Annotated in this window: 50 protein-coding genes and 1 pseudogene (1 of these 51 only partly in view); 27 read left to right on the top strand and 24 right to left on the bottom strand. The window is 68.7% G+C overall.

What is annotated here, in order from left to right:
• Positions 1–2,492, top strand: the 3' portion of a protein-coding gene (acnD, locus tag A9976_RS24165) for a Fe/S-dependent 2-methylisocitrate dehydratase AcnD (protein ID WP_183021098.1). 136 nt of this gene lie to the left of the window's left edge; only the last 2,492 of its 2,628 coding nucleotides appear in the window; the start codon falls outside the window, past its left edge; the stop codon is at positions 2,490–2,492.
• On the opposite strand, the gene A9976_RS24160 is transcribed toward acnD, so the two are convergent.
• The 4 genes from A9976_RS24160 to A9976_RS24145 all read right to left on the bottom strand — a co-directional run bounded on the left by A9976_RS24160 (position 2,480) and on the right by A9976_RS24145 (position 4,689).
• Positions 2,480–3,394, bottom strand: coding sequence for a LysR family transcriptional regulator (locus A9976_RS24160; RefSeq protein ID WP_183021097.1), 915 nt, complete (start codon positions 3,392–3,394; stop codon positions 2,480–2,482). The two genes, acnD and A9976_RS24160, sit on opposite strands and share 13 nt — an antisense overlap.
• A gap of 12 nt (positions 3,395–3,406) precedes the next feature.
• The gene (locus tag A9976_RS24155) at positions 3,407–3,628 is read right to left on the bottom strand and encodes a ribbon-helix-helix protein, CopG family (RefSeq protein WP_043821639.1); all 222 of its coding nucleotides are present in this window, start codon (positions 3,626–3,628) and stop codon (positions 3,407–3,409) included.
• A complete protein-coding gene (locus A9976_RS24150; protein ID WP_043821641.1) occupies positions 3,625–4,050 on the bottom strand; it encodes a putative toxin-antitoxin system toxin component, PIN family in 426 nt (141 codons plus the stop codon). Before A9976_RS24150 ends, A9976_RS24155 begins: the two co-directional genes overlap by 4 nt.
• 72 nt (positions 4,051–4,122) lie before the next feature.
• Positions 4,123–4,689, bottom strand: a complete 567-nt coding sequence (locus A9976_RS24145) for a TetR/AcrR family transcriptional regulator (RefSeq protein ID WP_034397250.1) — start codon at positions 4,687–4,689, stop codon at positions 4,123–4,125.
• 136 nt (positions 4,690–4,825) lie between these two features.
• On the opposite strand from A9976_RS24145, the gene A9976_RS24140 reads away from it, so the two are divergent.
• The 3 genes from A9976_RS24140 to A9976_RS24130 are packed head-to-tail and all read left to right on the top strand — an operon-like array spanning position 4,826 to position 10,700.
• Positions 4,826–6,046 (top strand): efflux RND transporter periplasmic adaptor subunit, encoded by a 1,221-nt coding sequence (locus tag A9976_RS24140; protein ID WP_183021096.1) that lies wholly within the window; start codon positions 4,826–4,828, stop codon positions 6,044–6,046.
• Positions 6,047–6,072: 26 nt separating this feature from the next.
• Positions 6,073–9,222, top strand: a complete 3,150-nt coding sequence (locus A9976_RS24135; RefSeq protein WP_183021095.1) for a multidrug efflux RND transporter permease subunit — start codon at positions 6,073–6,075, stop codon at positions 9,220–9,222.
• A gap of 5 nt (positions 9,223–9,227) precedes the next feature.
• Positions 9,228–10,700 (top strand): efflux transporter outer membrane subunit, encoded by a 1,473-nt coding sequence (locus A9976_RS24130; RefSeq protein ID WP_183021094.1) that lies wholly within the window; start codon positions 9,228–9,230, stop codon positions 10,698–10,700.
• On the opposite strand, the gene dsbG is transcribed toward A9976_RS24130, so the two are convergent.
• The 6 genes from dsbG to A9976_RS24100 form a co-directional block, all read right to left on the bottom strand.
• On the bottom strand, positions 10,646–11,248 hold the full coding sequence (gene dsbG / locus A9976_RS24125) for a thiol:disulfide interchange protein DsbG (protein ID WP_183021093.1): 603 nt from the start codon (positions 11,246–11,248) through the stop codon (positions 10,646–10,648). The two genes, A9976_RS24130 and dsbG, sit on opposite strands and share 55 nt — an antisense overlap.
• 112 nt (positions 11,249–11,360) lie before the next feature.
• Positions 11,361–13,886, bottom strand: coding sequence for a TonB-dependent siderophore receptor (locus tag A9976_RS24120; protein ID WP_259649287.1), 2,526 nt, complete (start codon positions 13,884–13,886; stop codon positions 11,361–11,363).
• A 376-nt stretch (positions 13,887–14,262) separates the two neighbouring features.
• Positions 14,263–15,309 carry a FecR domain-containing protein gene (locus tag A9976_RS24115; RefSeq protein WP_183021092.1) on the bottom strand — a complete coding sequence of 349 codons (1,047 nt, stop codon included), beginning with the start codon at positions 15,307–15,309 and terminating at the stop codon, positions 14,263–14,265.
• Positions 15,306–15,941, bottom strand: a complete 636-nt coding sequence (locus A9976_RS24110; protein ID WP_310889410.1) for an RNA polymerase sigma factor — start codon at positions 15,939–15,941, stop codon at positions 15,306–15,308. The genes A9976_RS24115 and A9976_RS24110 overlap by 4 nt, the downstream gene beginning before the upstream one ends.
• A gap of 231 nt (positions 15,942–16,172) precedes the next feature.
• A complete protein-coding gene (locus A9976_RS24105) occupies positions 16,173–17,171 on the bottom strand; it encodes a FecR family protein (protein ID WP_259649286.1) in 999 nt (332 codons plus the stop codon).
• A gap of 18 nt (positions 17,172–17,189) precedes the next feature.
• A complete protein-coding gene (locus A9976_RS24100) occupies positions 17,190–18,953 on the bottom strand; it encodes a methyl-accepting chemotaxis protein (protein WP_183021091.1) in 1,764 nt (587 codons plus the stop codon).
• A gap of 245 nt (positions 18,954–19,198) precedes the next feature.
• Here A9976_RS24100 and cobG point away from each other — a divergent pair, with 245 nt between their 5' ends.
• From cobG to cobJ, 4 genes are read left to right on the top strand one after another with little or no spacing between them, the layout of a single operon-like run.
• A complete protein-coding gene (gene cobG, locus A9976_RS24095; RefSeq protein ID WP_183021090.1) occupies positions 19,199–20,449 on the top strand; it encodes a precorrin-3B synthase in 1,251 nt (416 codons plus the stop codon).
• Positions 20,449–21,078: a precorrin-8X methylmutase gene (locus A9976_RS24090; protein ID WP_034397236.1), complete on the top strand. Its 630-nt coding sequence runs from the start codon at positions 20,449–20,451 to the stop codon at positions 21,076–21,078. Before cobG ends, A9976_RS24090 begins: the two co-directional genes overlap by 1 nt.
• Positions 21,068–21,838 carry a precorrin-2 C(20)-methyltransferase gene (gene cobI / locus A9976_RS24085; RefSeq protein WP_183021089.1) on the top strand — a complete coding sequence of 257 codons (771 nt, stop codon included), beginning with the start codon at positions 21,068–21,070 and terminating at the stop codon, positions 21,836–21,838. The genes A9976_RS24090 and cobI overlap by 11 nt, the downstream gene beginning before the upstream one ends.
• A complete protein-coding gene (gene cobJ / locus A9976_RS24080; protein WP_183021088.1) occupies positions 21,832–22,656 on the top strand; it encodes a precorrin-3B C(17)-methyltransferase in 825 nt (274 codons plus the stop codon). Before cobI ends, cobJ begins: the two co-directional genes overlap by 7 nt.
• Here cobJ and A9976_RS24075 read toward each other — a convergent pair.
• The gene (locus A9976_RS24075; RefSeq protein WP_183021087.1) at positions 22,599–23,384 is read right to left on the bottom strand and encodes a cobalt-precorrin-6A reductase; all 786 of its coding nucleotides are present in this window, start codon (positions 23,382–23,384) and stop codon (positions 22,599–22,601) included. The genes cobJ and A9976_RS24075 overlap by 58 nt on opposite strands.
• On the opposite strand from A9976_RS24075, the gene cbiE reads away from it, so the two are divergent.
• Genes cbiE through cobF form a run of 4 tightly spaced genes read left to right on the top strand, consistent with a single transcriptional unit; the run spans position 23,383 to position 26,748 of the window.
• Positions 23,383–24,585 carry a precorrin-6y C5,15-methyltransferase (decarboxylating) subunit CbiE gene (gene cbiE / locus A9976_RS24070; protein ID WP_183021086.1) on the top strand — a complete coding sequence of 401 codons (1,203 nt, stop codon included), beginning with the start codon at positions 23,383–23,385 and terminating at the stop codon, positions 24,583–24,585. The two genes, A9976_RS24075 and cbiE, sit on opposite strands and share 2 nt — an antisense overlap.
• Positions 24,582–25,079 (top strand): cobalamin biosynthesis protein, encoded by a 498-nt coding sequence (locus A9976_RS24065; protein WP_097204944.1) that lies wholly within the window; start codon positions 24,582–24,584, stop codon positions 25,077–25,079. The genes cbiE and A9976_RS24065 overlap by 4 nt, the downstream gene beginning before the upstream one ends.
• Entirely contained in the window at positions 25,076–25,942 is an 867-nt protein-coding gene (cobM, locus tag A9976_RS24060; RefSeq protein WP_183021085.1) for a precorrin-4 C(11)-methyltransferase, read from the top strand. The genes A9976_RS24065 and cobM overlap by 4 nt, the downstream gene beginning before the upstream one ends.
• Entirely contained in the window at positions 25,939–26,748 is an 810-nt protein-coding gene (gene cobF / locus A9976_RS24055; protein WP_183021084.1) for a precorrin-6A synthase (deacetylating), read from the top strand. Before cobM ends, cobF begins: the two co-directional genes overlap by 4 nt.
• 24 nt (positions 26,749–26,772) lie before the next feature.
• Here cobF and A9976_RS24050 read toward each other — a convergent pair whose 3' ends face one another.
• The 4 genes from A9976_RS24050 to A9976_RS24035 are packed head-to-tail and all read right to left on the bottom strand — an operon-like array spanning position 26,773 to position 33,180.
• Positions 26,773–27,603 carry a hypothetical protein gene (locus A9976_RS24050; protein WP_183021083.1) on the bottom strand — a complete coding sequence of 277 codons (831 nt, stop codon included), beginning with the start codon at positions 27,601–27,603 and terminating at the stop codon, positions 26,773–26,775.
• Positions 27,600–28,832: a hypothetical protein gene (locus A9976_RS24045; protein WP_183021082.1), complete on the bottom strand. Its 1,233-nt coding sequence runs from the start codon at positions 28,830–28,832 to the stop codon at positions 27,600–27,602. The genes A9976_RS24050 and A9976_RS24045 overlap by 4 nt, the downstream gene beginning before the upstream one ends.
• Positions 28,829–29,536: a condensin complex protein MksE gene (locus A9976_RS24040; RefSeq protein ID WP_183021081.1), complete on the bottom strand. Its 708-nt coding sequence runs from the start codon at positions 29,534–29,536 to the stop codon at positions 28,829–28,831. Before A9976_RS24040 ends, A9976_RS24045 begins: the two co-directional genes overlap by 4 nt.
• Positions 29,533–33,180 (bottom strand): ATP-binding protein, encoded by a 3,648-nt coding sequence (locus tag A9976_RS24035; RefSeq protein WP_183021080.1) that lies wholly within the window; start codon positions 33,178–33,180, stop codon positions 29,533–29,535. Before A9976_RS24035 ends, A9976_RS24040 begins: the two co-directional genes overlap by 4 nt.
• 138 nt (positions 33,181–33,318) lie before the next feature.
• Here A9976_RS24035 and A9976_RS24030 point away from each other — a divergent pair.
• From A9976_RS24030 to A9976_RS24020, 3 genes and pseudogenes are all read left to right on the top strand, one after another.
• Positions 33,319–33,568 (top strand): annotated as a pseudogene (locus tag A9976_RS24030) (precorrin-6A synthase (deacetylating)); the annotation flags it as partial.
• A gap of 103 nt (positions 33,569–33,671) precedes the next feature.
• Positions 33,672–33,929, top strand: a complete 258-nt coding sequence (locus tag A9976_RS24025) for a FitA-like ribbon-helix-helix domain-containing protein (protein ID WP_183021079.1) — start codon at positions 33,672–33,674, stop codon at positions 33,927–33,929.
• Complete coding sequence (locus A9976_RS24020; protein ID WP_183021078.1) at positions 33,926–34,351, top strand: type II toxin-antitoxin system VapC family toxin; 426 nt, start codon at positions 33,926–33,928, stop codon at positions 34,349–34,351. Before A9976_RS24025 ends, A9976_RS24020 begins: the two co-directional genes overlap by 4 nt.
• 38 nt (positions 34,352–34,389) lie before the next feature.
• Here A9976_RS24020 and A9976_RS24015 read toward each other — a convergent pair whose 3' ends face one another.
• The gene (locus A9976_RS24015; RefSeq protein ID WP_183021077.1) at positions 34,390–35,439 is read right to left on the bottom strand and encodes an NAD(P)-dependent alcohol dehydrogenase; all 1,050 of its coding nucleotides are present in this window, start codon (positions 35,437–35,439) and stop codon (positions 34,390–34,392) included.
• A 141-nt stretch (positions 35,440–35,580) separates the two neighbouring features.
• Between A9976_RS24015 and A9976_RS24010 the strand changes: the two genes are divergently transcribed.
• The 3 genes from A9976_RS24010 to A9976_RS24000 all read left to right on the top strand — a co-directional run bounded on the left by A9976_RS24010 (position 35,581) and on the right by A9976_RS24000 (position 38,681).
• Positions 35,581–36,474 carry a LysR family transcriptional regulator gene (locus A9976_RS24010; protein WP_183021076.1) on the top strand — a complete coding sequence of 298 codons (894 nt, stop codon included), beginning with the start codon at positions 35,581–35,583 and terminating at the stop codon, positions 36,472–36,474.
• Positions 36,475–36,631: 157 nt separating this feature from the next.
• Complete coding sequence (locus tag A9976_RS24005) at positions 36,632–38,053, top strand: chloride channel protein (protein WP_183021075.1); 1,422 nt, start codon at positions 36,632–36,634, stop codon at positions 38,051–38,053.
• A 115-nt stretch (positions 38,054–38,168) separates the two neighbouring features.
• On the top strand, positions 38,169–38,681 hold the full coding sequence (locus A9976_RS24000) for an MgtC/SapB family protein (RefSeq protein WP_012207634.1): 513 nt from the start codon (positions 38,169–38,171) through the stop codon (positions 38,679–38,681).
• A gap of 14 nt (positions 38,682–38,695) precedes the next feature.
• On the opposite strand, the gene A9976_RS23995 is transcribed toward A9976_RS24000, so the two are convergent.
• The 5 genes from A9976_RS23995 to A9976_RS23975 all read right to left on the bottom strand — a co-directional run bounded on the left by A9976_RS23995 (position 38,696) and on the right by A9976_RS23975 (position 43,059).
• A complete protein-coding gene (locus A9976_RS23995) occupies positions 38,696–39,187 on the bottom strand; it encodes a type II toxin-antitoxin system YhaV family toxin (protein WP_183021074.1) in 492 nt (163 codons plus the stop codon).
• Entirely contained in the window at positions 39,184–39,513 is a 330-nt protein-coding gene (locus tag A9976_RS23990) for a type II toxin-antitoxin system PrlF family antitoxin (protein WP_016448384.1), read from the bottom strand. Before A9976_RS23990 ends, A9976_RS23995 begins: the two co-directional genes overlap by 4 nt.
• A 96-nt stretch (positions 39,514–39,609) precedes the next feature.
• A complete protein-coding gene (locus A9976_RS23985) occupies positions 39,610–41,853 on the bottom strand; it encodes a TonB-dependent siderophore receptor (RefSeq protein WP_183021073.1) in 2,244 nt (747 codons plus the stop codon).
• Between the two features lie 110 nt (positions 41,854–41,963).
• Positions 41,964–42,368: a hypothetical protein gene (locus tag A9976_RS23980; RefSeq protein WP_183021072.1), complete on the bottom strand. Its 405-nt coding sequence runs from the start codon at positions 42,366–42,368 to the stop codon at positions 41,964–41,966.
• 28 nt (positions 42,369–42,396) lie between these two features.
• Positions 42,397–43,059 carry an MSMEG_1061 family FMN-dependent PPOX-type flavoprotein gene (locus A9976_RS23975; protein WP_183021071.1) on the bottom strand — a complete coding sequence of 221 codons (663 nt, stop codon included), beginning with the start codon at positions 43,057–43,059 and terminating at the stop codon, positions 42,397–42,399.
• Positions 43,060–43,129: 70 nt separating this feature from the next.
• Between A9976_RS23975 and A9976_RS23970 the strand changes: the two genes are divergently transcribed.
• Positions 43,130–43,963 (top strand): helix-turn-helix domain-containing protein, encoded by an 834-nt coding sequence (locus A9976_RS23970; RefSeq protein WP_183021070.1) that lies wholly within the window; start codon positions 43,130–43,132, stop codon positions 43,961–43,963.
• Positions 43,964–43,997: 34 nt separating this feature from the next.
• Here the strand turns inward: A9976_RS23970 and A9976_RS23965 are convergent, their stop codons facing one another.
• Both A9976_RS23965 and A9976_RS23960 read right to left on the bottom strand, forming a co-directional pair.
• Positions 43,998–44,690: a GntR family transcriptional regulator gene (locus tag A9976_RS23965; RefSeq protein ID WP_043821684.1), complete on the bottom strand. Its 693-nt coding sequence runs from the start codon at positions 44,688–44,690 to the stop codon at positions 43,998–44,000.
• A 90-nt stretch (positions 44,691–44,780) separates the two neighbouring features.
• Positions 44,781–46,553 carry an IlvD/Edd family dehydratase gene (locus A9976_RS23960; protein WP_183021069.1) on the bottom strand — a complete coding sequence of 591 codons (1,773 nt, stop codon included), beginning with the start codon at positions 46,551–46,553 and terminating at the stop codon, positions 44,781–44,783.
• 193 nt (positions 46,554–46,746) lie between these two features.
• Here A9976_RS23960 and A9976_RS23955 point away from each other — a divergent pair, with 193 nt between their 5' ends.
• The gene (locus A9976_RS23955; RefSeq protein WP_183021068.1) at positions 46,747–47,802 is read left to right on the top strand and encodes a tripartite tricarboxylate transporter substrate binding protein; all 1,056 of its coding nucleotides are present in this window, start codon (positions 46,747–46,749) and stop codon (positions 47,800–47,802) included.
• Between the two features lie 9 nt (positions 47,803–47,811).
• On the opposite strand, the gene A9976_RS23950 is transcribed toward A9976_RS23955, so the two are convergent.
• Positions 47,812–49,065: an MFS transporter gene (locus A9976_RS23950; RefSeq protein WP_183021067.1), complete on the bottom strand. Its 1,254-nt coding sequence runs from the start codon at positions 49,063–49,065 to the stop codon at positions 47,812–47,814.
• 170 nt (positions 49,066–49,235) lie between these two features.
• On the opposite strand from A9976_RS23950, the gene A9976_RS23945 reads away from it, so the two are divergent.
• The 7 genes from A9976_RS23945 (at position 49,236) to A9976_RS23915 (ending at position 55,793) form a co-directional block, all read left to right on the top strand.
• Positions 49,236–50,009 (top strand): helix-turn-helix domain-containing protein, encoded by a 774-nt coding sequence (locus tag A9976_RS23945; RefSeq protein WP_183021066.1) that lies wholly within the window; start codon positions 49,236–49,238, stop codon positions 50,007–50,009.
• Positions 50,010–50,163: 154 nt separating this feature from the next.
• Positions 50,164–51,105: an AraC family transcriptional regulator gene (locus A9976_RS23940; RefSeq protein ID WP_088165579.1), complete on the top strand. Its 942-nt coding sequence runs from the start codon at positions 50,164–50,166 to the stop codon at positions 51,103–51,105.
• A gap of 130 nt (positions 51,106–51,235) precedes the next feature.
• A complete protein-coding gene (locus tag A9976_RS23935; RefSeq protein WP_183021065.1) occupies positions 51,236–51,820 on the top strand; it encodes a carboxymuconolactone decarboxylase family protein in 585 nt (194 codons plus the stop codon).
• Positions 51,810–52,907: an acyl-CoA dehydrogenase family protein gene (locus A9976_RS23930; protein WP_012207622.1), complete on the top strand. Its 1,098-nt coding sequence runs from the start codon at positions 51,810–51,812 to the stop codon at positions 52,905–52,907. Before A9976_RS23935 ends, A9976_RS23930 begins: the two co-directional genes overlap by 11 nt.
• Positions 52,904–53,719: an ABC transporter ATP-binding protein gene (locus A9976_RS23925; protein ID WP_013800535.1), complete on the top strand. Its 816-nt coding sequence runs from the start codon at positions 52,904–52,906 to the stop codon at positions 53,717–53,719. The genes A9976_RS23930 and A9976_RS23925 overlap by 4 nt, the downstream gene beginning before the upstream one ends.
• Before the next feature lie 77 nt (positions 53,720–53,796).
• Entirely contained in the window at positions 53,797–55,038 is a 1,242-nt protein-coding gene (locus A9976_RS23920; protein ID WP_016448371.1) for an ABC transporter substrate-binding protein, read from the top strand.
• Positions 55,035–55,793, top strand: coding sequence for an ABC transporter permease (locus A9976_RS23915; protein WP_016452684.1), 759 nt, complete (start codon positions 55,035–55,037; stop codon positions 55,791–55,793). The genes A9976_RS23920 and A9976_RS23915 overlap by 4 nt, the downstream gene beginning before the upstream one ends.
• Positions 55,794–55,938: the final 145 nt, after the last annotated feature.

The raw sequence follows: 55,938 nt of genomic DNA, 5'->3' as shown, positions 1-55,938 counted from the left end.
TGCGCCGCGCCGATCCCGAGCAGCTGGACGGCTACCTGCTGCAGCTCATCGAGCGCCGCCGCGACATCGACTTCCCCTGGTTCCCCGTGCGCGTGGTCTGCCACGACATCCTGGGCCAGACCGCCCTGGTGGACCTGGCCGGCCTGCGCGATGCCATCGCGGCCGAAGGCGGCGACCCCGCCCAGGTCAACCCCGTCGTTCCCGTGCAGCTCATCGTGGACCACTCGCTGGCCGTGGAGTGCGGCGGCTTCGATCCCGACGCCTTCGTGAAGAACCGCGCCATCGAGGACCGCCGCAACGAGGACCGCTTCCACTTCATCGAGTGGACGAAGAAGGCCTTTGCCAACGTGGATGTGATCCCTGCAGGGAACGGGATCATGCACCAGATCAATCTGGAGAAGATGTCCCCCGTGGTCACCGTGCAGGATGGCCTGGCCTTCCCGGACACCTGCGTCGGCACCGACTCGCACACGCCCCATGTCGATGCCCTGGGCGTGATCGCCGTGGGCGTGGGCGGGCTGGAGGCCGAGAACGTCATGCTGGGCCGTGCCTGCTGGATGCGCCTGCCCGACATCGTGGGCGTGCGCCTCACGGGCCGGCGCCAGGCGGGCATCACGGCCACCGACATCGTGCTGGCCCTGACCGAATTCCTGCGCCAGCAAAAAGTCGTCGGAGCCTATGTGGAATTCTTTGGCGAAGGCGCCGACAGCCTGAGCATCGGCGACCGCGCCACCATCTCCAACATGTGCCCCGAATACGGCGCCACGGCGGCCATGTTCTCCATTGACGACCAGACGCTGGCCTACCTGCGCCTGACCGGCCGCGACGAGGCCCAGGTGCGCCTGGTCGAGGCCTATGCGCGCACCGCAGGCCTGTGGAGCGACACCCTGGCCGGGGTGGAGTACGAGCGCGTGCTGCAGTTCGACCTGTCCACCGTGGTGCGCAACATGGCCGGCCCCTCGAATCCGCACCGGCGCCTGCCCACCTCGGCCCTGGCCGAGCGCGGCATTGCCGATGCCGCAAAACTGCAGGCCGCCCGCGCCCAGGAGGCGCAAGGCCTGATGCCCGATGGGGCCGTCATCATCGCGGCCATCACCAGCTGCACCAACACCAGCAACCCGCGCAATGTCATCGCCGCCGCCTTGCTGGCGCGCAATGCCAATCGTCTGGGCCTGGCGCGCAAGCCCTGGGTCAAATCCTCGCTGGCGCCGGGCTCCAAGGCCGTGGAGCTGTATCTGAAGGAGGCCGGACTGCTCAGCGAGCTGGAGCAGCTGGGCTTTGGCATCGTCGCCTTTGCCTGCACCACCTGCAACGGCATGAGCGGCGCGCTGGACCCCGCCATCCAGCAGGAGATCGTCGAGCGCGACCTCTACGCCACGGCCGTGCTCTCGGGCAACCGCAACTTCGACGGGCGCATCCATCCCCAGGCCAAACAGGCCTTCCTGGCCTCGCCGCCGCTGGTCGTGGCCTATGCGCTGGCGGGCACGGTGCGCTTCGACATCGAGCAGGACGTGCTGGGCGTGGTGGACGGCCGGGAGATCCGCCTGAAGGACCTGTGGCCCGCCGACGAGGAGATCGACGCCATCGTTGAACAAGCGGTCAAACCTGCGCAATTCCGCGCCGTCTACGACCCCATGTTCGCCATCCGCAAGGACGATGGAGACAAGGCCTCGCCCCAGTACGACTGGCGCTCCCAGTCCACCTACATACGCCGCCCGCCGTACTGGGACACCGAAGGCGTGGGCGCGCTGGCGGCCTTCCCGCGCACGCTGCGCAACATGCGGCCGCTGGCCCTGCTGCCCGACAACATCACCACCGACCACCTGTCGCCCTCCAACGCCATCCTGGCCGACAGCGCGGCGGGCGAATACCTGGCGCGCATGGGCCTGCCCGAGGAGGACTTCAACTCCTACGCCACCCACCGCGGCGACCACCTCACCGCCATGCGCGCCACCTTCGCCAACCCGCAGCTGGTCAACGAGATGGCCGTCATCGACGGCGTGCAGCACAAGGGCTCGCTGGCGCGCATCGAGCCCGAAGGCCGCGTGGTGCGCATGTGGGAGGCCATGGAAACCTACCTGAACCGCCGCCAGCCGCTGATCATCATCGCGGGCGCCGACTACGGCCAGGGCAGCTCGCGCGACTGGGCGGCCAAGGGAGTGCGGCTGGCCGGAGTCGAGGCCGTGGTGGCCGAAGGCTTCGAGCGCATCCACCGGACCAACCTCATAGGCATGGGCGTGCTGCCGCTGCAGTTCGTGCCGGGCACCGACCGCAGGACCCTGGGGCTGGACGGCACGGAGGTCTATGGGGTAGAAGGCGAGCGCACGCCGGGAACCCAACTCACTCTGGTGATTGAACGAAGAAGCGGCCAGACGCTGCGCGTGCCCGTGACCTGCCGGCTGGACACGGCCGAGGAGGTGTCGGTGTACGAGGCCGGCGGCGTGCTGCAGCGCTTTGCGCAGGACTTCCTGGCGCAGGCTCAGGCGGCCTGAGCTGGGGGCGTGCCAGCGGCCAGCGGCTGGCGCGCCAGCTCGATGAAGGCCTGCAGATAGTCGGTCTGCAGGTCCGCCACGCGTGCGCCCAGGAAGATCTGCTTGGCGATGCCCTTGGCGCCCAGGCGCACGGGAACCACGTCCAGCCTGCCCGCGTACTCCTGCACCAGCCAGCGCGGCAGGGCCGCCACGCCCCGGCCGCTGGCCACCATCTGCATCATGATGTCCGTGGTCTCTATGGCCTTCTGGCGGCGCGGCGTGATGCCGGCCGGCATGAGGAACTGGTTGTAGATGTCCAGCCGGTCCATGGGCACGGGATAGGTGATCAGCACCTCGGGCGCGAGCTGGGCGGCCTCCACGAAATCGGCCCCTGCCAGCGCATGCGCGCTGGAGACCACCAGCACCTGCTCGTAGTCGAACACGGGCACGAACTCCAGGCCCGTCTTGAACAGTGGATCGGGCGTGACCAGCAGGTCGATCTCGTAGCCGAACAGGGCGCCGATGCCGCCGAACTGGAATTTCTGCTTCACATCCACATCCACATCGGGCCAGCTCGCCAGATAGGGCGCGACGATCTTGAGCAGCCACTGGTAGCAGGGATGGCACTCCATGCCTATGCGCAGCGCGCCGCGCTCGCCCTGGGCGAACTGGCGCAGCCGCTCCTCGGCCAGGTCCAGCTGGGGCAGCACTCGCTGGGCCACGGCCAGCAGGTACTGGCCGGCCTGCGTCAGGCGCAGGCTGCGGCCTTCGCGCAGCCAGATGTCCGTGCCCAGCTGCTGCTCCAGCTTCTTCATGCTGTGGCTCAACGCCGACTGCGTCACGCACAGCACGCCAGCCGCCGCCGTCAGCGAGCCCTGTTTTTCGACTTCACGGACGATGGCGAGGTGGGTGCGTTCGAGCATGCAGCCTCGGCCTCAACGCGGATCCTGGCTGTCCAGGCGTGCCAGTATGTCCAGTGCCTGCTTAGCATCGCCACTGGCAGCCAGCGTGCGAAAGCGCGTTTCCATGTCAAACGCCGTGATGGCCTGCGTGCTCAACTCTTCGACCAGCTTGTTGATGCTCAGTCCCCGGTTGCGGGCCAGCGATTTCAGGCGCTGTGCCGTGTCGTCCGGCAAACGGATGGTCAGGGTGCTCATGGCTGTTCCTCCAGATCCAGGTATTGGGCGGGCGTCAGAATGCGCAACTGCGGCCAGGCCAGTTCCCCGCGGCTCAGGTCGCGCACATTGTGGGTCACGATGACTTCGGCATTGCCCGCCACGGCCAGCTCGATCAGGTGGTTGTCTCCCTCGTCTGGCAGATTGGGGCGCCAACCGTAGTAAACGTTGACCCAGCGTCCGGCATGCGCCAGTGCGGCCAGCACCTGCCGGCGTTCGTCGGCCGTCGTGGCGTCAGTCCAGACGTCGCGGCCAAGCAGGTCTTCGTACTCCTGCCACAGGGCATTGCCAAACAAAGGCATGGCCTGCCCTTGGAGTACGCGGCGCAGCACTTCGCGCGATGCGCCCCCGCCAGAGCGCAGGGCGGAGACAAACACATTGGTGTCCAGAACGATCAAACGCATGGCTGATGCTAGCGCATATGCAGTCATGACCATCATTCATCACCTCGGTTTCCCCCGTCGGCGCCCGGCGTGCTACGCGGCCGGTGCGCCGGGCTGCAGGGCGCCGTGCAGGAAGGACTGCTCCATCACGGCCGCCACGCTGGCCCGCGCAACACGGCCGCGCCGTTCCGCATCCAGCAGGCCCACGGCCATGGAAAGCCACAGCTCGGTCATGGCCGCTGCCGTGATGTCGATGCGGAACACGCCGGCCTGCTGGCCGCGCAGGAAAAAGGCATCCATGGCCGCCACCCATTCGCTCTCTATCTGGCCGACCACCGAGATGTCGGAGCGCCAGAAATACATCAGGAACAGCAGCAGCGTCTGGTGGTCCTGGCAGTGGGCGGTGAGGCGGCGCAGCGCCTCCAGCGGCGCGTGGCGCTCCAGTTCGGCCGCGTGCATGGCGCGCGACAGGGTGTCGGCCGCATGCCCTATGAGCCGGTCGATGAGCTGGTCGCGCGTGGGGCAGAAGCGGTAGAGCGTGGCCTTGCTGATGCCGATGGCGCGTGCCAGCTCCTGCAGATTGGCCTTGGGATCGTCCAGCAGCGCCAGTGCCAGTGCGCCCAGCAGCTTGCCTTCGTCCTCTTGCTTGGTGCTCGTCATCGCTTGTCATGCCTCCTTGGAAAGTGCAGGGATTTTATCTGTTGATGTTTTAAAGTATCAAATGAATCGATGTTGACTCATTTGATTCTGATATGTACCATCGCGGCCTTCGTATCGAATCAATCAGGTTGTGAACATGAGCATGCGTCTGAACAAGCGACGTGGCCTGCCGCTGGCGGCCCTGGTGCTGGCCGTCCTGGCGGCGGGCTGCGGCCGCAACGAGGCTCCGGCCGCGGCGGGTGACGCGCTGCCCGTGGTGCAGGCCGTCACCGTGCAGCCCGCGCCGCTGGCCCTGTCCAGCGAGCTGCCGGGCCGCATCGAGCCCGTGCGCGTGGCCGAGGTGCGTGCGCGGGTGGCCGGCATCGTGCTGCGCCGCCATTTCGAGGAAGGTGCCGATGTCCTGGCCGGCCAGGTGCTGTTCCAGATCGACCCGGCGCCCCTGCGCGCCGCCCTGTCCCGCGCCCAGGGCCAGCTGGCCAGCGCCGAGGCGGCCCTGCTCGATGCGCGTGCCGTGGTCGGCCGCAACGCGCCGCTGGTGGCGCAGGAGGCGGTCAGCCGCCAGGACTTCGAGGCCATGCAGGCCCGCCTGCAGGCGGCCCAGGCCGCGCGGCAGTCCGCCCAGGCCGAGGTGCAGGCGGCCGCCCTGAACCTGGAATACGCCACGGTCAGGGCGCCTATCGCGGGCCGCATCGGCCGTGCTTTGGTCACCGAGGGCGCCCTGGTGGGCCAGGGCGAGGCCACGCCCATGGCGCTGGTCCAGCAGCTCGACCCGGTCTATGCCGACTTCCAGCAGCCCGTGGCCGAAGCCCAGCGCCTGCGCGCGGCCCTGGCCGAGGGCCGTCTGGCACAGACAGCGGGCAAGGACGGCACGCCGGTTTCCCTGAAGGTGGACGGCACGGGCCTGCAGCGCACGGGGCGGCTGCTGTTCTCGGATGTGACGGTGGACCGCGGCACGGGCCAGATGGCGCTGCGCGGGCGCTTCGACAACCGCGACGGCATGCTGCTGCCCGGCATGTATGTGCGCGTGACCGTGGGCCAGGGCGTGGACCCTGCCGCCATCCTGGTGCCGCAGCGGGCCGTGCAGCGCAGCACTGACGGGCAGGCCCACGTGCTGGTGGTGGACGGCCAGGACACGCTGCAGATGCGCCCCGTGCAGACCGCCGCCATGCATGGCGCGCAGTGGCAGATCAGCGCAGGCCTCAAGGGCGGCGAGCGCGTGGTGGTGGGCCGCATGGCGGGCCTGCAGCCCGGGGCGCGGGTTCAGGTCACGGCCCTTTCCGATGCCGCGGCCTCCCCTACGGCGGGGCTGTCCGGCACCTTCAGCGCCTCCGGCAGCTCCGCCACGTCCAGCGACTGAGCCGGCGCCTGCCCAAGGAATAGACCATGTCCAAGTTCTTCATCAACCGCCCCAACTTCGCCTGGGTGGTGGCCATCTTCATCATGCTCGCCGGGCTGCTGGCGATACCGGCGCTGCCCGTCTCCCAGTTTCCCAACGTGGCGCCGCCGCAGATCTCGATCACCGCCAACTACCCGGGCGCCTCCGCCACCACGGTGATGGAGTCGGTGACCAGCGTCATCGAGGAGGAGCTCAACGGCACCAAGGGGCTGCTGTACTTCGACTCCTCCAGCGGCTCCACGGGCCTGGCCGAGATCACGGCCACCTTCGCCCCGGGCACCGAGCCCGCGCTGGCCCAGGTGGAGGTGCAAAACCGCATCAAGAAGGCCGAGGCGCGCCTGCCCGCGTCCGTGATGCAGATGGGCCTGCAGGTCGAGCAGGCCAGCGCCAACTTCCTGATGATCTACTCGCTGACCTACAAGGACGGCAGCGGCGGCAACAGCGAGGTGGCCCTGTCCGACTACGCCGTGCGCAACATCAACAACGAGATCCGCCGCGTGCCCGGCGTGGGCAAGGTGCAGTTCTTCGCGGCCGATGTGGCCATGCGCGTGTGGGTCGATCCGGGCAAGCTGCTGGGCTACGGCCTGTCGGTGGCCGACGTGAACGCGGCCATCGCCGCCCAGAACGCGCAGGTGCCGGCCGGCAGCTTTGGCGCCTCGCCCGCGGGGCCCGGCCAGGAGTTGAGCGCCACCATCGCCGTCAAGGGCACGCTGGCCTCGCCCGAGGAGTTCGGACAGATCGTGCTGCGTGCCAGGGCCGATGGCTCGGCCGTGCGCCTGGCCGATGTGGCGCGGCTGGAGGTCGGCCAGCTGGACTACAGCTTTTCCTCGCGCGAGGACGGCCGCCAGGGCGTGGCCGCCGCCGTGCAGCTGGCGCCCGGCGCCAACGCCATGCAGACCGCCAAGGCCGTCAAGGCGCGCCTGGCCGAGCTGTCGCAGAACTTCCCTGCCGGCATCCAGTACGCCGTGCCCTATGACACCTCGCGCTTCGTGGAAGTGGCCATCGGCAAGGTCATCCAGACCCTGGTGGAGGCCGTGGCGCTGGTGTTCCTGGTGATGTGGCTGTTCCTGCAGAGCCTGCGCTACACGCTGATTCCCACCATCGTCGTGCCCGTGTGCCTGGCCGGCACCCTGGGCGTGATGTATGCGCTGGGCTTTTCGGTGAACATGATGACCATGTTCGGCATGGTGCTGGCCATCGGCATCCTGGTGGACGACGCCATCGTGGTGGTGGAGAACGTGGAGCGACTCATGGCCGAGGAGGGGCTGCCGCCGCTGGCCGCCACGGTCAAGGCCATGCAGCAGGTCTCGGGCGCCATCGTCGGCATCACCCTGGTGCTGGTGGCGGTGTTCCTGCCGCTGGCCTTCATGAGCGGATCGGTGGGCGTGATCTACCGGCAGTTCTCGCTGTCGCTGGCCGTGTCCATCCTGTTCTCGGGCCTGCTGGCGCTGACCTTCACGCCGGCGCTGTGCGCCACGCTGCTCAATCCCGTTGCCAAGGACCACCACGCCGAGCGCAAGGGCTTCTTCGGCTGGTTCAACCGCCGCTTCGCGGCGCTGACCGAGCGCTTCGACCTGCTCAACCAGCGGCTGGTGCGCCGCGCCGGGCGCTGCATGCTGGTGTATGCCGCCATCGTGGCCGGGCTGGGCGTTGCGTACACGCGCATGCCCGAATCCTTCGTGCCCTACGAGGACATGGGCTATTACATCGTCGGCGTGCAGCTGCCGCCGGGCGCCACCACGGAGCGCACCAAGGCCATGGTCAAGGACATGGAGGACTATGTTCGGAGCCGCCCCGCCACGGCCCAGGCCGAGTTCCTGATGGGCTACAGCTTCTCGGGCATGGGGCAGAACGCGGCCCTGGCCTTCGTCACGCTCAAGGACTGGTCGGTGCGCGGCGCCGGGCAGGCGTCGTGGGACGAGGTGCAGGCCTTCAACCAGCGCTTTGCCCGCCTGTCCGACGGCACCGTCATGGCCGTGGACCCGCCGCCCATCGACGGCCTGGGCAACTCCGGCGGCTTTGCGCTGCGCCTGCAGGATCGCGCCAACCTGGGCCGCGAGGCGCTGATCGCTGCGCGCGACCAGCTGCTGGCCAAGGCCAATGCCTCGCCCATCATTGCCTACGCCATGATGGAAAACCTGGAGGATGCGCCCCAGCTGCGGCTGGACATCGACCGGCGCAAGGCGCAGGCCCAGGGCGTGGATTTCAGCGCCATCAACACGGCCCTGTCCACGGCCTACGGCTCGGCCGTGATCAATGAGTTCCCCAACGCCGGCCGCCTGCAGCGCGTGGTGGTGCAGGCCGATGCGCAGGCCCGCGCGCGGCCCGAGGACATCCTGCGCCTGCACGTGCCCAACGCCAGCGGGCAGCAGGTGCCGCTGGCGGCCTTTGCCACGGTGCGCTGGGAAAGCGGGCCGGTGCAGATCTCGCGCTACAACGGCTATCCGGCCTTCCGCATCTCGGGCGATGCCAGGCCCGGCCACACCACGGGCGAGGCCATGGCCGAGCTGGAACGCATCATGGCCGAGATGCCGCGCGGCATAGGCTACGAGTGGACGGCCCTGTCCTTCCAGGAGAAAGCCGCCGGTGCCCAGGCGCCCAAGCTGTTCGCGCTGGCCATCGTGGTGGTGTTCCTGCTGCTGGTGGCCCTGTACGAGAGCTGGAGCATTCCCGCCGCCGTGATGCTGATCGTGCCCATAGGCGCGCTGGGATCGGTGCTGGCCACATCGGCCGTGGGCCTGTCCAACGACGTGTACTTCAAGGTGGGCCTGATCACCATCATCGGCCTGGCGGCCAAGAACGCCATCCTGATCGTGGAGTTCGCCAGGGACCTGCATGCGCAGGGGCACAGCCTGGCGCAGGCCGCGCTGCAGGCGGCACGGCTGCGCTTTCGGCCCATCGTCATGACCTCGCTGGCCTTCATCCTGGGCGTGGTGCCGCTGGCGCTGGCCTCGGGCGCGGGCGCCTCCAGCCAGGCCGCCATCGGCTTCGGCGTGATCGGCGGCATGCTGTCGGCCACGCTGCTGGGGGTGGTCTTCGTCCCCGTCTTCTTCGTCTGGGTGCTGTCCCTGCTGCGGCGCAAGGCGCCGGCCGGCACCCCGCCTGCCCTGCAGGCCCCGGCAATCCCCACGGAGTAAGCGCCATGTCCCTGCACTTCTTCCCACGCGCCCTGTGTGCGCTGGCCGCCAGCCTGGTGCTGGCGGGCTGCTCCCTCGCCCCGGTCCACCAGCGTCCGCAGGCGCCCATTCCCACGCAGTGGCCGCAACAGGATGCCGCGCCCGTGCTGTCCTCGTCGGCGGCCACGCTGGACTGGAACAGCTTCATCGCCGACCGCCAGCTGCGCCAGCTGGTGGACCTGGCCCAGGCCCACAACCGCGACCTGCGCCAGACCCTGCTCGACGTGGAGGCGGCACGCGCCCTGTACCAGGTGCAGCGCGCCGACCGGCTGCCGGGCGTGGGCCTGCAGGGCGGCGGCACGCGCCAGCGCCTGCCGGGCGACATGAATGCCACGGGCCAGCCGCAGGTGCAGGGCAACTGGCAGGCCGGCCTGGGGCTGGCCGCCTTCGAGCTGGACCTGTTCGGCCGCGTGCGCAACCTGTCCGAAGCCGCCCTGGGCGAGTACCTGGCCACCGAAGAGGCCGTGCGCGCGGCCCGCATCAGCCTGGGTGCCGAAGTGGTGCAGGCCTACCTGTCCCGCGACGGGGCCCTGCGCCGCCTGCAACTGGCGCAGCGCACGCTGCAAAGCCGTGAAGCCTCGCTGCGCCTGACCGCGCAGCGGCGCCAGGCGGGCACGGCCACGGCGCTTGACCACCAGGATGCCCTGGGCCTGGCCGCCCAGGCACGTGCCGATGTGGAACGCAGCGAACGCGAGCTGCTCCAGGCCGGCAACGCCCTGCTGCTGCTGACGGGCGTGGACGACCTGTCCGCACAGCTTTCGGCACAACCCGCCCAGGCACCCGTGCTGCTGCAGGAGCTGTCGGCCGGAACGCCGTCCGAACTGCTCGTCCACCGCCCGGACATCCAGGCGGCCGAGCACCGGCTGCGCGCGCGCAGCGCGGACATTGGCGCGGCGCGCGCGGCCTTCTTCCCGCGCATCTCGCTCACCGGCTTCCTGGGATCGTCCAGCGCCGATCTGTCCGACCTGTTCCGCCCGGGCCAGCGCGCCTGGTCGTTCACTCCCCAGGTCACGCTGCTCCTCTTCGACGGGGGGCGCAACCGCGCCCACCTCGACCTGGCCGTGCTGCGCAAGGACAGGGCCGTGGCCGCCTACGAGCTGGCCATCCAGACCGCCTTCCGCGAAGTGGCCGACGCCCTGGCCGCCACCGACACGCTGCGCCGCGAGGAAGCCGCGCGCCTGGCGCTGCGCGACAGCAGCCGCGAAAGCCTGCGGCTGGCGCAGGCCCGCTACCAGGCGGGCGTGGATGATTCCCTGCGCTACCTCGATGCCCAGCGCAGCGCCTTCGCCAATGAAAGCGCCTACGTCGATACCGTGACCCAGCGGCAGCTGGCGCTGGCCCAGCTGTTCCGCGTGCTGGGCGGCAGCTGGACGGCGCCGCCGCCTCACAGCGGGCCGAACACCTCGGGCAAGGCGGCCTCACGCGGCATGCCGCCGTAGCTCTTGGTGCCGCCCTGGCCGTCGATCACCACGATGCCCGGCGTTCCGCGAAAGCCCAGCGACAGCATCAGCTTGTGGTGGGCATCCAATGCCTTGCGCACATCGGGGCTGACGCTGAAGGCGGGCGCGATGCCGCCCTGGGCGGCCTTCTTCTCGTGCTCCATCAGTGCGGCCGCGCGGTCCGGGGCCTGCAGGATGGCGGCGGCCTTGGCGGGGCTGTCGTCGCGGATGACGCCCACCAGGATGTGGCGCAGTTGCACCTTGCCTGCGTCCACCCAGGGACGCGCGGCCTCCCAGAACTTGTGGCAGTACTTGCAGTTGGGGTCGGTGAAGGTATAGATCACGCGCGGCGCATCGGCCTTGCCGTCGGGCACCCAGGTGGATGCCTGCAGTTGCGCCTGCACGGTGTCGCCTGCCGGCTTGGCGGCCTGGGCCTTGGCCTGTGGCGCCTGGGCCGCGGCAGGGCCTTCTGCGGCCGTCGCCCGTCCCGCCGCCAGAAACAGGCTGGCCGCCATGCCTGCAAAAAGGACGGTGCGTTGAAGATGCATGGGAACTCCTTGAATCGGGTGAATAGGGGGCAGCGGGTTTCGCAGGGTGGCTAGTCTATTGCCCGCACAGCCTGCCTGCACAACCCGCCCGCCGCTTCCCCCTGGCCGACCGTCAGAACGAGCCGCGCAGCGTCAGCATCACATTGCGCGGATCGCCGTAGTGGCTGCTGTTGAGCAGGTTGCCCACGGAGACGTAGTAGGTCTTGTCGAACATGTTGTTGAAGTTCAGCGACGCCTCCCACTGTCGGTTGATGCGGTATCGCACATGGCTGCTCCAGACCGCGCGGCCGGGCGCATGGACGGCCACGGCGCCCACCTGGCGGTAGTTGGAGCTTTGCGCATTCACGCCGCCGCCGATGGTGAAGGCATTCCATTCACCGGGCAGCTGGTAGGTGGTCCAGACGCGCAGCAGGTGGCGCGGCGTGTAGGTGTTGAAGCTCTTGCCCTGGTTGTTCAGGTCCTGGGCGTACTTGTTGCTGTTGTAGGTATAGCCCGTGAACAGCTTCCAGCCGCGCGCCAGCTCGCCGCTGATCTCGGCATCCAGCCCCTGGCTGGTGACCTTGCCGGTGTCGGTGTAGCAGTAGTAGCCGTCGCGGCAGGTGGGGCTGGTGGTCAGGTCTTCCTGCGCGCGGTGGTTCTGGTTCACGCGGTACAGCGCCAGCGAGGTGTTCAGCCTGCCGTCCATCAGCTCGCCCTTGAGGCCGACCTCGTAGGTGTCGCCCATGATGGGCTTGAGGTTCTCGCCGGCCGCGTTCAGCAGCGTCTGGGGCTTGAAGATGCTGGCGTAGCTGGCATAGGCGTTCCACTGCGGACTGAGGGTGTAGATGGCGCCCGCAAACGGCATGAACCGGGTATTGCCCTGGTGGGTCGTGTTGAAGCTGGGAACACCGGCGCTGCGCAGATAGGTGTCCCAGTCGCTCTTGTAGTTGCTCAGGCGCCCGCCCACCACCAGCTTGAGCGGATCGCTGACCTGCAGGCGCAGCGCACCGTAGACGCCGGCCTGCTGCACCATGGCCCTGCGCTCTTCGTTGAACACGGCGGCCAGGGCGGCGTCGCTGGGTTCGGGGATGTGGGCGTTGGGCGCCGTCACATCGATGGGGCTGGCCGCCGTCAACGCGTTGTAGGTGGGGTTGGCGTGCGAGCGGCTGTAGGTGGCGCCCAGCACCAGCTCGTGCTGGCGGCCGAAGGCATCGATGTCGCCCGTCACGTGGGCGTCCAGGCCGGAGGCATTCATGCGCGCCCGGGTCATGGCCGCAATGCTGCCGCCCAGCATGGTGGAGGGATTGACCGAGCGCAGCGAGGCCGCGTACTTCATGTCCAGCTCTTCGCGCACATGGATGGCCGAGACCTTGGCGCGCCAGCGGTCGTTGAACTGGTGCGACAGGTCCGCATACAGGGCCTTGTTGCTGTTGTTCTGGCGGTTCCAGTCGGCCCCCAGGAAGGTGGAGCGCGGCAGCCCGATGTCGCCGCCCGTGGCATAGCGCGGCAGGCCCGAGATGAAGGGCCTGCCCTTCATGCTCTCGATGCTGGCGCCCACGCTCACCTGCGTGTCGGCCGACAGCCGGTAATCCAGCGTGCCGTACAGCGTGGTGTTGCGGCTGTTCACGTAGTCGATGAAGGAGTGCTCGTCCTGCCGGTCCAGCACGGCGCGGCCGCGCAGCGTACCTTCCTGGTTCAGCGAGCCGCTGGCATCGATCTGCGCGCCATAGCGGTCCCAGGAGCCTGCCCTGGCCATGACGCTGACGCCCGGCTCGGCCAGCGGCCGCTTGCGCACCAGGTTGACGGCGCCGCTGGGGTCGCCGCCGCCCTGCACCAGGCCGGTGGCGCCGCGCAGCACTTCCACGCGGTCGTAGATGACCGAGCTGCCTGCGTAGTTGCTGGCGCGTCCGTACAGGCGCTCCACTGGAATGCCGTCGTACTGCATGCCCGTCACGTCGAAGCCGCGCGAATAGATGTACTTGCCGCCCTGCGGGCTTTGCAGCAGCGTGATGCCCGTGGTGCTGGCCAGGGCCTCGTAGACCGAGGTGATGTTCTGCTCCTTCATGAGCTGGTCGGTCACCACGCTGACGGACTGCGGCGTGTCCTTGAGCGCCTGCTCGCTCTTGCCGATGCTCACGGCGCGCGCCGCATAGGCCCCCGTGCCTTCGGTGGCCGCGCTGCGCAGGGCCTGCGCGGTCACGTGGACCTCGCCCAGTGTCTGCGCGCCGGCAGCGGGGCGGGGCGCGGGTTTCAGCGTGAAGCCGCCGCTGCGCTCGGTGGCGACGGCCATGCCAGAGCCACCCAGCAACTGCTCCAGCGCCTGGCGCGGCGTGAACCGGCCCTTGACGGCCTGGGCGCTGCGCCCGGCCAGGTCGGCCTCGTCGAACAGCACCTGCTGCCCGGACTGCTGGCCGAACGCGCCCAGCGCCGTGGCCAGCGGCTGGGCCGCAATGTCGAACGGCAGCCGTTGGGCACGCGCCTCCTGCGCCTGTGTCTGCGCCTGGGTCTCCGCATGCTTCTCCTGTGCGTGCGATGCCGCAGGCACTGCCGTGGCCGCCACGGCTCCAGCCACCAGCAGCGCCATGGCGCCCTGGCGTGCCGTTCCCACCTCTGCTCCTGCACGGTCGCTGCGCACCTGCGCCGTCGCCACCTGGCCCATCAGGGCTCCCCTCAGTTGTTTTGCCCGCTTCACGTTTGAATCCTGCGTCCTGTCTGCACGGCGCCAATGCGCCCCATCGCGTCGTGCGCGCAGGCCCAGGCCCTTGCCGGGCATGCCCACCAGTGCATGCCGGCTTCAGCCGCAAGGCCAAGGCCGCCAGTCTGCGCGCGCGGCGCACCGCGTTTGCGGCCGTTGGCTGGGGGGCGAAGTCCTGCTTCGGCCCTGCTGGCTGGCAGCCGAGGGAGTGCCCGGAAAATCCGGTCCCTACCTGTTCAAGACGCGGTTTTCGGGAAGAACACGAACCCGTGCCGCCTTCTTTGTTTGAAACAATATGTAAGAAAGCTGATTCCAGCCGGACGATCGGCCGGTCAGCCGTTCAGCGCTTGGCAATCAGCCATCCGCCCGATGCCTGCCTGCGCACGCGCACCGCAATGAGGTCGGGCAGCAGCTCGATGAAGGGCTCGGGCGAAGCCGTGGAGAAAAAGGCCGACACGGGCAGGTTGCCCAGGTCTTCGGAGGCCAGCACCACGGGCTGGCCCAGGTAGCGGGACAGCTCCTGCGCCACCTCGGCCAGCGGTGTGCGCCGAAAGCGCAGCTGCCCCGTGCGCCAGTCGCCCACCGTGTCCGCCGGCGCAGCCACGGCGTGGTGGACGCCCGTGGCGGGGTCGATGGCCACGCCGCTGGCGGCGCCCAGCAGCAGTACCGGCGCATCCGCTCCATCGCGGTCGGCGCGCACCTCCACCTTGCCGCGCAGCACCTTGACCACCAGGCGCGGCGGCGCAGCCCGCACGTTGAAGGCCGTGCCCACCACCTTCACGCGGCTGCGGCCCGAGTCCACGGTGAAGGGCCGCGATGCATCCGGCGCCACGTCGAAGAAGGCCTCGCCGCTGTCCAGCACCACCTCGCGGCGGCGCGGGTAGTAGCGCACCTGCAGCGTGCTGCTGAAATTCACGGCCACATGGCTGCCGTCGGGCAAGTCCACCTCGCGCCGCTCGCCGGGGCCGGTCGCCATCTCCAGCGTGTAGCGCGCGGTGTTGTCCCAGGCATGCCAGCCGCCCACCAGCAGGGCGCAGCACAGGGCGACGCCCGCCGTGGCGAAGGCGGCTCGCCAGCGGCCCGGACCGGGCTGGCGGGCAGCAGCAACTGCTGCGGCGGGATGCGGCCGCGGCCGTGCGGGCTCGACCGCAGGCTTGCCCTGCGCCTGCAGCCGTTGCTGCTGCAGCTGGCCGAACAGCTGGCGCGTGCGGCCCATGCTGTCGAAGATCTCGCGGCGAAAGGGGTCGGCCTGCAGCCAGGCGTCCAGCGCGCGTTCGTCCGCGCCCGTCCAGCCCGCCGTCTGGCGGCGCGTGAACCACTCGGCAGCAGCCTCGTGCAGGTCCACCAGCGTGTCTGGCGCCATTCCTGGGGGCGGTGTCTTGTTCATGGCGTGGGGCCGCGTCCTGGAGCGTGTTCGGAAGGTGGTGCAGCGTCGGCGAGCAGGCGCTGCATCTGCTCCATGCTGCCGTATTGCAGGCGCAGCTCGCAGTAGGCATAGGCCCGGCTCACATGCCTGGACACCATGCGCAGCGAGATGTCCATGCGCTGCGCCACTTCCTCCTGCGTGAATCCTTCCATGACGTGCAGCGTGAACGCCTCGCGCTGGCGCTCGGGCAGCTCGCCCAGCGCATCGTCCAGCCGGGCCAGGTACTGGCGGTTCTGGGCCTGGCGCGCGGGATCGTGGCGGTCATCGGCGGGCAGGGCCTGCAGCTCGTCGCCGCAGTCCTCGGCCGGCACCATGTCGATGGCCTGCTCCGCACCCAGCCTGCGCCATTGGTCCACGGCCAGGTTGCTGGCCGCGCGGCTCAGATAGGCCTGCTCCTTGCCCTCTTCGGGCAGGCGGCCCGATGCGGCCATCTGCGCAAACACCTGCTGTGCCGTGTCCTCGGCCTGCGCGCGGCTGCCCAGCCGCCCCTGCAGCAGCCGCACCAGCGGCTGGCGCCAGCGCGCGTACAGCGTGGCCAGGGCGGAGGGCGGTGCCATGCCTCCCTGGGCGGCGGCGAAGGGATCGTGCTTCACCGCTGCAACCCCGCATCACCAGGCCATGGCGCAGCCCCCAGGAGCAGGGCCCAGGCGGCAATCAGGCTGGCGGAGGTCGGCAAGGAAGGAGGCACGGCGCGCGGCGGTTCGCCAGCGGCCCGGAGCAGGTGCCGGGCCAAGGCTGGCGGAAAACAGCAGCGATTGTACTGAGAGTGATTCGCATTGGTGGATGTGCTTTGCCAGGAATGGCAAGCGGCAGGTGCTGCTCTGTTAGCTGCCGCCAATGCGCAGGGCCGCCACGGCCGGGTCGTGCACCACCAGGCCGGTCGGCCCGTAGCGCTCCAGCTCGGCCAGGGCATCGGCCAGGGGCGTGTTCTCGAAGCGGACCAGTCCCTGGCGCCACAGCGCAATGCTGCCGGGCGCCACAGCCGCCACCGGACCGAGCACGCCTGCAGGCGACACGCTCAGGACCTGGCCCGCGACCAGGTCGGCAGGCGTTGCCGCGCCTTGCGCACCGGCCACGCGCACATGGCCTTCCTGCACGGCCACCTGCACGCTGCCCGCCTCCATGCCGGTGGCGCGATAGCGCACGGAAAACCGCGTCCCGACCACGGTGACGCGCGCCGGGCCGGCCAGCACATGGAAGGGCCTGGCGCTGTCGGGCGCCACGGCGAACAGGATCTGCCCTTGCGTGATGCGCACCTCGCGCCGGTCGCGGTACAGGGCCACCTGCGCCTGGGTATCGGCGTCCAGGGACAGTGCGGTGCCGTCGGGCAAGGTGATGGTCTTGGCCTGGCCGCTTGGGGTCAGGTGGCTGCTGGTGAAGGTGGGCTGCTGCTGCCACCGGTGCCAGCCCACGCCCACGGCCAGGGCCGCCGTGCAGCACAGGGCCGCCAGGGCAGGGCGCGGCAGCAGGTGGGACCAGCGCCAGCCTTGGCGCTGCGCGGCCGGTTCCGGGTGTGCGTGAGGCGCCGACTGCGAGCGCCGGCGTGCCTGCTCCGCGCGCAGGCGTGCCACCTGTTCGGGGGGGATCGGCCGCGCTGCCGCCAGGCTCTGGCCCAGGTGGCGCAAGGCGGCCTCGTGCGCCGTGCTGGCTGCCAGCCATTCGGTGAATTCGGCTTCTTCCTCGGCGGTCAGTCCTTGCTCCATGCGCGTGTGCCAGTCGACCGCAGCGAGGTCGATGGGGTTTTGCCCACGGAAGAACTCTTCCAGTTCGCGCACCTGCGCAGCCTTGTCCAGGGGCGCGGTGCAGGAGCGGTAGCGGCGCATGCGTGCGGATTCCCGGCCTCAGAAGCTGGTCCAGTCCTGCGATTCGGCAGACGGTTTGGCCGCAGCGAGGCGTACAGGTCGTGCAGGGCGCGCACCGGCTGAGGGTTGTGCAGGCGCAGGCTTGGCCGGCGCCAGCGCAGATGCCGTGGCCGCGCGCATGGGCACGGACGCCGGTGGCGGCGCCTGAAAACCCGGCTGCTGGGGCACAGTGCCCTGATGGCCCAGGCGGAAGATGGCCACGGCCTGCACCAGGCGCTGGGCCTGGGACTTGAGGCTGGAGGCCGCCGCCGCGCTTTCCTCCACCAGGGCGGCGTTTTGCTGCGTGACCTGGTCCATCTGGCTCAGGGCCTGCCCGACCTGGGCCACGCCGGTGCTTTGCTCGTCGCTGGCGTTGCTGATCTCTCCCATGAGGTCGGTCACGCGCTGTATGGATTGCAGCACCTCGGCCATGGTGGTGCCGGCCTGGTCGGCCAGCTCCGCACCCTGGCTGACGCGCGTGGCGCTGTCAGTGATGAGCTGCTTGATCTCTCGGGCCGCCTGCGCGCTGCGCTGGGCCAGGGTGCGCACTTCGGCGGCCACCACGGCAAAGCCCTTGCCCTGCTCGCCGGCGCGCGCGGCCTCGACGGCGGCATTGAGGGCGAGGATGTTGGTCTGGAAGGCGATGGAGTCGATCACGCCCACGATGTCGCCGATCTGGCGCGAGCTGGCATGGATGTCCTGCATGGCACCCACCACCTCCTGCACCACGGTGCCGCCCTTGGCCGCGACCTGGCTGGCGCCGCGCGCGAGCTGGTTGACCTGGCGTGCGTTGTCCGCGTTCTGCTGCACGGTGGAGGACAGCTCGTCCATGGAGGCCGCCGTCTGCTGCAGCGCGCTGGCCTGTTGCTCCGTGCGCCGGCTCAGGTCGGCATTGCCCCTGGCGATTTCCTCGCTGGCCATGGCCACGCTGTCGGCGTTGTCGCGCACATCGCTGACCACGCTGGCCAGGCTCTGGTGCATGGCGTTGAGCGAGGCCTGCACGCTGCCTGCGGGCGCTTCGCTGCGAACCAGTCCGGGGTCGAGGTTGCCGTCGGCGATCTGGCGGGCGACTTCACCGAGCTGGGCAGGCTCTGCCCCCAGCGCGCGTGTCAGGCCGCGTGCGATCAGCCGGCCCATGAGCAGCGCCAGCACAAAGGCCACGGTGCTCACGCCGATCAGCATGTTGCGGTGCTCCACATAGGACTGGGTGGCGTGCGCAATCATGTCCCTGGCGTGCCGGCGTGTCAGCTCGCCGTACTCCCGGGAGGCGGCAATCAGCTGGGCCAGCAGGGGCCGGCATTCGCTGTTCATCTTGGCGATGGCGGCCTCCTTTTCCTGGCGCAGCGTCAGCGAGACGATGTCCATGGCCACCGGGCCGTAGCGCTGCTCGACCTGTTCGATGCGGGCGACCAGGGCGCGGGCGTCCTCGCCCGCCTCTGGCGCGGCCACCAGGGCCTTGAGCTGGTCCAGCCGGGCCTTGACATCGGCATGGGCGGCGTTGACCGCTGCGGTTTCCAGTTGCACATCGGCGGGCGTGGTGACCAGCACCAGGTTGCGCGCCGCGACGGCCCGCCGGTCCACGGCCGAGCGCACCTGGTCAGCCAATTGCGCCCGGGCGTTGACTCCTTCCACGTACTGGGTCAGGTTGCGGTTCGCTTCGTTGAGCGCCTGCAGTGCCGATGCGGAAATCAGCGTGGCCAGCAGGGCCAGGGCGGTGAAGGCCGCATAGAGCTTGGTTTTGACGGTCCAGGAGCTGAGATTCATAGCGCTTTCCAGATGAATGTGTTGCTTATCAGTTTTTATCAAAAATAAATGATTAATTTGATAAATCCCTTGGATAAATTGTTAAATTTCAACTTGAAGCTACAGATTTAGGCTAGGCAGGGCCAAGCGTCACCAGCCCGCTTCCCATGCGGGCTGGATCAAGAAAGCCCGCATTGCATGAACGCATGCGGGTCTTGCACCTGGGATGCCGGGTGCGCCGGCGCTACAGTCGGGGCCCCGACCCCATGCATACCTCTCCCCACATCCAAGGCTGGTGCCCCGGCGCCTGGCAGCCCATGGCCTCCGGCGATGGGCTGGTGCTGCGCGTGCGTCCGCCGCTGGGACGCCTGACGGTGGCCCAGGCGCGGCGGCTGGCGCGGCTGGCCCGGGTGCATGGCAACGGCGTGCTGGAGCTGTCCAGCCGCGCCAATGTGCAGTTGCGCGGCATTGCGCCCGGGCGGCACGCCGCCGTGCTGCGCGCCCTGGCGGCCGTGGGCCTGCTCGATGCCGATGCGGGCCGTGAGCGCCGCCGCAACCTGGTGGTCGACCCGCTGTGCCGGCCGCAGGAAGCCGTCCATGCGCTGGGCCAGGCCCTGCAGCAGGCGCTGGATGCGGCCGAGGACCTGGCCGGCCTGCCCGCCAAGTTCGGCTGGTCGGTGGAAGGTGCGCCGGGCCGGCTGGCCGGCGTGTCCGCCGATATCCGCCTGCAGCGCACAGCCACCGGCTGGCTGGTGCAGCCTGACGGACGCAACCACGCGCTGGCTGCGGCCGACGCGGACCAGGCCGTGGCTGCAGGCCTGGCGCTGGCGCGCTGGTTTGCCGGTCAGGCCGCCCTTCGCCGCGCCCAGGGCTTGCGGCCCGGACGCATGGCCGCCGTGGCAGCGCAACTGCAGCCGCCCCCCGGACTGGACTGGGTGGAGGCAGAAACCCCGGTCCACGGCGAAGGACCGGCGCCCGGTGCCATGCCCGGCGTGGGCTGGCTGCTGGGCGCACCGCTGGGCCGCTTGCCGGCCGTGGCGCTGGCGCGGCTGGTGCGCGCCTTGCCTGAGCAGGCCTTTTTGCGTGTGACGCCCTGGCGCATGCTGCTGGTGGAAGACGAAGACGCGGAAGCTGGCGCCGCCCTGCCCCGCTGGTGGGTGGCTGCAGGGCTGGACAACGCCACTGACTGGATCACCCACGCCCATGACCGGCGCCTGCGCGTATCCGCCTGCACAGGGGCGCCGGGCTGCAGCCAGGCGCAGGGGCCCACGCAGGCCCTGGCGCTGGAGCTGGCGCCGCAGGTGCCGCACGGTGCGCACCTGCATGTGACAGGATGCGCCAAGGGCTGCGCGCGGCAGGCGCCGGCCACGGTGGTGCTGCGGGCCGAAGGTGAAGACGAGGGCGAAGGCCCTGTCTATTCCGTAGTGCGCCACGGCCGTGCCGGGGATAGGGCGCAGGAGCAGCGGACCCTGGCCTCGGTGCGAGACAATCCGGGATTGCTGTTTTCAAAAGAATAATGCTGCACCGCTACGAAACCGATGGCGCCGAGATCTACCGGCAGTCCTTTGCCACCATCCGCCGCGAGGCGGCGCTGGAACGCTTCACGCCTGTCGAGGAACGGGTGGTGGTGCGCATGATCCACGCCGCCGGCCTGGTGGAGCTGGCCCCGCATGTGGCCTTCTCGCCCGGCATGGCCGAGGCTGCCGCGCAGGCCCTGCAAAACGGCGCGCCCGTGCTGTGCGACGTGCGCATGGTCAGCGAGGGCATCACGCGCTCGCGCCTGCCCGCTGCCAACCCCATCATCTGTACGCTGCCGGACGAGCGCGTGCCCGCGCTGGCACGTGACATGGGCAACACGCGCAGCGCCGCCGCGCTGGAGCTGTGGCGCCCGCACCTGGCCGGGGCCGTGGTGGCCATCGGCAATGCGCCCACGGCCCTGTTCCACCTGCTCAACATGCTGCAGGACCCGGCCTGCCCCCGGCCGGCCGCCATCATCGGCTGCCCCGTGGGCTTCGTGGGCGCCATGGAATCCAAGCAGGCGCTGATGCAGGACCTGCCCGTGCCCTGCATGGCCGTGCACGGCCGCCTGGGCGGCTCGGCCATCACCGTGGCCGCCATCAACGCACTGGCCAGCCATGTCGAGTAGGCAGCCGCGTCCCGGCCAGGGCGGGCCCGGCATTGTCTGCGTGGGCCTGGGCCCGGGCGACCCCGAACTCATGAGCGTCAAGGCCGACCGCCTGGTGCGCGGCGCGCGCCAGGTGGCGTTCTTCCGCAAGAAGGGCCGGCCCGGCAAGGCGCGCCAGCTGGTGGCCGGCCTGCTGGCCGAAGGCGCCGCCGAGCACGCCATGGAGTACCCGGTGACCACCGAGCTGCCCGTGGACAGCCCCGCCTATGTGGACCTGCTGGCGCGCTTCTACGACGACTGGTGCCTGCGCCTGGAAGCGCTGGCGCGGACCGGGCAGGTGGTGGTGCTCTGCGAGGGCGACCCCTTCCTCTACGGCTCCTTCATGCATCTCTACACCCGGCTGCGCGAACGTGGCCAGGTGCCGCTGGACGTGGTGCCCGGCATCCCCGGCATGGTGGGCTGCTGGCACGCCACGGGCGAGCCCATCACCTGGGGCGACGACGTGCTCAGCGTGATGACCGGCACCCTGTCCGAAGACGAGCTGGTGCGCCGCATGCAGACGGCCGAGGCCCTGGTCGTCATGAAGGTCGGCCGCAACCTGCCGCGCATCCGCCGCGCACTGCAGCGCACGGGCCGGCTTGACGCCGCCTGGCTGGTGCAGAACGGCACCACGGACAGCGAGCAGGTCGCGCGCCTGGGCGATGTGTCCGACGACGCCTGCCCCTATTTCGCCATCGTGCTCGTGCACGGCCAGGGCCGCCGGCCGGAGGCCGCATGGTGAGCGCCGGCCGCCTGACGGTGGTGGGGCTGGGCCCGGGCGCACTGGACCAGATCACGCCCGAAGCCGCAGCCGCCTTGCACGCGGCCGACGATGTGGTCGGCTACCTGCCCTATGTGTCCCGCGCGCAGGCCCTGCTGGCGCAGGCGGGTCAGGGCCAGGCCGTGGCCTGGCATGCCTCCGACAACCGCGTGGAGCTGGAGCGCGCGCGCCAGGCGCTGGCGCTGGCCGCGCAGGGGCGGCAGGTAGTCGTGGTGTCCTCGGGCGACCCGGGCGTGTTCGCCATGGCGTCGGCCGTGTTCGAGGCCCTGGAATCCGCCGATGCGGTGCAGGCCGCCGCCTGGCAGGCGCTCGATATCCAGGTGCTGCCCGGCATCACCGCCATGCTGGCCGCCGCCGCGCGCGCCGGTGCGCCGCTGGGCCATGACTTTTGCTGCATCAATCTCTCGGACAACCTCAAGCCCTGGCCCGTGATCGCGCGGCGCGTGGAACTGGCGGCCGAGGCCGACTTCGCCATGGCCTTCTACAACCCGCGCTCCAAGAGCCGGCCCGAAGGCTTTGTGCGCCTGCTGGAGCTGCTGCGCACCCGCTGCGAGCCGCAGCGCCTAATTGTGTTTGCGCGGGCCGTGTCCACGTCCGAGGAGCAATTGCACGTATGCACGCTGGCCGAGGCCACGCCCGAGATGGCCGACATGCGCACCGTCGTCCTGGTGGGCAACAGCGCCACGTGCCGCGTGGGCCGCTGGGTCTACACGCCACGCCACTACGGCATGGATGGCGGCGCGGGCGGTGCTGTCGGCGCCGTCGGCAGCACGCCATGAGCAATCCAGTGGAGCACCGCAGCCACCGACCCGGTGCGCTGGCGCTGCGGCAGCGCCGGGCGCTGCACCATCACCACGGGCAGGCCCAGGGCGCGTGCGGCATCGAGCTTGCCGCGCGTGGCCTCGCCGCCTGCGTTCTTGGCCACCAGCCATTGCATGCCATGCGTGCGCAGCAGGGCCTCGTCATCGGCCGCGCTGAAAGGCCCGCGCCCCAGCACCACCGTGGTGTGGGGCAGGGGCAGGCTGCCCGGCTCGGGCGCATCGACCAGGCGCAGCAGGTAGTGGTGCTGCGGCCGGCCCGCGAAGGCCGCAAGCTGCTTGCGGCCCACGGCCAGAAACACCCGGGCGGCTGCCTGGGGCAGGGCGGCAGCGGCGGCTTGCATGTCGGGCACGTCGATCCAGGCGTCGCCGGCACTGGCCTGCCAGGGCTCGCGCTCCAGCGCCAGCAGCGGCGTGCCGGTGGCGGCACAGGCCTGGCAGGCATTGCGGCTCATCTGCGCGGCGAACGGGTGGGTGGCATCGACTACATGGCTGATGGCCTGCCCGCGCAGGAACTGCGCCAGGCCCTGGGCACCGCCAAACCCGCCCACGCGCGTGGGCAGGGGCTGTGCCAAGGGCGACTGCGTGACGCCCGCATACGAGAACACGGCGGCGATGCCGGCGCGATGCAGGGCCTGGGCCAGCTGGCTGGCGCCGCTGGTGCCGCCGAGCAGGAGAACATGGGGCATGACTGATCCCTGGTTGACATTGGTGGGCCTGAACGAAGACGGCCTGGACGGCCTCTCGCCCGCCGCGCTGCGCGCGCTGGACGCGGCCGAGGCCGTTTTTGGCGGGCCGCGCCACCTGGCGCTGGCCGGTGCCGGCGAGCGTGGACGGCCCTGGCCCCTGCCCTTTGACGTGGCGCCCGTGCTGGCCTGCCGTGGCCGGCCCACGGTGGTGCTGGCGTCGGGCGATCCGTTCTGGTTCGGGGCGGGCGGCAGCCTGGCGGCGCATCTGGCGCCGCAGGAGTGGCGCTGCCACGCCCAACCCTCGACATTTTCGCTGCTGGCGTCCCGCCTGGGCTGGAAGCTGGAAGACACGGTCTGCCTGGGCCTGCATGCCGGCCATGTGGAGCAACTGCTGCCGCACCTGTCGCCAGGCCGCCAGTCGCTGGTGCTGCTGCGCGATGGCGCCGCCGTGGCCGCATTGGCGGACTGGCTGGTGCAGGAAGGCTGGGGCGACAGCCGCCTGGAGGCCATGGAATCCGTGGGTGGCCCGCGCGAGCGCCGCCGCGCATGGCGCGCCGCCGAGGCCGCCCCTGCCCTGGCCGCCGACCCTGCCCGCGCGCCCGTGGCCGTGGCCGTGCTTGCCCAGGGCGGCGCGGCCTTGCCGCTGGTGCCGGGCCGCCCCAACCACTGGTATGCCAATGACGGCCAGATCACCAAGGCCCCGGCCCGCGCGCTGACCCTGGCGGCCCTGGCGCCGCGCCACGGCGAATGCCTGTGGGATGTGGGCGGCGGCTCGGGCTCGGTGGCCGTGGAGTGGTGCCTGGCCGGTGGTTCGGCCATCAGCCTGGAGCAGCATGCGGCACGCGCGGACAACATCCGCCTCAACGCCCGGCGCTTCGGACTGCAGGCGCGCCTGCGCGTGGTGCAGGGCGTGGCGCCCGAGGCGCTGGCCGGGCTGCAGGCGCTGGCCCGGCCCCAGGCCGTGTTCGTGGGCGGGGGCTTTGACGCAGCCCTGTTCGAATGCCTGCAGGGCCTCATGCCCGCGGGCTGCCGCCTGGTCGTCAACGCCGTGACGCTGGAGACCGAGGCCCTGCTGGTGCAACTGCAGGCCGAGCACGGCGGCCAGCTGCTGCGGCTGGAGATTTCCAGCGCCGAGCCGCTGGGCCGCATGCGCAGCTGGAAGGCTGCGCGGCCGCTGGTGCAGTGGAGTTGGCAGCGGTGAACCCGGACGAAACCATCCCCCACCGCTGCGGCGTGCTGGGCCTGGGCCTGCACACGGACGCACTGCCCCATGCGCTGCAGGCGCTGTGGCAGCGGGCTCAGGCGCAGCTGCCGGAAAGCGCAGACGCAAGCGCCTGCGCGCCCCAGCCCATCTGCGCCGTGGCCGTGCTGGACACCAAGGCCGGCCACCCGGCGCTGGCCGCCTGGATGGCGGCTGTCGTGCCCACGGCCGTTCTGGTGCGCGTGCCGCCAGGGCAACTGCCTGGGCAGCCCGTGGTCACGCAGTCGCCGCGCATGCTGGCGCGCTATGGCACGGGCAGCGTGGCCGAGGCGGCGGCGCTGGCCGCCGCAGGCCCGCACTCCGCCCTGAGCGTGACCCGCCTGGTGGCGGACGATGGCAGCGCCACCCTGGCCCTGGCCGTGGGCCAGGGCGGACCTCTGAACTGTTGCCTGGCCCACGCCAGCCAGGCCAAGAACCAAGGAGCAACGGCATGACCGTGCATTTCATCGGCGCCGGCCCCGGCGCCGCCGACCTGATCACCGTGCGCGGGCGCGACCTCATGGCGGCCTGCCCGGTCTGCCTGTACGCAGGCTCGCTGATACCGCGCGAGCTGCTGGCGCATTGCCCGCCGGGCGCGCGCATCGTCAACACCGCATCCATGAGCCTGGACGACATCGTGGCCGAGATCCAGGCCGCCGAGGCGCGTGGCGAAGACGTGGCGCGCCTGCACTCGGGCGACCTGTCCGTGTGGTCGGCCATGGGCGAGCAACTGCGCCGCCTGCGCGAGGCCGGCATTGCCTGCACCGTCACGCCCGGCGTGCCCTCGTTCGCGGCCGCCGCTGCCACGCTGGGCGTGGAGCTGACCCTGCCCGGCCTGTGCCAGTCCGTGGTGCTGACGCGCACTTCGGGCCGCGCCACGGCCATGCCCGAGGGCGAAAACCTGGCCGCCTTCGCGGCCACGGGCGCCGTGCTGGCCATCCATCTGTCCATCCATGTGGCCGCCAAGGTGCAGTCCGAGCTGCTGCCGCACTACGGCGCCGGCTGCCCCGTGGCCATCGTCTGGCGCGCCAGCTGGCCCGATGAAACCGTGGTGCGCACCACGGTCGGCAGCCTGACCGAGGCCGTGGCCACCCACATGGAGCGCACGGCCCTGATCCTGGTGGGGCGCAGCCTGCAGGCCGAGGACTTCGGCGAAAGCCGCCTCTACGCGGCCGACTATGACCGCCGCTACCGACCGCTGGGCACCGAGCCGCGCTTTCCCGCCACCGATGTGCATGCGAATGCCGCGCTGGATACCGCGAGGGATACCTTGAGGGACACCGTGATCGACGTGCCCCTCGGGAACCCCGCCCCATGAGCGCGGCCCTGCCGCCCGTGGCGCTGAGCCTGATCGGCATAGGCACGGGCAACCCCGACCACCTCACGCGCGAAGCCCAGGCCGCCATGCAGGCCGCCGACCTGATCCTGCTGCCGCACAAGGGCGAGGACAAGGCCGAACTCGCCGCCCTGCGCCGCGACCTGTGCGATGCCGTGCTCGCCTCCTCCGGCCCGCGCATCGAAGGCTTCGACATGCCCGTGCGCCGGTCCACGGGCGACGACTACCTGGCCCAGGTCGATGAATGGCATGCGGCCATCACGCGCTGCTGGCAGGCGGCCATCGCCCGCGCCATGGAGGGCGGGCTGCCGCTGCGCACGGCGGGCCAGCCCCTGCGCGTGGCCCTGCTGGTCTGGGGCGACCCGGCGCTGTACGACAGCACGCTGCGCATCGCGGCGCGCATGCAGCCGGCGCCGCACAGCGTGCGCGTGGTGGCGGGCATCAGCTCCATGCAGGTGCTGTGCGCCGCGCATGCGATTGCGCTCAACGGCATAGGCCAGCCCTTCGTGGTGACCACGGGCCGCCAGCTGCGCGAGCAGGGCTGGCCACCGGGCGTGGACACGGCCGTGGTGATGCTGGACGGCCAGTGCAGCTTCACCGAGCTGCTGGCCGGCCCCGAGTCTGCGGATCTGTCCATCTGGTGGGGCGCCTACCTGGGCATGGACCGCCAGATGCTGGACAGCGGCCCGCTGGCCGAGGCCGCCCCGCGCATCGTGCAGGCCCGCGCCGCAGCGCGCGAGCGGCATGGGTGGATCATGGACATCTACCTGCTGCGGCGCGGCGGCTGAGGCGCCGTGGTACTGCCTGGGTATTCAGGCTTGCCTGACGGCGCTCGACGGCTGTTGCAATGTGGATGGGAAGTGCTCCTGATCCAGTCCCATGTTGAGTCGCTGCAGCAGACGCCAAGCTGCCTGGATTTGCGGATCGGACTCTGCGTCCAGTTGTGCCTGCACGCTCTGTGCGGATTGGCTGAAGAGGTTTCGGCGGGATTGGGCCTTCGTGTACTGCTCCAGCAAGGCAAGAGTGGGAAGGCACATTGCTTCGCGGCGTGGAAGTGACGCCGCCATGGCAAGGCCTTTGGGATCAAAGTCGTAGAAGGCCAGCGTGGGTCGTGCGTCGGTGTGGATGAGATCGGCCGCAGCGGCTGTACTGAACATCCCCACCGTTCCACGGAACAAAGCCAATGCGCGCCGGCCTTTCACATACTGGTTCAGCCAAAGGTATTCCTGCAGCCTGATGAGCGTTTCCAGGTTCTCGATAACCAGCAAGACATCGAAGTCCCAGTCGCAGACTTCCTGCCAGTCCGTGGCGAGGAACCCGCTGCTGGGCAGGATGCTCTGCTCCATGTGCAGGGTGCGTACCGCAACATAGCGCTCTGTGACCGCTTTGGCTCTGTGCTTTTCGGATTGGCCAGTGGGCGCTTCGCCGCGGCTGTAGCTGGCTGGCACCTCCAGTGCGATCCCCCGGGATTTCAGCAGATTGACCGCCCGCGCGAAGTCGGACTCGGCATAGACGACAAGCCGTCCCTTCAGCATGCCCACATGGTGTTCTGTGGCCATTGCTTCGGATGACACTCCGCGCGAGCGTGTCAGAGCACGGTCGTGGATGAGACGGCGCAGAAATTCGATGTCGCGCTGGTTCATGGGAGCGTGGCCTTTGCCCAGATTCTTGCAGGTCCGCTTGCAATGGCGTCGCCAAAGGTGTGGCTCCAGCGCTCCCCTGGGCGTGGAGGATTGCGCACCACGGTCACTCTGATGCCCTGCATACGCAGGTACTGCATGGCGAAGCAGAGCCAGACGCAGGATTGCATGCTCATCGCATCGGCATCGCTGCAACGCCAGTCCACAAGGCTGACGCCCTCGGTGCAGGCCAATACGTGCAGCCGCAAGCGTTCTGACGCCAGGATGGCTGGAGTCAGCGCAGGCGGTGAGGAATCGATTTTCCGGCGCTTGTATCTGCGTTCCTCCTGTGGCGCTTGAGAGGTTTGCAGAGGGGGGAGGGCCGAGGCAGTGTCCACGATTAGTGCATGGATCTCCGCATCCGCATCTTCTGGCTCGATGTGGGGTCGGATGGCAGGCAGCCGGGTGGCTAGAAGGAAGTCCGGCAATGCTCCATCCAGATCGATATCCACGCCCGTCCAGCCCGGTTGCTGACGCAGCAGCATGTCCATGCGGGCGAGTTGGCGATGATGCTTTTCGATGCGGTGGGTCTGGAAGATCTCCCGCGTCAGAAGGTTCTGCATCTCCGTCATCGATTGCTGCCAGTCCAGGACCAGAGCGAGCAGATTGCGGCGGAGGAATTGGGCGAACTCGTACATGCCAAAGGCAGTGGCCGCCTGCTCCACGCGGGCAGCGGAGTGTGCCAGCAGGCCCAGATGGTGTATGAGTTGTGTGCTTTGTTGCTGGTACCAGCGGTTTTGGCTTTTTTTGGCTTCTAGCGAGCGCACGTTGCCATAGCGAGTGGACAGCAGTGTTTGCAGTTGCTGTAGGTTGCGCCGCATGTTGTCCACGATGTCATAGATCGTGTCCTGCAGTCGATCCTGCAGTTCCGTGGTGCTGTCGAGGTCGCCCAGGCCTCGCATTTCCTCGACCTGGCGCCACAGAGCGTTCATCGTCGTGATGTGGGAGCCGATCTCCGAGAGACTCTGATAGGCAGGGTAGTGCTGCAGATGGTCGAAGAGGTACTCGCGGAGCCGTGGGTGCAAGCGATAGCCTTCCTCGGCCGTGGGCCGGACGGCGCTGGCATGTCGCAGGTCCATGATCGATCGCAGCGGGACACCGTCGCGCACGTCCAGCGGTGCCTTCAGTGCGTCGGCCACCAGTCCTGCATGGCGGTTGAGCGTGGACAGGGCATCTTTGACGGGCGCGGTCACGGTGTGTCTCCACTGGGATTCAGCACGGAGCCAAATGGTCGATCGGACGGACTCGCCAAGCCCAAGGCCGTCTGGGCATCTGGTTGTTCTATCTGATCCTTGAGGCCGTCTTCGGCCAGTTGCGGTGCATGGATGGAGATGTAGTCGATGAGTTGGTAGAGGTAATCGATTCTTCCCGTGATGCGATAGCCGCCAGCCGTGGGATTGGTCTCGTGCACATAGCCTTCGCGCTCCAACTCCTCGAGCATGCGCTGTATGCGCGTGACTAGTTTGTCTGTGGCTTTCAGTCCGCTGACCTCTCGCATCTCCATGATCTGCGTTTCCAGCATGGACGATGCACGCGCTGCCTCCGCGATCTCTGTCACATAAAGCATATCGCCAGCATGCACACGTGGAGCACGGCCTTGCGTCTTGCGTATGGCTTCCATGATGCTCACCACGGGCTGCAACCGGCTGCGCACGGCGCGCATCTCTTCGCGCAGTTGGGCACGCAGCTCTGCCGTGAGGATGGCATGGGCCATAAAGTAGGCACCATCCTCACCGAGCTGGGCCAGCCTATAGCCTATGCCCTGCAGCCATTGCTCGGCCCCCAAGCGGCCTGCCGGGTCTTCCAGGGCCTCGAATTCTTCCGGGTAGCGCAGGCTGCAGATGAATTCACCCGCAGCCAGTGCTTTGAGTGCAGAACTCAGATACCGTGTGCTCATGTCGTCGCCCCTGGCAATTGGGCTGTGGCGACTGAGCCGTCGGCCTCAAAGCTTGAGATGCGGTCAAAGTGGCGAGCCAGCGTTGGGTCCGCGTTGGGTGCTGCGCATACGACGTGGATGCCACACTCGTCCAGTGTCTTGAGGAAGCTCGCAACGTTCTGGGCATCCAGGCGCGCAATCTCGTCGCTGGGCCATGTGATGGCCGGCACCGCCTCGCCGTCTCGGATCATCTGCACGAAGCCCATGAGAAAAAGGGAGGTGATCAGCGCAGTCAGGCCTGTGGATGAAATTGCAGCGAATTCGCTGGAGTTGCGTACCACGTGGCGTTTACTGTTCTCGCGAAGCGAGCATTCGAGTTCCACCTGCTCACGCAAATTGATCGAATAGCCGCCATCTGCCTGGAGAATGCCCCGGTAGTCGCGCATCAACCGTGTGTCATCCTCGCTCGGCAACTCTCGGTCGTCTGCAATCAGACTGACCACGGTGCCGGACAGAGCGCGGTGGCGGTCGCGTATGGACTCCAGTATCCGCAGATAGGCCAGCTTGCCGACACCGGAACTAATGTTGACATCCAGTTCGCCGATGCTGTGGAACGTCGGAATCTGGGTCAACGCCTTCTTGAGGTTGCGGTTGAAAGCGCCTACGTTACGGTCAAAGGCCTTCAAGGCATCGACGAAGCCGCCAGCCGCCATGAAGATGGAAATCTTCTCCTTGTTGAGCTGGGCCAGCAATTGGCCATGTTCGGCAGGCTCAAACCATTGGCAGACGATTTCCGCCTTGTTCCATTCATACTGGTGCGAAAGAACGATCTGAGGGTTCGGCAAGTCCTTTTCCTTCAGGCGCAGCCAGTCGGCCACCTGGTTGTCGTAACGCAGTAATTCGTTGCGCAGGCTGCGGCACTGTGTCTGCATTTCGGTGCTTTCAGTGCTCAGCCGCGAAAGCGTTTCGTTGACCTGTCTTCGCAAATCCTCGGGCTGGAACTCCTCCTGAGGCGCGGCAACATAGTCCATGAAGTTTGCAAGGCTGCCTTCCCGCAGCTCGGACAAAAGCCGCGCGCCGCTCTCAGCATCCTGGCGCTGATGGATCAATGCGTCGGACCGTCTTCGGATTTCTTCGTGTTGTGCGTGTAACTGATTTTCCAGCTGGGATCGGTGTATGCCAAGCTCCTGAATCTGCCCGCATTTCGCATCCCGCTCTCGTATCTTGCTTGGCAGAGTCGGAAGGCGTTGGCTGCTGAACTCGGCCCACGCATGCAGATCGCCTTGCGCTGCACTGATGCGCCTGAGCTTGTCCTCCAACTGATGGCATTGTTCCTTTAATTGCTGCATACGGCTGGCATCTATGCCCTGACCTTGCAGCTCACGGTCCAGCGCGTTCTGAATGCTTGCTTTCTCATTGGACATTTGCTGTCGCAGCTCATTTTCGGTCTGGCGTGCCATGTCCAGGACATGCCGCAATGTGTCTTCTATGGCCGTGCGCCGGTCGTCGAATTCTTTCTGCAGCTCATTCTTGCGCATTGCCATGGCTTGCGTCAGTTCGGAGATGCGTTCTTCGGTCGCCTCGATCTTGGCCTGCTGCTCGTGCAGTGCCTCACGCGTTGTCTGCGTGCTGGCCTGGCGTTCCTTCTTAATCTGGTTGCGCAGCGTTTCGCGACGCGCTCCTGCCTTCTCACGGGTCTTGCGCGCCAGCTCCAACTGTGCCAGTGTGGCCGATAGTTCGCCGTCTGCATCCTTGAGCGCCTTGGCCTTCTTGTTGGCTGCGTCCTGCACGTCGGTGAGTTTGTTGCGCATCTCCTGAAGCGATGCCTGCTGGGTGGCTATCTCCTGCTGGATTTCAGGCTCGTGGACCCAGCCTGGCACCGGCAGGGCGTGGATGTCCAGCGAAAGCGGACCTATGGTGACCCGTCCACCCGTAGCACTGGCATCGTCCAGTATGTCAGGCGCAAGATCGGTTCGGCGGGTCAATTCAGGCGCCAGCACGCGAGCAGCATCCGCCCACCCGGCTTCATCGTGTTTGCGCAGAAAGGCCAGCAAAGAGCCTTCTTCGGGAGTCAGTTGTGCCTGCAGCTCTTGCAGCCTGTCATGTGCGCGGTCAATGGTCGCCTTCAACTGCTCCAGAGCCTGACTGGTTTGCTGAGCGGTGTGCTGGGCGTCGGCCTGTGCCTTTTGAGCTGATCTGGCCGAGGCTTCCTTGTCGCGCACATTCTTGTCGCTGCGGTCCAGCTCGTCTTCAGCTTGTTCAGAAGCCTCCAGCGTCTCCTGTTTTGCCTGGGGGGACTTCAACTGGTTTTCCAACCCTCCTTTGGTACGCAGAAGCTCCTGGAGAGAAAGATTCAGTTCCTGGAGCTCGATAGGAGCCTGAAGCTGTGATCGCGCGTTGGTCTCCTCAAGACGTAGTCGTTCCAGCGCATCCTTGTTAGTCTCGCGGGCCTCGGCCTGGCTTTGAACAAGCTCCATCAGTGCTTGGTTGCCCGCCTTTTCTACAGTTCGGATCTGGTGCTCGGCACGTTCCTGGGCATTCCTGGCGGTATCTCCCATATCGTCCAATTGCCGATTGACAATGTCCAGTTGCTTGAGCAGCACGGGCTTGCGCAAGGCCAGCTCCTGTAGTGCTTCGATGCCGATCCGGTTGAAATGGGCTTTTTGTTTTTCGATCCGATCAATTTCGTCATCGAGATCGGTTTGCGTGGATCGCAACTTGGCTAGTTCTTCCTGCGTTCGGGCCAACTGAGCGTTCCACTCCTGTTCACTGGCCCGCGCGGACTCCTGCAGCGACTGCAGCACCTGGGTCAATTCCTGCTGGTGCCGTTGGCAACGTTCTATGGTCGCCTTGACTGCCACATGAAGGCTGCACAGTTCCATGTGACGGCTGCGCAGGCTTGTGACTCTCTGCATGAGCTTCTCTGCCTCCATCTTGCGCGCAAGGATGGCGGCCATGTGCTCGCGCGTCTCCAGCCAGCGTTTGACTTCTTCGCGTATCGGCTTTTGGGCCAGTATGCCGCTGCCTCCCGCTTGGCCCGAATCCTCCGAAACCCGATCAACCACGATGCGTTTGAGGTCGTCGAAATTGATTTTTTCAGTGCTGATGGCTGCGGCTATGGGTCCGAGGTTGTACAGAGTGCGTGGGCCCAACGAATGTTCCAGAGCCATCTCGCGCAATTTGGCTCCATTCTTGGTCATCGGCTTTTCTCGCAAGATGATGCTGCGGTACTGGTTCAGGCGCAGCGCCTGACTCACCCATATGCCTGCTGCTTCTGCGCGCGCTTTGAAGCTGGGTGCATCCATGAACTCCTCGTTTTCATCAACGAAGAATCGCTCCTCGTAGCCGCTGCGCATGATATAGAACACGGCCTCGTCTTCATTGGGGCGGCGGTACATCACCGCGCAGCGTAGATCCTCCTCGCTGGTGCGTTCATACTCATAGACGATGGCACTGGAAGATGTCGGCAGCGTATACGCGATCATCGATCCCCGGTGGGTGCCTTTGAGGATCTCCTTGGGCAGTGCACCATAGAACAGGGGAATGGTGCGAAGAAAAGTAGTCTTTCCCACACCATTGATGCCAACGGCCATCGTTTTGCCTCGCACATCAAGTTCGGCAATCAGACTGGATGGCTGTCCTGTCTTGGCTGCGACGATATTCACGGCGATGACACGCCGAAGCCGATAAGGCATAGCCACTCCCTCCTTCTTTTTCTCAGCGGTTGTTGAAAGCCGAGATTAACCGCGCATGCGCTTATTTAGGACTTTCAAGCCCCTGCACATAGGTGAGAGATTGGCTTGGCCCATGCGATTGAGCTCAACCACATCGGGCAACCCTTCGTGGTCATGCTGGACGGGCCAGTGCAGCTTCACCGAGCTGCCCTCCCACGGCCTGCACATCTGGTGGGGCGCCTACCTGGGCATGGACCGCCAGATGCTGGACAGCGGCCCGCTGGCCGAGGCCGCCCCGCGCATCGTGCAGGCCCGCGCCGCAGCGCGCGAGCGGCATGGGTGGATCATGGACATCTACCTGCTGCGGCGCGGCAGTTGACTGCAGAGCGGCGCAACGCAGGCATGGTCATGCGAATGGTGGGTTTGATATCTAAGTCATCGAATTGATATCATTGCTGGCGAACTCTGCGAAAGGCTGCGCAATGGCCAATGTGACTGTGAGAAACCTGCCCGATGCCGTGCACCGGGCCTTGCGGGTACGTGCTGCCCACCATGGCCGCAGCACGGAGGCGGAAATCCGCGACATTCTGGAAGCCGCCGTCCGGCCGGCAGAGCGTGTCAGGCTCGGCTCCATGCTGGCGGCCATTGCCCGCGAGGCAGGAGGACTGACCGACTCCGAAGCCGAGGAATTCAACCGCCTTCGCGACAGGACGCCGGCCGAGCCCATGCAATTCGAATGATCGTCATCGATACCAATGTGATCTCGGAACTCTGGAGGCTTGCGCCCGACGCCAGAGTGCTTGCCTGGATGGACGCCCAGGCCATTGAAACGCTTCATCTGTCTGCCGTCACCGTGGCAGAACTGCGCTACGGCATTGCAGCGATGCCTGAGGGAAGGCGTCGCACGATCTACCAGGAGCGACTGGAGCATGAGGTTTTGCCGGCCTTCGCCGGCCGTGTCCTGGCCTTTGACCTGGGCGCGGCAAAGGCCTATGCCGACCTGATGGCGAGCGCGAAGACGCAGGGCAAGGCCATCGCCAAGGCCGATGGCTATATCGCGGCCACCGCCATGGCGCATGGGCTGATGGTGGCAACGCGCGACACCAGTCCGTTCGAGGCCGGTGGGCTGCAGACCATCAATCCCTGGACGGCGGCGCCCTAGACAGACCAGGGCGCCGGCCTGCCTTCCGGGCTGCAGCCTCAGGCCGCCAGCGTGGCGTTGTCGATCACGAAGCGGTACTTCACATCGCCCCGCAGCATGCGTTCGTAGGCGGCGTTGATCTCGTCGGCGCGGATCATCTCGATATCGGCCACGATGCCGTGCTGGGCGCAGAAATCCAGCATCTCCTGCGTTTCGGGAATGCCGCCGATCATGGAACCAGCCAGGCTGCGGCGCTTCATGATCAGGTTGAATACCTGGGGCGAGGGATGGGGCGTGGCCGGCGCGCCCACCAGGGCCATGGTGCCGTCGCGCTTGAGCAGGGTGAAGAAGGCATCCAGGTCATGCGGCGCGGCCACGGTGTTGAGGATGAAGTCCAGGCTCTTGGCGTGCGCCGCCATCTCGGCCGCGTTGCGCGAGACCACCACTTCGTCGGCACCCAGGGCGCGCGCCGCCTCGCGCTTGGACTCGGAGGTGGTGAAGGCCACCACATGCGCGCCCATGGCGTGGGCCAGCTTGATGCCCATGTGGCCCAGGCCGCCAATGCCCACCACGCCCACCTTGTGGCCTGGCCCCACGCCCCAGTGGCGCAGCGGCGACCAGGTGGTGATGCCCGCGCACAGCAGCGGCGCCACGGCGGCCAGCTGTTCCTCGGGGTGGCGGATGTGCAGCACATAGCGCTCATGCACGACGATGCTCTGCGCGTAGCCGCCCAGCGTGTGGCCGGGCGCATCGGGCGTGGGGCCGTTGTAGGTGCCGACCATGTGGTCGCAATAGTTCTCCAGGCCCTCGTCGCAGTCCGCGCAATGGCGGCAGCTGTCCACGATGCAGCCCACGCCGACCAGATCGCCAGCCTTCACGCCCGACACATGGGCGCCCACGGCCGAGACGCGGCCCACGATCTCGTGGCCCGGCACGCAGGGGTAGAGCGTGCCCGCCCATTCCGAGCGTACCTGGTGGATGTCGGAGTGGCAGACGCCGCAGAAGGCGATCTCGATCTGCACATCGTGGGCGCCCGGTGCGCGGCGCGTGATGTCCAGGGATTGCAGGGGCAGGTCGCCCGCATGGGCTCCATAGGCTTTGACGGTCATGGGGTGTTCCTCGTGGGAGGCCTGGTGGGTGTGGAAAGGGATGCGGGCATTCTTGCCGCCGCCTGCCCTGCTGACTAGCTAATCAATGCTTAATGGGCTTATCAGCACAGCTAATCAATGGATGGCGCTAGGCTTGCGGCCATGGCAAGACGCAACCTCAATGACCTGCTGGCCTTCGTCACCGTGGCGCGCGAGGGCAGCTTCACGCGCGCGGCGGCTGCGCTGGGCGTCACCCAGTCGGCGCTGAGCCAGACCGTGCGCGCGCTGGAGGAGCGGCTGCAGATCCGCCTGCTCACGCGCACCACGCGCAGCGTCTCACCCACGGCGGCGGGCGAGCGGCTGATGCAGGCCATAGGCCACCGCTTCGACGAGATCGAGGCCGAACTCGACGCCCTGACCGCGCTGCGCGACAAGCCCGGCGGCACGGTGCGCATCACCTGCGGCGACTACATGCTGCAAAGCACCCTGCTGCCCCGGCTGGCGCCGCTGCTGCGCGCCTATCCGGACATCTGCATGGAGTTCGACGTGTACTACGGATTCCGCGACATCGTGGCCGAGCGCTTCGACGCCGGCGTGCGCCTGGGCAGCACCATCGACAAGGACATGATCGCCGTGCCCATCGGCCCGCCGCTGCGCATGGCCGTGGTGTCCTCGCCCGGGTATTTCGCGGAGCACGGCATTCCGAAGAATCCGCAGGACCTGATGGCGCACCGCTGCATCAACCAGCGCATGGTGACCTCCGGCGGCCTGTATGTGTGGGAGTTCGAGCGCCGGGGCCGCAAGATGAATGTGCGCGTGGACGGGCCGCTGATCTTCAACACCACCCAGCCCCAGATCGATGCGTCCCTGGCCGGGCTGGGCGTCACGCTGCTGCCCGAGGACGAGGTCATGCCCTGGATCCAGGGCGGCCAGCTGCAGCGCGTGTTGGAGGACTGGTGCCCAAGATTCGACGGCCACCACCTGTACTACCCCAGCCGCAGGCAGCCCTCGCCCGCGTTCTCGCTGGTGGTCGATGCGCTGCGCTGGCGCGGCTGAGGCGCCTGGCCATCAACGCAGCGGCGAAGTAGGCATTGCCGCCGGCGACATACGCGGCCGGTCAGCTTGGGCACAATGAACGGCTTTCGCCCAGCCTCTTTCGCGGTCCTTGGACGCGACTCCTTCACGCGATTTCCTTACGCGATCTCTTCACGCGATGCAGCAAGAACCCGACTTCCTCCACAACCTGAACCAGGAATTCCGGGACGGCAGGCGCTGGCTGGACCGCACCATCGTGCTGGCCTATGCGGCGGCCGCCGGGCTGTGCGTGGTGGCCTTCACGCTGATGGCCGACGCGGGCTTTGAACTCTTCGAGAGCATCTACCACTGGCAGGGCGGCTGGGCCGTGCTGCTGTGGATGCCCGCCGTCACGGCGGGCGCCGTGTGGCTCACGCGGCGCTGGGCGCCGGGCGCGGCGGGGTCGGGCATTCCGCAGGTGATCGCCACGCTGGACCCTGCGCTGGACCCCGCGCAGCGCGGGCGTTTCGTGTCGCTGTGGCTGTCCTTCGCCAAGATGGCGCTGGCCAGCGCGGGCTTTGCGGCGGGGCTGTCCATCGGGCGCGAGGGGCCTTCGGTGCAGGTGGCCGCCGGTGTCATGCACCATGCGCGGCGCTGGTTCGGGCCGCATTCGGGCATCAGCCACCATGCGCTGCTGGTGGCCGGCGGCGCGGCCGGCATTGCGGCGGCCTTCAACGCGCCGCTGGCGGGCGTGGTCTTCGCCATCGAGGAGCTGTCGCGCAAGCTGGAGTCGCGCTCCAGCGGCCTGATCATCGCGGCCATCGTGCTGGCCGGCCTGATGGGCGTGTCGGCCTTCGGCAACCTCAGCTATTTCGGGCGCATCCAGGTGCCCGGCCTGACCTGGGACGCACTGCTGCCCGGCCTGTGCGTGACCCTGGCCTGCGGCGTGCTGGGCGGCCTGTTCGCCAAGCTGCTGGCCGCTTCGCTGACCCGCGCGCCCGAGCGGCTCAACCAGCTGCGTGCGCGCTTTCCCATCCGCTTCGCGGCGGCGATCGCGCTGGTGATCGCCGTCATCGGCATGGTCACGGGCGGCGCCACCTTCGGCGCGGGCTCGGAGGCCGTCAAGCACATGCTGGCGGGCCAGGCCGACGTGCCCTCGTTCTACGTCACGCTCAAGTTCATCGCCACCTGGCTGTCGGCCTGGGTGGGCGTGCCGGGCGGCATCTTCGCGCCCTCGCTGTCCATCGGCGCGGGCGTGGGCCACAACGTGGCCGGCCTCATGGGCGCAGACATCGCGCCCGCACTCATCGCCATGGGCATGGCCGCCTTCCTGGCCGCCGTGACGCAGGCGCCGCTGACGGCCTTCATCATCGTGATGGAGATGGTGGACGGCCACTCCATGGTGCTCAGCCTGATGGCGGCGGCCATGCTGGCCAGCCTGGTCTCGCGCATGCTGGCCCGGCCGCTGTACGAGACGCTGGCCCAGCACATGCTGAGTCTGGTGCCTGCTTCTGGGCCAGTACCTGCACCGGCTCCAGCGCCAACGCCGGAGCCCGAGCCCGCCAGCACGGCGCAGCCGGCTGCACCGCCCAGGGACCAGGACAAGCCCGCAGGCGCCTGAGCCAGGCGCGCTTGGCTGACAGGCAATGGCGAAGGGCGATGGCCTGGGCGCGCTGCACGCCACGCCATGCTCGCTTCCTGAGTCCTGACGCACAACCCGAGGAAAGGAACGCGCCATGTGGGAGGAAGTGACCAGCACCCTGGCCGAGGAATTCTCCAGCCTGCCCGATGCGGCCGAGGTCACGCGCGTCATGGTGCGCCTGCTGCTGGCGGCCCTGCTGGGCGGCATCGTCGGCTACGAGCGAGAACACAAGGGCAAGGCCGCCGGCCTGCGCACCCACATGCTGGTGGCCATGGGCGCGGCGCTGTTCGTGCTGGTGCCCGAGCGCGGCGGCATGGGCATTGCCGACATGAGCCGCGTGATCCAGGGCGTGGTGGCCGGCGTGGGCTTCCTGGGCGCGGGCGCCATCATCAAGCGCCACTCCGAGGAACAGGTGCAGGGCCTGACCACGGCCGCCGGCATCTGGATGACGGCCGCCATCGGCGTGGCCTGCGGCCTGGGGCGCGAGGCCATCGCGCTGCTGGCCACGCTGCTGGCCATCGTCATCCTCGTGATGCTGCCGCACGTGGTCAGTGCGCCGCCCCCGCAGGCTGACGCGGAGCCGGATACCAAGCCGCGCGAGACTTGAGGGCGGGCTGCGGCTCAGGCGTGCGGCGGTGAGCGGGATGGCGGGGACTTCGCCTGTGCCAGCAAACTGTCCCAATCGCCAGGAGGGTGCCCGTTGGCGAGCATTTTTCGGAACACCCTGTAGGCATCGTCGCTGCCCTCATAGGCTTGCTTGGTGTCCTCATCGTTGACCCAGGCGAACACGATGATTTTGCTGGGGACGTGAAAGCGGAAGAACAGGCGGTACTGCTGGAAGAACCTGGCCCGAAACCAGTGCTTGTGCTCCTCGCCCAGGGTATGGCCCTGGCGGTAGTCTGGCCGCGTGGGATCCTGCGGGATGACATCGAATGCCAGCTTGCGGATCGCCGCCAATCGCTTGGTCGCGTTCTTGCGTGTGTACCCGCCAGGGTCCTTCGTTTTCAGACCCTCCACTTCCTGGCTCAACGCCTGCAGCTGGGCAAGGAAAAGCGGGTGCATGAATACCGTCCAGCCGTGGATGCGCAAGGGGGCGGGCGGTACGGCGCTCATTCGTCGTCTGCCAGAAGCGGTGCATCCAGATCGACCTCGATGCCTTCGGTCAGCGCCTGGATCTGCTGCGCCAGACGGGCATCCATGGTCTGCAGGCGCTCGGGGTGGGCTGCCATGTCCTGGGCCAGAAAGCCGAGAAACTGGCCCAGCACGGGATCGGCATCCTCGGCGGAGTCGGCGCGACTGAGCACGACCTCACCGCCGGGCAGGATGGTGTAGTGGATCCTGTCGCGCTTGCTCAGGTGCAATGCGCGGCGAACGGCTTCGGGAATGGTGGTCTGGTAGCGGTCAGTGAGCGTGGATTCGGCTTCAAGTGTCGAAAACATGATGGCATCTCCTGAAAGGCTGTGATGTATGGTAATGCAGGTGCATTACCATGCCCGGGCGAAAGGTTCCTTCCCGGAAAGCACGCGCATCCCGCCTCAGAAATCCACACTCGCACTCAGCGAGAACGTGCGCGGACCGCCCACCGTCAGGTAGCCCGAACCCGGGTAGCCGCCCACGGAGGCCCAGTAGTTGCGGTCCGTCGCGTTGTCCACGCGCAGGCGCAGCGTGAGCAGCTTGCCCTGCACTTCGGTCATGTAGCGCACGCCCAGGTCCAGGCGGTTCCATCCGGCCACGCGCAGGGTGTTGACATCGTTGGCGTAGCTGGCGCCGGTGTGCACCAGGCGGCCGTCCAGCGCCAGGCCGTTGATGCCCGGCACATCCCATTCCACGCCCGCCGTGGCCTGGAAGCGCGGCACGCCGATGACGCGCTTGCCGTCGGTGGTGGCGCGGCCCGTGCTTTGCTGCCTGGCATCCAGCCAGGTGGCGCCGCCCAGCAGGCGCAGGCCGCGCATGGGTTCGCCGAAGACGTTGAATTCCACGCCCTGGTGGCGGTCCTTGCCGGCTGAGGTGAAGAGGTTGCCGTCGATCAGCGAGCGCGGCTTGTCGGTGGAGAAGAAGGCCAGGCCGCCGCCCAGCTTGCCGCCGTCGTACTTGACGCCCACTTCCTTTTGCTTGGTCACGTAGGGCGACATCTGCTGGCCCGCGTTGGCGATGATGGTGTCGCCCGACTTGGCCGGCGCCGTGTCGCCCTGGGCCAGTCCCTCGATGTAGTTGCCGTACAGCGATACCTGGGGCGTGAGCTTGAACACCGCGCCCAGCACCGGGCTGGTGCGGCTCTGGTCGTAGGCCGTGCGCACGCCGCCCTGGCTGGTGACGGCGCCGTTGCTGACGAGGCGGTAGCTCACCGAGTCGGTCTCTATCGTCTGGCGGCGCACGCCGGCCGTCACCAGCATGCGGCCGTCCATCAGCGACAGCGTGTCGCCCAGCGCAAAGCTGTTCAGGCGCGTGCCCCGGTTGTAGGCGGGGTTGGACAGGTCGTTGCCCAGGTAGTTGAGCGGTGTGATCGCGTAGTAGCCGGGGTTGTAGAGGTTGGTGTTCAGCACATTGCCCTGGACCGCAGACGTGCTCATGCCATAGGCGTTGTAGACCTTGAGGTCGAAGGCCGAATAGCTGGCCACGATCTCATGGCCCACGCTGCCCGTATTCAGGCGCGCGCGCACGCCCAGCTCGCCCGTGCTCACGCGGTCCTTGCGCGCGTTGTCGAAGCGGCTGGTGGTGGCCGCGCCATTGCCGGCCGCCGCCAGCGTGATGTTGGCCAGCGAGTTGTTCTCGGAGCTGCGGCGCAGGCCGTAGGCGGCCCAGGCCGTCACGTTGCTGTTGATGTCCCATTCGCCGCGCAGCGTGCCGAACAGGTCGCGCTCGTCGGAATAGGTCCAGGGCTGGGCCCAGTTGGAGGAAGCATCGGGCGCCGCGGGAATGGCCGCCAGCCCTGCGCCCGGCGTGACATTGGTGCGCGTGCGCTTGAGGCGGTTGTCCTGCCAGCCGATGTCGCCCGACAGGCGCACATTGCGGCTGCGCCAGTCCAGGCCCACGGACAACAGATCGAGCTTGGAGCTTTCCTGGTCGATGGCCGTGTCGCCGCCACGGTGCGCGGCGTTCAGGCGGATGCCCGTGGCCTGGTCGGGGCCGAAGCGCCGGCTCACGTCGGCCGCCACGAAGGCCTGGCCGCCGCTGGCAATGCCTGCCGTCACGCGCGACAGCGGATCGGTGCCCGCGCGCTTGGGCAGCAGGTTGATGTTGCCGCCCAGGCCGCCGCCATTGGGGCTGGCGCCCATCAGAAAGGCCGATGCGCCGCGCAGCAGCTCCACGCGCTCGAACAGCTCGGTGGCGATGTACTGGCGCGGCAGCAGCGCATACAGGCCGTTGTAGGCCACGTCGTCCGAGCCCAGCACGAAGCCGCGCACGAAGTAGGACTCCTGGAAATTGCCGAAGCCGCGTGCCACGCGCACGGAAGGATCGTTCTGCAGCACATCGCCCACGCTCTTGGCCTGGCGGTCCTGGATCAGCTCGTTGGTGTAGCTGGTGATGGAGAACGGCGTCTCCATGCTGTCGCGCGTGCCCAGAATCCCGGCCCGCCCGCCGCGCGCCACCTGGCCGCCCGCGTAGGGCCTGGACAGGCCTTCAGCCGACGCATCGGCGCTGGCCTCCACGGTGACGGTGCCCAGCTCGGGCGCGGCCGTTGCCGTGGAAGGGGCAGGCTGGGCCCATGCGGCGCCAGCAGACAAAAGAAGGGCCAGGGCCCCGGCGATCGGGGTCAGCGTGTGGAGAGGGGAGTGCATGGAGAAAACGGGATGAGAATGATTCCCAATAATTTTATCGATGCGACTCCCCCGTATGGAGCTTGTAGGGAGATGTGTCTGTTTGCGCCCACACTCCGCCTGGCCTGCCTTCACGCCTGTCCAAGCAGCTCCCACGAGCAGACCTGCGCCTCGTCCTCCCCCTGCACGAACGCGACCCGCATGCCCAGCGCCTTGCCCATGCCCTGCACGGCCAGGCGCAGGGCGGCGGGCACGGCGCGCTCGCCCGTGATGACGACCATGCCCCGGCACAGCTGGCGCATGCGTTCGCGGTTGCGCTTGAAGAACAGGGCGCGCTGCTTGCGTTCTTCGTGGCTTTCCTCGGGGTGGTCGCCGGGCAGGTGGTCGGTGAGCAGCACGAAGTGCCGGCCCTGGTCGAGCAGGGATTCGATCTGGGCTTCGGCCGATGCGTCATTGCCGTTGCCTGCCTCTGCAGGTGCCTGCGCTTCGGGTTCGCGCAGGTAGACCAGGGGAAAGCGGGAGGTATCGATCAGCATGTCATGGTTCCTGGGAAAAAGCAGGGCATCAGTACAGGTCGTGCCTGACCGCATGGGCGTAGTGGGCGTTGGCCTGTTCCTGTTGCGCGGCATCCATGGCGGGCGCCGTGGCATCGGCCAACTGCGTGAGGGCGGCCATCATCTGGCCCACGGAGGGCAGGGCGGTGCGGTCCAGCTGGCTGGACGGGTTCCAGAGGCCGGAGCGGTGGATGGCCTTGCCGCAGTGCAGCAGCACCTCGTCGACCAGGACCACGGTGGCGGTCTTGGGCGTGCCCCTGCCTTCGCTCAGCTCCTGCAGCAGATGGGGGTCGGTGGAGATGCGGCCGCGCCCGTTGATGCGCAGGAAGATGTCCAGCCCCGGGAACAGGAAGAGCATGGCCAGGCGGTCATCGGCCTGCAGGTTGCGCAGGGATTCGATGCGGTTGTTGCCGGGCCAGTCGGCAAAGGCCACGGTGCGCTCGTCCAGCACCTGCACAAAGCCGGGCGGCCCGCCGCGCGGCGAGGCATCCAGGCCGCGTTCGCCGGCCGTGGCCAGGCAAAAGAAGCTGGCCTGGCGCAGATAGGCCTCGTGGAAGTCGGACAGGCGGTCGCGCACGGCCTTCTGGATTCTTTCTGCCGGGGCGGCGTAGAGCGAATCCAGGTCGATGGCCGGGCCTGGCGGCTCTGCAAGGGCGGTGTTGTCGGTGTGCATGGCACAAGCGTAAGAACAAAGGCGTTGGCGGCTGTAGACTGGATCAGCCAACAAATAGCTCAAAGACGCCATGCCCGATGCCATTCTTGAACTGGTCAGCCATGTGAACCGTGCCGATGGCCCCGTGCTGATCGCGGCCGTGGGCAACCAGGACGAGGAGCTGGCCTCCGAGCCGCACCGGCACGCGCGCGGCCAGCTGTTCGGCTCGCTGCGCGGGCTGCTGTCGGTGGGCGTGGAAGACGCGGTCTGGGTGGTGCCCGCCATCCATGCCGTTTGGCTGCCGCCGCACCAGCTGCATTCGGGCCGCTCCCATGGTCCCTTCCACGGCTGGAGCGTCTATGTGGCGGAGCCGGCCTGCGCCGACCTGCCGCAGCGGCCCTGCGCCATCCGCACCTCGGGCCTGCTGCGCGAGGCCGTGCTGCGCGCAGCAGGCTGGGGATGGCAGCAAGGCGTGCCCACAATGCAGCCCGTGCAACCCGGCCCTTCGGCGGACCAGGCCCGCACCCATGTGATGGCGGTGATCCTGGACGAGATCCGCACCCTGCCCGTGGAGCCCCTGGGCCTGCCACTGCCCGCAGACCCGCGCCTGCAGCGCATCGCCCGCGCGCTGATCGCCGACCCGGCCGATGACCGCGACCTGGAGGCCTGGGCACGCTGGGCCGCCGTCAGCTCGCGCACGCTGAGCCGGCGCTTTGTCTCGGAGACCGGCTTCAGCTTCACCGCCTGGCGCCAGCGCGCGCGGCTGATGCGCTCGCTGGAGATGCTGGCCGCCGGCGCGCCGGTGACGAACATCGCGCTGGACCTGGGCTACGCCACGGCCAGCGCCTTCATCGGGCTGTTCCGACGCACGTTCGGGGAGACGCCTGCAGCGTACCGGGGGAGGCTGGGGGCTGCGCGGGACTGAGGGGCTGCGGTGCCCTTGTGGCTAACGGCTTCGCCTACAACCGCTGCAACTGCGCATTCAGATACGCATCGCGCGAGGGCAGCAGGTGCTCGGCGCACAGGCGGACCAGGGCGTCGCGGTCCTGGGCGCGCAGGGCCTCGATCATCTGCCAGTGTTCCTGGCGTGCGCGCTCGCGGTAGTCGGCCGAGACCAGGGAGGCGAAGCGGATGGGGTGCGTCTGGCGCGCGTATTCGGTGATGGCCTTGTGCAGCGTGTCGTTGCCCGCCAGCGCAAACAGTTCCTGGTGAAAGGCCAGGTTGATGCGGAACACCAGGCGCGCGTTGCCTTCGGCCACGGCGGCGTCGTGCTGCTGCTGGATGGAGGTCAGGCGTTCGAGCCTCTCGGCCGGCACGGGCAGGGGGATCTTGCGGGCAGCCTCCACTTCGAGCATGCCGCGCAGCTCGTACAGCTCCTGCACTTCCTGGGTGGAGAAGGAGCGCACCAGGGCGCCGACGTTCTTGCGGCGCTCGATCAGGCCCATGCGGTCCAGCGCGGCCAGGGCCTCGCGGGCGATGTGGCGCTTGACGTCGAAGCGGGCCATGAGGTCGTCTTCGACCAGGCGCTCGCGCGGGTGCAGCCGCCCGAAGACCACGTCCTCTTCCAGCGCGGCCACCATGGCGCCCAGGGCGTCGGCTGCGGGGGCGGGTTCGGCATCCAGGGAAATCGGCAGTGAGGCGGCAGCGACCATCAGGACAGGCGGTTGGGACAAAGACGCCATTTTGTCCGAACTGATGGCCCTCACTGGGCATGGCGGGCGGGCCGCGCTGCCTGGCATGGACTATTCGCGCGGGCCGGGAATGGTGCCGCGTTCGGTGGCGCAGCGCAGGAAGTCGAAGTCCACGCCCTGGTCGGCCTGGTTCACGGTGGTGAGAAAGAGCTTGCGGTAGCCGCGCTCGGCCGTCGGCTCGGTCACGGGGTGGAGCCGGGCGCGGCGGGCCAGTTCCTCGTCGCTGACCTGCAGCGTGAGTTCGCGGCGCGCCACCGACAGCGTGATGCGGTCCCCGTTGTGCACATGGGCCAGCGGGCCGCCCACGGCCGACTCCGGCGTGACGTGCAGCACGATGGTGCCGAAGGCCGTGCCGCTCATGCGCCCGTCTGAGATGCGCACGATGTCCTTGACGCCCGCGCGGGCCAGCTTGCGCGGGATGGGGATGTAGCCCGCCTCGGGCATGCCGGGCGCGCCCTTGGGGCCGATGTTCTTGAGCACGAGGATGTCGTCCGCGGTCACGTCCAGATCGTCGCTGTCGATGCGGCGGGCCAGGTCGGCCGCGTTCTCGAAGACCACGGCGCGGCCTTCGTGCTCCATGAGCCGGGGATGGGCGGCCGACTGCTTGATGATGGCGCCGCCCGGCGCCAGGTTGCCCTGCAGCACGGCGATGCCGCCCTGCGGGTAGATGGGGTTGGAGCGCGGGCGCACCACGTCCTGCGCAAAGCCGGGGCCGGCGCGGTCGATCTCTTCGCCCAGCGTGCGGCCGGTGACGGTGAGGGCGTCCAGGTTCAGCAGGGGCTTGAGCTCGCGCAGCAGCGTGGCCATGCCGCCCGCGTGGTGGAAGTCCTCCATGTAGTGGTCGCCCGAGGGCTTGAGGTCCAGCAGCACGGGCGTGTCGCGGCCCATGCGGTCCAGGGCCTTGAGGTCGATGTCATAGCCCATGCGCCCCGCGATGGCGGCCAGGTGCACGATGCCGTTGGTGGAGCCGCCGATGGCCAGCAGCACGCGCATGGCGTTCTCGAAGGCGGCGGGCGTAAGGATTTTGGCTATGGTCAGGCGCTCGCGCGCCATGCGCACGGCCTCGGTGCCGGTCTGCTCGGCGATGCGGATGCGGTCGGCCGTGACGGCGGGGGGCGAGGCGCCGCCGGGCACCGTCATGCCCAGCGCCTCGGCAATGCAGGCCATGGTGCTGGCCGTGCCCATGACCGAGCAGGTGCCCACGCTGGCCACCAGCTGGTTGTTCACGTCGGCGATCTCTTCGGCGTCGATCTCTTCGGCGCGGAACTTGCCCCAGTAGCGGCGGCAGTCCGTGCAGGCGCCCACGCGCTCGCTGCGGTGCGAGCCGGTGAGCATCGACCCGGTGATCAGCTGGATGGCCGGGATGCCCGCCGAGGCCGCGCCCATCAACTGGGCCGGCACCGTCTTGTCGCAGCCGCCGATGAGCACGACGGCATCCATGGGCTGGGCGCGGATCATCTCCTCGGTGTCCATGGACATGAGGTTGCGCAGGTACATGCTGGTCGGCGCCGAGAAGCTTTCGTGCACCGAGATGGTGGGGAAGTCCATGGGCAGGCCGCCCGCCAGCATGACGCCGCGCTTGACGGCCTCGATCAGCTGGGGCGCGTTGCCGTGGCAGGGGTTGTAGCTGCTGCCCGTGTTGGCAATGCCGATGACGGGGCGCTGCAGCGCCGAGTCCGTGTAGCCCGCGCCCTTGATGAAGGCCTTGCGCAGGAACAGCGAAAAGCCCCGGTCGCCGTAGTTGGTCAGGCCCTTGGAGATGCCGCTTTCGGCGTCGGCGGGGGTGATGTCGTGGGCCGGGGAGGGCGTCTTGGGGTCGGTCATGGCGGCGGTCCGTGTGTCTGGAGTGGGGAGCGAAGGCAGGCGCTGCCTTGCGTTGACGGCAGGATAGCGGCGTTCACCTCAAATTATCATCGGCGTTATCACCTATATTATTAATAATCTAATTGACCAACCATGCGGCCGTGTCCGGTCTGCTGCCGGACATGTTTTTCCGACACAGGACAAGGGGACATCCATGACCGCCGAACACCGCTCTCATCCGCCCAACCGGCGCGCCCTGCTGGGCGCCGCACTGCTGACCCTGGGCGCAGGCCTGGCGTTGCCCACCGCAGCCAGTGCCGCAGCCAGTGCCGCAGCCAGCGCCGCAGTCGATGCCGCTGCCGACACTGGTTATCCGGCCCGGCCCATCAAGCTCGTCGTTCCCTACACGCCCGGCGGCGCCACCGACGTGATCGGGCGCGTGGTGGGGCAAAGGCTCTCGCTGGCGCTGGGCCAGCCCGTGGTGGTGGAGAACCGCGCGGGCGCGGCCGGCAACCTGGGCGCCGCCGCCGTGGCCAGGGAAAAGGCCGACGGCTACACCCTGCTGCTGGGCGCGCTGACCAGCCATTCCATCAACAGCGTGCTCATGGCGTCCACGGCAGGCTTCACCATGGACAAGAGCTTTGCGCCCATTGGCGTGGTGGGCCGCGTGCCGCTGGTGGTGACCGTGGGCCCGGCGGTGAAGGCGGCCAGCCTGGGCGAGTTCATCGCCCTGGCCAAAAGCCGGCCGGGCGGGCTGAACTACGGCTCCTCGGGCAATGGCTCGCCGCAGCATCTGGCGGCCGAGCTGTTCAAGCGGCAGGCGGGCGTGTCGCTGACCCACGTGCCCTACAAGGGCAGCACGCCGGCGCTCAACGATCTGATGGGCAGCCAGGTGGATGTGGTGTTCGACACCCTGCCCGCCACGCAGGGCTTCATCAAGGGCGGGCGCCTGCGCGCCCTGGCCGTGACCACGGCGCAGCGCGTGCCCTCCATTGCCGACATTCCCACCACGGCCGAGGCCGGGCTGTCAGGCTTCGAGGTGACGTCGATGTTCGGCCTGCTGGCGCCTGCGGGCACGCCCGCGCCCGTCGTCGCCCGGCTCAGTGGCGCGCTCAGGGACGTGATGGGGCAGCAGGAAGTGAAGGACGCCCTGGTCGCCCAGGGCGCCATGCCCACCTTCACCACGCCCGACGAGGCGCGAGCCCAGATCGCCGAGGAGGTGGCGCGCTGGTCCGCCGTGATCCGGCAGGCGGGCATACAGCCGGATTGAGGCAGCGCCTCAGCGCCGCCGGGCCCGCGTTTCCGGCAGAAAGGCCGTCGCCAGCCCCAGCAGCGGCAGGTAGGCCACCAGGCTGTACACCCAGACGATGCCGTGGGTGTCGGCCAGGTTGCCCATGCCGGCAGCCCCCAGGCCGCCGATGCCGAACATGAGGCCGAACATCAGCCCCGAGACCAGGCCCACGCGGCCGGGCACGGCCTCCTGGGCGTAGACCACCAGCGCCGCAAAGGCCGAGGACATGACCAGGCCGATGACGATGGACAGCACGGCCGTCCAGAACAGGTCGGCATGCGGCAGCAGCAGTGCAAACGGCGCCACGCCCAGGAAGGACACCCAGATCACGGCCTTGCGCCCTATGCGGTCGCCCACCGGGCCGCCCGCGAAGGTGCCCGCCGCCACGGCCGCCAGGAAGGCGAACAGGTACAGCTGCGACTGCTGCACGGGCAGGGCAAAGCGCTCGATCAGATAGAAGGTGAAGTAGTTGGCAAAGGCCGCGATGTAGACGAACTTGGCGAACATCAGCACGCAGATCACGGTCACCGCGCGGATGACCTGCGAGCGGTTCAGCGCCGTCAGCGCATGCTGGCCGGCCGCCACCACCTTGGCCGGCGCGTGGTGCAGGCGCCAGTGCGTGATGCGCAGCAGCACCCAGATGGCCAGCAACGCCACCAGCATGAACCAGGCGATCGCATGCTGGCCGAACGGAATGACGATGGCCGCCACCATCAGCGGGCCGATGGCCGAGCCCGTGTTTCCGCCCACCTGGAAGGTCGATTGCGCCGTGCCGAAGCGCCCGCCCGAGGCCAGCCGCGCCACGCGCGAGGCCTCGGGGTGGAAGGTGGACGAGCCCACGCCGATCAGCGACGCGGCGGCCAGCAGCATCGGGTAGCTGGTGGACAGGGCCAGCAGGCCCACGCCCACCAGCGTCACCATCATGCCCAGCGGCAGCAGGTAGGGCTTGGGATGCTTGTCGGTGTACAGGCCGATCCAGGGCTGCAGCAGCGAGGCCGTGACCTGGTAGACCAGGGATATCCAGCCGATCTGCGCGAAGCTCAGCGAGAACTCCGTCTTGAGCATGGGATAGACGGCCGGCAGCACGGCCTGGATCAGGTCGTTGAGCAGGTGGGCGAAGGCGGCGGCGCCGACGATGCGCAGCAAAAAGCCCTGCGCGGCATGGCCGGGCGCCGGATGGGCATGCGTTGCAGGCGCGCCCAGCTCGCCCGGGGCGCCAAGAGTGGTGGTGTTGCTTGTCATGGAGGAAAGAGCCCCGCAGGGCGGCACGATCAGGGTCCGGCGTTGACGAAGGTCAATGGGCCGTGGGACCGAAGATAGGCGTTTGTCGTCCGTCTGTCTCTCTCTATACTGACGTCAATTGTCGAGATCGGGACAGGGGCCGCACAGGACCCCACAGGATGGGAGGACCCATGGCCGCAGAACTGCCGCGCATATACCTCAAGTACCACCAGACCGGGCGCCCCATGGCCGCCATGGAGGCCAACTGGGCGCATGGCACCAGCACGGGCTGGCACTCCCATCCGCGCGGCCAGCTGCTGTATGCGATCGAAGGCGTGATGTCGGTGCAGCTGCATTCCGGCTCCTGGCTGGTGCCGCCCAACCGGGGGCTGTGGATAGAGGCCGGCGCCGAGCACGATGTGCGCATGTCGGGCGACGTGAAGATGCGCACGGCCTACATCGACGCCTCGGCCTTTGCGGACCTGCCCGCGCGCACCTGCGTGGTCAATGTGTCGCCCCTGCTGCGCGAGCTGGTGGTGGCTGCCGTCGGCGTGCCGCTGGACTATGCCGAAGGCAGCCGCGACGAGCGCCTGATGCACCTGCTGGTCGATGAGCTGCGCGCCGCCGAGGTGCTGCCCCTGCACCTGCCCCTGTCCGCCGACGCGCGGCTGCGCCAGGTCTGCGAGGCCCTGATGCGCGAGCCTGCCGACACCGCCACCGCCGAACACTGGGCGCAGCGCCTGGGCGTGAGCGCCAAGACGCTGCAGCGCCTGTTCGTGAAGGAAACCGGCATGCCCTTCGCCCAGTGGCGCGAGCAGGCGCGGCTGATGTTCGCGCTGGGCCGCATTGCGGCGGGCGAGCGCATCATCGACATCGCCCTCGATTGCGGCTACGCCAGCCAGAGCGCGTTCACGGCCATGTTCAAAAGGCATTTCGGGGTGCCGCCTTCTGGCTTCCAGCGCTGAGGCACGATCGGGCCAAGGCCGGGCCGGGCGGACTTGGATGCAGATCCAGATATCGATTGCGGCACAAGCATATGCCCAAAGATTCGTTCCCCCGCGCCTGCGTCGTGGCGATACTGGCCGGCCGCATTCCCTCCACTGCCTTGCCTGTACCACCGTGCTACCCGACCCAGTCCCCGACAGCGCGGCCGAAGCGCAGGTCGATCGCGTCATCGACGGCCTGCTCAACGGCCTGCAATGGCGCGCCAGCGTGTTCCATGTGGGGCAGTACTGCGGGCGCTGGCGGGCTTCCACGGCAGGGCGCGCGCGGGCCAGCTTTCACCTGATCCTGGACGGGCGCTGCTGGCTGCACCTGCCGGGCCAGCCCTCGGTGGAGCTGCAGCCGCGCGACGGCGTGTTCCTTTCGCGCGATGTGCCGCATTTCATCTCGCCCTATGCCGACCCGGACATGGCCTGCGCCCCGCAGGCCATGCGTCCCGCCACGGGCGATGCCGGCATAGGAGAGACGGCGCTGGCCTGCGGCTTCTTCACCTTCGAGGGCCCCATGCGCGGCCTGCTGGTCGATGCCTTCCCCGACCACCTGGTGCTGCGCGGCGACGACCATGCGATGAGCGGCGCCTCCATGCTGTTCGACCTGATGCGCGCCGAGGCGCTGCGCACGGGCACCGAGCCCTCGGCCGTGATGGACCGGCTGGTGGGCCTGCTGTTCTTCTACGGCCTGCGCCAGCTGGCGCATGGCGATGCGCGGGCGCGCGGCATCTGGAGCCTGCTGCGCCGGCCGGGCTTTGCGCCGCTGGTGGCCGAGCTGCTGCGCGACCCGGCCCGCAACTGGAGCGTGGCCGACATGGCCGCGCGCGTGTGCCTGTCGCGCGCCACGTTCTTCCGGCAGTTTGCCGAGGCCTGCGGCCAGCCGCCCCAGCAATTCCTGCTGCTGCTGCGCATGCAGCTGGCCGCGCGCCGGCTGGCCCAGGGCGAGGCCATAGGCCAGGTGGCCGAGGCCGTGGGCTACGAGTCCTATGCGGCCTTCTCGCGCGCCTTCAAGCGCGTGATGGGCGAGCAGCCCGGCGCCTGGCAGCGCGCGCAGGCACGCTGCTGCTGAGCCGCCATCCGAGCCCGGGGCATCCGCCTGCGGGTTGACACGTTCGGGCATAAATCCGCGACGCGGCGGCATTGATAGCAAGGGGGGCGCGGCCGATCATGAAGGCATTCCTTCATTCCTGCAAAGCACCATGGCACGCCTGACCCTGCACACCCCGCAAACCGCCCCTGAAGCCAGCCGCCCCTTCGTGGAGCGCGCCCTGGCCGGCAACGGATTCCTGCCCAACCTGATCGCCATCCTGGCCAACTCGCCCCAGGCGCTGGAGACCTATGTGACCGTGGGCCAGATCAACGCGCGCGCCCAGCTCACGCTGGCCGAGCGCGAGGTGGTGCAGATCACGGCCGCGCGCATCCATGGCTGCGACTTCTGCGTGGCCGGCCACACCAAGCTGGCCTTCAAGCAGGCCGGCCTGAGCCAGGCCGAGGTGGTGGCGCTGCAGGACGGCCGCGACACGGGCCAGCCGCGCCTGGACGCCGTGCGCCGCTTTGCCGAAGCCGTGATCGCCACGCGCGGCGCCGTCGCCGACGAGGCCCTGGCTGCCTTCCATGCGGCCGGCCTGAGCGAGCAGCAGGCGCTGGAGGTGGTGCTGGGCATCAGCCTGGCCACGCTGTGCAACTTTGCCAACAGCCTGGCGCAAAGCCCCGTCAACCCGCAGCTGCAGCCCTATCTGCCCGAACAGTTCCGACAACCGCAGGAGAACGCACATGCTGGCTGATTCGCTGCGGCAGTGGCTGGACGCCCATGCCGACTCCCTGGACGAAGGCCCCGCGCATGCGCACGAAGTGCTGCCCCGGCTGGCGCAGCACGGCCTGTTCGGCCTGGGCGTGCCCGTGGCCGAGGGCGGGCAGGGCGGCAGCCTGGGCGATGCGCTGGAGGCCATTGCCGGCGTGGCCGGGCATTCGCTGACGGCGGGCTTCGTGTTCTGGGCGCAGCGCGCCTTTGTCGAATACCTGCTGCAGTCGCCCAACGCGGCGCTGCGCCAGCGCTGGCTGCCGGGCCTGCTGCAGGGCACGCAGGCGGGCGCCACGGGCCTGTCCAACGCCATGAAGTACCTGGGCGGCATCGAGGCCCTGCAGGTCGAGGCCACGCCCGTCGGCACTGTCGGCGCTGTCGGCGCCGACGGCCTTGCACTGCGCGGGCGCGTGCCCTGGGCCACCAACCTGGTGCCGCCGGGTCGCTTCGTGGTGGCCGTTGCCGTCTCGCGCAGCGACGGTGCAAAGCCCTTCGTGGCCGCGCTGCCCGGCGATGCGGCGGGCCTGCAGCGCAGCGCCGACCTGGACCTGATCGCGCTGCGCGGCAGCCATACGGCGGCGCTGTCCATCGAGGGGCTGCAGATCGGTCCGGCCGATGTGATCCATGCCGACGCCAACCATTTCCTGCCGCGCGTGCGGCCCGCCTTCATGGGCCTGCAGCTGGGGCTGTGCATCGGCCTGGCGCGCGCCTCGCTGGCGGCGGCCTCGGCCCGTGCCGGCGCCGGGCGCGATGTGCTGGGCGGCCCGCTGCAGCAGCAGCGCCACGCGCTGGAACTGGCCACGGCCACGCTGCATGCCGGCCTGTCCGACGGGCGTTTTCTTGACCGACCTCAAGCCCTGTTCCGCCTGCGCCTGGAATTGAACGACATCGTGCAGCAGTCCCTGCAGCTGGAGCTGCACGCCAGCGGCGGGCGCGCTTATCATCGCGACCAGCCGCTGGGATTTGCGCGCCGTTGGCGCGAGGCGGCCTTCATCCCCATCGTGACGCCCAGCGTCACGCAGCTACAGGGCGCGCTGGCTGGCGCGGCCCTGGCAACCACCAGTTCATGACCCAGACGGAAGCTTTCTCCCCTGACGCTCCCGCGCCCGTGCTGCAGGCACGCGGCGCGGGCTTTGGCTATGCGCCCGGCAAGGCCGTGTTCGAGGACATCTCCCTGAGCATTGCCCCGCGCGAGATCGTCTGCCTGCTCGGCGGCAGCGGCTGCGGCAAGTCCTCGCTGCTGCGCGTGCTCGGCGGCCTGGAGTCGCCGGACGGCGGCGCCTGGAGCCGGGGCGAGCTCCAGTTCCTCGGCCAGCCGCTGACCGCGCCGCACCCGCGCGCGGGCTTCGTGTTCCAGCAGCCCAGCCTGCTGCCCTGGCTGGACGCGCGGCGCAACGTGGGCTTCGGCCTGGACTTCGAGCGCCAGCCGAAGCTGGAGGCCGAGGCCCGCCGCCAGCGCGTGGAGCAGGCGCTGCAGGCCGTGGGCCTGGGCGGCAGCGGCGCGCTCTACCCCTCGCAGCTGTCGGGCGGCATGGCCCAGCGCGTGGCCCTGGCGCGTGCCCTGGCACGCGAGCCGCAGCTGCTGCTGGCCGACGAGCCGTTCTCGGCCCTGGACGCCATCACGCGCGCCGAGATGCAGGAGCTGATGGTGGACGTGGTCCACCGCTGGCACACGGCCGCGCTGCTGGTCACGCATGACATCGACGAGGCCATCCTCGTGGGCGACCGCATCCTGCTGATGGGCGGACGGCCCGGCCACATCGTGCGCGAATGGCGCGTGGACATAGCGCGCCCGCGAGAGGACCAGGCCGCCGCCGTGACCGCGCTGCGGCTGGACATCCTCTCGGCCCTGCACGGCGTGCGCCATGCGGCCCAGGCCTGATCTCCCTCGCCTGCCCGCTTGCCTGCCGATCCGCCATTTCTTCGACTTCAACCATGCTCTTCTGAAAGGTCTTTCGCATGAGCTTCCAGGACCACCCTTCCTACACCCACATCTGTGCCTCGTCGGACTGCGGCTGCGGCCTCACGCGGCGCGACATGCTGCGCCTGGGCGCATTGGCCACGGCCTCGGTGGCCGCGCCGCTGCTGGCCGCAGGCGATGCGCGCGCCCAGGCCTTCAAGGGCGATGACCAGCCCGTGAAGATCGGCTACCTGCCCATCACCGACGCCACGCCGCTGCTCGTGGCCCACGGCAACGGCCTGTTCGAGGCCGAAGGCCTCAAGGCCGAGGCACCGCGCCTGTTCCGCTCCTGGGCCCAGATCGTCGAGGCCTTCGTCTCGGGCCAGGTCAACGTCATCCACCTGCTCACGCCCTCCACGCTGTGGGTGCGCTACGGCGCCAAGTTCCCCGCCAAGATCGTGGCCTGGAACCACGTCAACGGCTCGGGCCTGACCGTGCTGCCCGAGATCCAGAAGGTGCAGGACCTGGGCGGCAAGACCGTGGCGATCCCGTTCTGGTACTCCATCCACAACATCCTGCTGCAGGACGTGCTGCGCAAGGCCGGCCTCACGGCCGTGACCCGCGCGCGCGGCGGCGCCATTGCGGCCAACGAGGTCAACCTCGTCGTGCTGGCGCCGGCCGAAATGGTCTCGGCCCTGGCCGGCAAGTCGATCGCGGGCTTCATCGTGGCCGAGCCCTTCAATGCCGCCGCCGAGATCGCGGGCGTGGGCAAGATGCTGCGCTTCTCGGGCGACGTCTGGAAGGACCATGCCTGCTGCGTCACCTTCCTGGCCGAGCGCGACATCGCCGACAAGCCCGAATGGGCGCAGCGCGTGACCAATGCCGTGGTCAAGGCCCAGCTGTGGACGCGCGACAACCGCCTGGCCGCCGCGCGCCTGCTGTCGAGCACGGGCGAGCGCCGCTACACGCCCCATCCGCAGCAGACGCTGTCCAAGGTGCTGGCCGCCACCGACTACGCCAGCTACGAGGCCAGCGGCGTGGTCGTCAACAAGGGCTGGCACCAGCGGCGCATCGACTTCCAGCCCTATCCCTATCCCTCGTACACCGAGCAGCTGGTGCGCGCCATCAAGGCCACCAAGGTCGAGGGCGACACGCGCTTCCTCGACAAGCTGGAGCCCAGGTTTGCGGCCACCGACCTGGTGGACGACCGCTTCGTGCGCAAGGCCATCCAGGCCGTGGGCGGCCCGCAGGTCTTCGGCATTCCGGCCGATTTCTCGCGCCGCGAAACCATCGTGGTGTGATCCAGGTGTTGCGACGTATCGGATTGCCGCTGCTGGGCGCGGCCCTGGTCCTGGCCCTGTGGTGGGTGGGCGGCGCGCTGCTGGCGCGCAGCACGCCCGTGGCTGCGGCCTTTGCGCCCTGGCCTTCCCTGCAGGCGCTGGGCCAGCTGCTGACAGGCGCCGACATCTGGATGCACACCCTGCTGAGCCTGCAGCGCGTGGCCGTGGGCCTGCTGCTGGCCTTCGTGGTCGGCGTGCCGCTGGGCGTGCTGGTGGGCCTGTCGCGCGGGTTCTCGCAGGCGTTCTCGCCCGTGTTCCAGTTCCTGCGCATGATCTCGCCGCTGTCGTGGATGCCGATTGCCGTGATGGTGCTGGGCGTGGGCGACGCGCCCGTGTACTTCCTGCTGGCCTTCGCTGCCGTCTGGCCCATCTTGCTGAGCACGGCGGCCGGCGTGGCCCAGCTGGACCGCAACTGGCTGCTGCTGGCGCGCAGCCTGTCGGCCACGCGCACCGAGACCGTTCTGCGCGTGGTGCTGCCCGGCATCACGGCCCAGATCCTCACCGGCGTGCGCCTGGCCATCGGCATCATCTGGATCGTGCTGGTGCCTGCGGAAATGCTGGGCGTATCGGCCGGCCTGGGCTACTTCATCCTCGACACGCGCGACCGCCTCGCGTATTCGGAGCTGATGGCCGCCGTGGTGCTGATCGGCGCCCTGGGCTATGCGCTGGACCATGCGGCGCGGTGGCTGCACCAGCGCTGGATGCATTCGGCCTGAGGCCTGCGGGCAGACGGCGGCATCAGGTGCCGCATCAGGTGCCGCGCACGCGGCCCAGCCGCAGTCCCGCCAATCCCGTCAGCACGGCGCACAGCAGCACCTCCCAGGGGCCCAGCGCGGGCACGGGGGTGGCTGTGGCCGGGGG

The sequence above is a fragment of the Delftia sp. UME58 genome (assembly GCF_014170385.1).
Classification (GTDB): domain Bacteria; phylum Pseudomonadota; class Gammaproteobacteria; order Burkholderiales; family Burkholderiaceae_C; genus Comamonas; species Comamonas acidovorans.
The sequence above is the reverse complement of the archived record's forward strand: the minus strand, read 5'-3'. Positions and strand labels throughout refer to the sequence as shown.

Bases quoted from the DNA above. Each gene is read 5' to 3' on its own strand.
- A9976_RS24145 (WP_034397250.1), bottom strand. From the start codon at position 4,689: ATGACGAGCACCAAGCAAGAGGACGAAGGCAAGCTGCTGGGCGCACTG.
- A9976_RS23935 (WP_183021065.1), top strand. From the start codon at position 51,236: ATGGCACGCCTGACCCTGCACACCCCGCAAACCGCCCCTGAAGCCAGC.
- cobI (WP_183021089.1), top strand. From the start codon at position 21,068: ATGTCGAGTAGGCAGCCGCGTCCCGGCCAGGGCGGGCCCGGCATTGTC.
- A9976_RS23985 (WP_183021073.1), bottom strand. From the start codon at position 41,853: ATGCACTCCCCTCTCCACACGCTGACCCCGATCGCCGGGGCCCTGGCC.
- A9976_RS23960 (WP_183021069.1), bottom strand. From the start codon at position 46,553: ATGACCGACCCCAAGACGCCCTCCCCGGCCCACGACATCACCCCCGCC.
- A9976_RS24025 (WP_183021079.1), top strand. From the start codon at position 33,672: ATGGCCAATGTGACTGTGAGAAACCTGCCCGATGCCGTGCACCGGGCC.
- A9976_RS23990 (WP_016448384.1), bottom strand. From the start codon at position 39,513: ATGTTTTCGACACTTGAAGCCGAATCCACGCTCACTGACCGCTACCAG.
- A9976_RS24010 (WP_183021076.1), top strand. From the start codon at position 35,581: ATGGCAAGACGCAACCTCAATGACCTGCTGGCCTTCGTCACCGTGGCG.
- A9976_RS23950 (WP_183021067.1), bottom strand. From the start codon at position 49,065: ATGACAAGCAACACCACCACTCTTGGCGCCCCGGGCGAGCTGGGCGCG.
- A9976_RS23995 (WP_183021074.1), bottom strand. From the start codon at position 39,187: ATGAGCGCCGTACCGCCCGCCCCCTTGCGCATCCACGGCTGGACGGTA.
- A9976_RS24120 (WP_259649287.1), bottom strand. From the start codon at position 13,886: ATGGGCCAGGTGGCGACGGCGCAGGTGCGCAGCGACCGTGCAGGAGCA.
- A9976_RS23975 (WP_183021071.1), bottom strand. From the start codon at position 43,059: ATGCACACCGACAACACCGCCCTTGCAGAGCCGCCAGGCCCGGCCATC.
- A9976_RS24015 (WP_183021077.1), bottom strand. From the start codon at position 35,439: ATGACCGTCAAAGCCTATGGAGCCCATGCGGGCGACCTGCCCCTGCAA.
- A9976_RS24005 (WP_183021075.1), top strand. From the start codon at position 36,632: ATGCAGCAAGAACCCGACTTCCTCCACAACCTGAACCAGGAATTCCGG.
- A9976_RS24115 (WP_183021092.1), bottom strand. From the start codon at position 15,309: ATGAACAAGACACCGCCCCCAGGAATGGCGCCAGACACGCTGGTGGAC.
- A9976_RS24155 (WP_043821639.1), bottom strand. From the start codon at position 3,628: ATGAGCACCCTGACCATCCGTTTGCCGGACGACACGGCACAGCGCCTG.
- A9976_RS24050 (WP_183021083.1), bottom strand. From the start codon at position 27,603: ATGAACCAGCGCGACATCGAATTTCTGCGCCGTCTCATCCACGACCGT.
- A9976_RS24075 (WP_183021087.1), bottom strand. From the start codon at position 23,384: ATGCCCCATGTTCTCCTGCTCGGCGGCACCAGCGGCGCCAGCCAGCTG.
- A9976_RS24040 (WP_183021081.1), bottom strand. From the start codon at position 29,536: ATGAGCACACGGTATCTGAGTTCTGCACTCAAAGCACTGGCTGCGGGT.
- A9976_RS24150 (WP_043821641.1), bottom strand. From the start codon at position 4,050: ATGCGTTTGATCGTTCTGGACACCAATGTGTTTGTCTCCGCCCTGCGC.
- A9976_RS23970 (WP_183021070.1), top strand. From the start codon at position 43,130: ATGCCCGATGCCATTCTTGAACTGGTCAGCCATGTGAACCGTGCCGAT.
- A9976_RS23920 (WP_016448371.1), top strand. From the start codon at position 53,797: ATGAGCTTCCAGGACCACCCTTCCTACACCCACATCTGTGCCTCGTCG.
- cbiE (WP_183021086.1), top strand. From the start codon at position 23,383: ATGACTGATCCCTGGTTGACATTGGTGGGCCTGAACGAAGACGGCCTG.
- cobG (WP_183021090.1), top strand. From the start codon at position 19,199: ATGCATACCTCTCCCCACATCCAAGGCTGGTGCCCCGGCGCCTGGCAG.
- A9976_RS23980 (WP_183021072.1), bottom strand. From the start codon at position 42,368: ATGCTGATCGATACCTCCCGCTTTCCCCTGGTCTACCTGCGCGAACCC.
- cobM (WP_183021085.1), top strand. From the start codon at position 25,076: ATGACCGTGCATTTCATCGGCGCCGGCCCCGGCGCCGCCGACCTGATC.
- cobF (WP_183021084.1), top strand. From the start codon at position 25,939: ATGAGCGCGGCCCTGCCGCCCGTGGCGCTGAGCCTGATCGGCATAGGC.
- dsbG (WP_183021093.1), bottom strand. From the start codon at position 11,248: ATGCATCTTCAACGCACCGTCCTTTTTGCAGGCATGGCGGCCAGCCTG.
- A9976_RS23945 (WP_183021066.1), top strand. From the start codon at position 49,236: ATGGCCGCAGAACTGCCGCGCATATACCTCAAGTACCACCAGACCGGG.
- A9976_RS24160 (WP_183021097.1), bottom strand. From the start codon at position 3,394: ATGCTCGAACGCACCCACCTCGCCATCGTCCGTGAAGTCGAAAAACAG.
- A9976_RS23965 (WP_043821684.1), bottom strand. From the start codon at position 44,690: ATGGTCGCTGCCGCCTCACTGCCGATTTCCCTGGATGCCGAACCCGCC.
- A9976_RS23955 (WP_183021068.1), top strand. From the start codon at position 46,747: ATGACCGCCGAACACCGCTCTCATCCGCCCAACCGGCGCGCCCTGCTG.
- A9976_RS24105 (WP_259649286.1), bottom strand. From the start codon at position 17,171: ATGCGCCGCTACCGCTCCTGCACCGCGCCCCTGGACAAGGCTGCGCAG.
- A9976_RS24135 (WP_183021095.1), top strand. From the start codon at position 6,073: ATGTCCAAGTTCTTCATCAACCGCCCCAACTTCGCCTGGGTGGTGGCC.
- A9976_RS23930 (WP_012207622.1), top strand. From the start codon at position 51,810: ATGCTGGCTGATTCGCTGCGGCAGTGGCTGGACGCCCATGCCGACTCC.
- A9976_RS24130 (WP_183021094.1), top strand. From the start codon at position 9,228: ATGTCCCTGCACTTCTTCCCACGCGCCCTGTGTGCGCTGGCCGCCAGC.
- A9976_RS24100 (WP_183021091.1), bottom strand. From the start codon at position 18,953: ATGAATCTCAGCTCCTGGACCGTCAAAACCAAGCTCTATGCGGCCTTC.
- A9976_RS24020 (WP_183021078.1), top strand. From the start codon at position 33,926: ATGATCGTCATCGATACCAATGTGATCTCGGAACTCTGGAGGCTTGCG.
- A9976_RS24000 (WP_012207634.1), top strand. From the start codon at position 38,169: ATGTGGGAGGAAGTGACCAGCACCCTGGCCGAGGAATTCTCCAGCCTG.
- A9976_RS24090 (WP_034397236.1), top strand. From the start codon at position 20,449: ATGCTGCACCGCTACGAAACCGATGGCGCCGAGATCTACCGGCAGTCC.
- A9976_RS24140 (WP_183021096.1), top strand. From the start codon at position 4,826: ATGAGCATGCGTCTGAACAAGCGACGTGGCCTGCCGCTGGCGGCCCTG.
- cobJ (WP_183021088.1), top strand. From the start codon at position 21,832: ATGGTGAGCGCCGGCCGCCTGACGGTGGTGGGGCTGGGCCCGGGCGCA.
- A9976_RS23925 (WP_013800535.1), top strand. From the start codon at position 52,904: ATGACCCAGACGGAAGCTTTCTCCCCTGACGCTCCCGCGCCCGTGCTG.